Here is a 49,448-nt window from a genome sequence, read left to right as displayed (position 1 = left end):
TGTTGCCAAAGAGCACGCAGGGGAAATTATTATAACCCGGACCGGCTAATCCACATGTGAGAAAAAGAAACAAAGTCAAACAAACATGTATAGGGAGATTTATTTTCTGGGGAAGGCGCTATCATCGTTGGCTTCGTCATCTGCTCCTCCGACGTACTATTATAGTACGCCTACGTCGCCTCTTCCTTGCCGCCTCGATTTCATCCTTGATTTAGAATTGGAATCAGTCAACAGGTCACGGTTGATGTGCAAGAGCGCTTGCATACATATAAAAAAACGCCTTTCCCGGGGCAGGGAAAGGCGTTTTTTTATTAAAGGAGGTTGACTACCACTTAGGCATTGGCAGCTTTTTCGGGCTTTCCCAATCTTTCAGCGGATGCATCCACTTTGCACGATTTACAAAATCATCATGTGCAAGCGGCACCGGTGGGTGGCAGACCCACAGCGGGTCAAAGGCATCTTTTACTTTCAGGAGCCATTCATGGTAGTTAGGGCCGTATTTAGGTCCTGTCAGGTACAAAGGCTGGTGAGGTCCCAGCAGGGATGTATAGAATCTTTCTCTTATGTTCATCTTTGCAGTTTCAAGATAGAAGTGGTCAACACCTGTTGTGTCCTCATCCTGATCCCAGTAAACAAGGAATTCAGAGTAACCCTGATGCCCAAGCTCAAAACTCTGGAACCATCCAGGATCGCCGTTATCAGGCATAAGGGGCGGCGTATATTTTCTCTTGAGGTCTGCGTAGTTCTCTCCATGTTGTGTTGCCTGTGAAAGTGTTTCGATGATATAATCAACAGACACATAAGAGCCGCACATGAGCCACATACCTGCCGAATCGGCGTTTTTGATCCACGATTCATCGGAGGGTTTTGTGGGACGAGGAATACCGCCCAGTTCTGCCATAATATCGTTTAACACATTTTCATCGTACTGCATCTGCTCTTCGGAGGTAAAACCAACAAGAAGTACACGGACGATAAAGAAATTCTTGATTGTTTCTTCTGTTTCCTTACCCCAGATTTCCCAGAATTCCTCTTTGCATTCGGCCTTGGCAATAGCACGCCAGAAGAGCGGGACTTTTGTTACAGCACCGGCAATCTCAGCCTTGCCGATTTCAAACATGGCTTTTACCTGGGCTGCCTTGTTGGGCATCTGAAAGTTCACCCATTTGACGCGCTTTGGCGGCAGTGCAAGGGCGGTATTCGGTGCAATGCCTGTAGGCACAAGCGGTTCCGGCTGGAAAGGAAGTGTTTTTATTGCCATTTTTGTTACAATGCCGAGGCAGCCGCGAAGTCCGGTGAAGCCCCTTAAGAGTCCCCGCAGGTCAGGTCCGGGTCCATCGCCCCAGAAGGGATCATTTCCTTCTGCAAGAGAACCCATTTTGACTATTTCGCCGTCAGGAAGTACAAGCTCTGTCCCGAGGATACGCCTGTGTGGAAGACCTATTCTGTGGCTTAACGGGGACCAGCCGTCGCCGATCAGGTTCGCTATAGCTGAGGCCTGTGCTCCGCCGCCGCCGATAACAACATATGCGCCTTTGTTCAATGCTTCCTGCTGAATCGGGGAATAGATCACGCCGGAGCCTACGGTAATAAAAAAATGCTTTTCATCTATCTCAAAATCATTCATCCTTTTTAAATCGATAAGCAGCTCATTTTCCACATGGCAGTGGGAACGAGGTCCGTAAAAACCTGTGCTGTATGGTACATAAGCAACTTTGTAACGGTTGCATATCTTTACGATCTTTGAAACTTCTTCGGTAGTTCTCGGCATAACAACGGCACCGGGAATTGTGGTCATCACCTTTTCGTATCCAAGGCCGCTTTCGTATCCTCCAGGCCCTGACCGATACCCTTCGCATACTGCCGGGTCATCAGAGGTATACTTGGAACCTGCCACCACTTCTATTGCTTTATATGCTTGTTTTTGTATACTCATAGTCTGCCTCCTTATATTTCCGCTGCAGCAAGGATAATTTCAGTAATATCCATCACCTTCACATTGTCCCCGTTTTCTTCAGCTGCCTCACTGAAATTGCTTTTACACCAGGGGCAAGCAGATACGAGAACTTCAGCGCTCACTGATTTTACTTCATCAAGCCTGTGATTTGCCGCAAACTTTGCAAGGTCCGGAAATGCCTCTTTTGTACCTCTGCCGGCACTGCAGCAAAATGCGTTTTCTCTTATTCTCGGCATTTCAACAAACTTGGCACCGGGGATGGCATTTAATATGTTTCTTGACTGGGTGTATAATCCTGTTGCCCCGCGTCTTCTTTTAAGTGCGGGGCTTACCATACCCATCCATCCGCGCTCTCCGCTCCATGGTGTCCAGGGGTCTGAAAGCCGGCTTACACCGCATGCATCGTGGTAGGTAAAACGAACATCAACAGGCTTCGTCAATTTGAGTCTGCCGTTTTTAATTGCCTCATCGGCAACCTCAATCAAATGTACCACCTTGAAGCCAAGGTCTGATGTAGCAATATTCAACATCTTTGGATAATCGACCTTCCACATGCGATAACATTCGGCGCAGCTTGTTACCAAAGTCTTTGCGCCTGATGCCTTTACCGCATCTATGTTGCGTTTCGCAAGCTCTCTTGCATCGTCAATCATGCCGACTGAATAGAGGGTATTTCCGCAGCACCATTCATCCTTCATAAGCATGAACTTGCTGCCTGAAGCATTCAATATCTTTGCTGTTGCCTTTGCAATATTCTGATTTGCATAAGAGGCGGAGCAGCCTGCAAAGTACAACATATCTGCCTTCTCAGCAACTTTAATGTCTTTTGCGATCCATTTATTTCTATTTTCAGCTATTGAACCGAACTGATTATGTTTTGAGGCAATATTTTTTGCAATCTTCTTATGGGCCGGCATAGGGCCTGCTCCATCCTTTACGGCTTTAACCCTTAAAGCTTCGAGTGTCAGTTCTACTTCAAGGTCAAGATTACGCTTGCATCCCACATCACAGGCGCCGCACAGCGGGTCGGCGTAAATGATTTCAAGGAGCTTGTCGGTCCATTTCAGCTTTCCTTCGTTAACAGCCAGGCCTATTCTCATCTTCCCGAAGGCACCATAGGAATCGAAATCGTTCCAGAGATTGCTCGGGCACCTTGTGGAAAAATTTACACCCGGCATATAGGTATGTTCAACCCAATAACATCCCTTGCACTTAATGCAATGGTCCATGTCATAGACAAAATTGTTTAAATCGTTTACATCTAAAGCTACTTTAGTTTTTGGTGTATCATACATTTCATCTTTTCGCATCTTATCCTCCTTAGAAGCACAAATTGCCGGGGTTCATAATATTGTTCGGGTCAAATACCCCTTTTAACCGCTTCAGTGTCATGGTATAGCTGGCAGCGCGCTCATACACTATTGAGGCAAGAGCTCCATATGGCCTTGGAAAGAAAGCCCCTTCATTCAACAGGGCGTTTGCAGCGTCAATATAAAGATCAGCTACGAAAGCTTTTTCGTTTTCGTCTTCAGGGTCATAGAAGAAGCTGAATTCGACCTGGCATGCACGGTTATGCTCTATAGGCTGTATATAGCTTCCGATATCAGCTACAGGATAGCCATATCCGGCAGCTACTGTTTCCATAATATCCATGTACATCGGAACCTGATTCGGTTTGGTAATAAAGAAGAGGTTCTGGCACCCGCCTCTGACGGTGTTTTTCCAATAAGGAACGTCTGCGGGCCACGGTTTTCTCAACATAGGGAGAAGCTGTTTTCCAAGGCCGGGGAAACCGGGGAGGTTGTCTACCAGACCCATTTTCGGAAATTCATTTTTCAAAACCTGTGAAAGAAAATTTTCCTCATAGGCTATCTTTTCTTCCGGTCTTCTCATTAAGCCGCTTATAACCAGTATCAATGTCCAGGGGGGTAACTTGGCACAGAGGCTTTCAAAGTCTCCAAGTCCTTTGCCTGCAGCTATTGCAGCAAGATCCACATTATTGAGAAGGAGGCATTCCTGGCCTATTCTGCGAGGCAGGATCCGGTAGAGAAACTCCATTGCATAAGACAAGTCATTAACAGGGGCAAAATAGATTTTGTCTATCCTGGGAATTGACTCAGCCTTTAAGCTTGCCCATGTAACGATGCCCATTGTGCCCTGTGCAGCCTGGAAAAACCGGTAAAAATCAAGACCGGGTCCTGACGGGTTTGCTCCTCTTGATTTGGATTCAGGAAAACCATTAACACTTGCGGAACCGCATCTGAATAAGTCGCCATTCGGCCAGACAACTTCAATGGATTGCATTGGTTCGCCGTAATCATAAACTACATTTGTCGGAACTTCCCGCTCAAGTGTATCAGTGAGGGGAGAGCGGTTTCCCGGTGGAAGCAGCGGCATAATCGGCCTTAAACCTTTCTTTGCCAGTTCTGTCACAAGTTGTTCCCATGTTACACCTGCTTCAAATCTTACCAAGCGGTTATCTGTATCTATTTCCAGAATCTTGTTCATCCTTGATAGATCGACTACGACACCGCCCTGTTTGGGTATTGTGCATCCGTGAAAGTGTACCTTTGAGCTTACAGGAACCACAGGGATATTGTTTTCATTGCACCATGCAACAACTTTCCCTACTTCTTCCGAGCTTCCCGGCCATGCCACGACTTCGGGCATTCCAGGAGGAAGAAGGCTCTGATCCTGTGAATACTTTGAGCAGTCTGTTTTGCTGTCACTCACGTAATCCTTGCCAACAATTTTTGCAAGTTCATTCTTGGTTTGCATTGTACCTCCTTGTTCTTGACTTTTTTCTGCTTATTTTTTATTGCCGTAATTCTTCTACCAAAATTTGCCGCCCCTGAAATTCTTTTCTGAAATCTTATTAGTTTGACGGGGAATTGATTTGAATACCCACATGCTGTCCATTTATCCTTGATAACACACTGCGAATATTTAGTCAATACATTTATTATCAATTAATTGTCTATTATCTGGAATATTGTTCCACAAGTTGGTATAATAAATTTTGCTACTGCATAAATTAATATAAAGGTTTTATTTAAGGTGGAAATATGGGAACAAACAACTACCGAAGCAACCTGAGTGCTGATGAGAATGTGTTGATGTCTTTTGTAAGAGCAGCGGAAACATTTAAACGAGTGGTGTCATCCATTTTCAGGAAGCACAACCTTTCCTTTCCGCAGTATAATGTACTGAGAGTGCTGGATGCTTCTGGCAACGGCCAATGCAGGATAACTGAAGTAAGTCGTATTATGCTTGTCCCTGGCGCCAACATGACCGGAATTGCAAAGAGGCTGGAGAAAAATGGTTTTATCGTAAGAAAATCAGACCCTACCGATGATCGGGTAACCATACTTGAAATTACTTCAAAAGGAAAGACAACGCTTATAAGCATAGAAAATGAAAGAGACGAGTACATGCATGCAATGTTGAAGGATTTCGCTGATGAGGAAAAGCAAGAGCTCCTTGATAAAGTCAAACGTCTAATTAAAAACAGCAGGCAGATATCATAATGCCAAACAGAATTAATTATTCAGCACTGATTGTGAATTTTCATTAATGACTATCTGTGTTCCAGTGTCTCTTTTACCTTTATAAGGAAGTTATTTATTGTAAATGGTTTTTGAATGAAGTTCAAACCCTCGGTCAAAATACCCCGGTGAGCTATTATGTCTGAAGTATAACCGGACATATACAGGACTAGAATGCCTGGCTTCATTTTTTCGATCCGCTCTTTTAATTCCTTGCCGTTCATTATAGGCATGACTACGTCAGTGATAAGAAGGTGTATGTCCCCTTGGTATTTTTCGCAAAGCATGATAGCTTCTCCTGCCTGCCTTGCAGCCAGCACACGGTATCCGTATGTATTGAGAAGGTCTCTGCATATTGCCAGGATCTGTTCCTCATCTTCTACCACCAGGATTGTTTCGCTTCCTCTCAAGGCAAGCGGCGTTTCCCTTTCTTTTTCTTGAACAACCTCGCCTTGATAGCGTGGAAAGTATATCTTGAATGTCGTACCTATCCCGGGTTCGCTGGAAACATCAATAAATCCGTTGTTTTGTTTAACAATCCCGAAAATTGTAGAAAGACCAAGCCCTGTGCCTTTGTCCTCTCCTTTGGTAGTGAAGAATGGTTCAAATAAGCGCTCCAGTGTTTTATTGTCCATTCCTGACCCGGTGTCGCTTACTGTAAGGACAATATAATCGCCTGGTAAAGCTCCTATATGCCTTATGCAATATATTTCATCAAGGACAGTATTGCATGTTTCAATAATAAGTCTTCCCGTGTCAGGTATAGCATCGCGTGCGTTGACTGCAAGATTTACAAGTACCTGATCGATTTGGGAAAGGTCCATTTTTACCGGCCAGAGATCTGTTTGCGGAACAAACGTGAGATCAATGTCTTCTCCGAGAAGACGACGAAGCATCTTTTCGCTGTCGGCTATGATCTTGTTTAAATCCAATACCTTGAGTTCAATGATCTGCTGCCGAGAAAAAGCCAGCAACTGCCTGGTAAGGTCTGCCGATTTGCTTGCTGCCTTCAGCATTTGTTCCACTTTGAGATAAAGCGGATCTACAGGACTGAGTTCTTTTTTTGCCAGTTCACCATACCCGATGATAACACTCAGCATATTATTGAAATCATGGGCTACGCCGCCGGCCAATCTTCCCACAGCTTCCATTTTCTGGGCATGGAGAAACTGTGCTTGTAAGCGTTCCTTTTCTTCTTCAGCCTGTTTACGTTCAGTAATGTCACGTGCTGACGTAATCACAGCCTGGACATGTCCGTCACTGTCAAATTCCGGAATACAGAGCCAGTCAATCCAGGCACCAAGAGGTAATTGGAATTCCATACGTTGCACTGCACCTGTCTCAAAAACTTTTTTAAGAGTTTCCTCCCATCCTGTGATAAGTTCCTCGGGGAAACCTAATTCATGGAGTGTCTTGCCTATAAATACAGTGCGCGGGATACCCGTATTCTTTTCAACAATAGGGCTGACATATACGTGTCGTAATTCACGGTCAAAGCGCATAATTGTATCATATGAATTTTCAGTAAGGGCCCGGAACTGCTCCTCGCTCTTTCGAACCCCCTCCTCAGCTTTTTTGTATTCGGTTATATCGTTTGCCGTGCATACTACATACTCAACTTCACCCTTCTCATCCAGCTTTGGAGTTCTGGTAATGGCAAGAATGCGTTCCTCACCCCTGTTGTTTAATACCCATTCCTCAGTATATATCGGCTTTTTGGTCTCGAATACAATTCTGTTACCCTCCATAAATTTTTGAGCAACATGGGACAACAAAAACTCATTTAACTTTTTGCCTTCCATGGTATCCTTGGACAATCCCAGGAAATCTGCATGGGCCTTGTTTACGGCGCCATAGGTTTCGATATCGGTAAGATACCATAGTTGTGTAGGTATGGATTCCAGCAACAAAGTTTGCTCTTCGGATTTTCGTTGCAGCGCTCCTTCTATCCGTTTTTGCTCTGTAACATCGCGAATAAAGGAAAAAATATACTCCTTACCGGCAAAGTCACAGAAACTGCTCAAAACCTCTACCGGAAAAATTGTGCCGTCCTTGCGTCGATGTTGCGATTCGATCGCTCCGTAACGACGATGTCCTTTTAACTCTTCCCAGCTTTTTTCCCATGTTTCTGCGGACTGGAATTTTGGATCAAAATCATGTAATGTCATTTGCATAAGTTTTTCGCGGTCATAGCCAAGGGACTCACATGTTGCTTTGTTGACACGCACCACATGTGCGTTCCGGTCAAACCAGATCGTGGCCAGGCCTGAATGCTCGATTGAGAATTCGGCAAGCCGCAGTTGTTCTTCTGCCCGCTTATGTTCTGTCATATCCAGTATTGAAATGACGCTTGCCATATAACGACTGGCTTCATCATATATTACATTCACAAAAGAAATTGCTTCTATTACTTTTCCTGATTTTGTAATGTATCTTTTTTCTTGAACAAAATGGTCTATTTCACGACGTATAAGCTGCATGATCAGTGTCTTGCTCACATCGATATCTTCAGGATGTGTTATATCAGCGGCGCATAACTTGCCGATCAGTTCATCCTCTGTATACTCCAACAACCGGCAAAAGGCCGGGTTTACCTGGAAAAACTTGAGGTCGAGACCGGTGATAGCAATGCCATTGAGTGAATTATTAAAGATAGAACGGTAATAAGCGACGCTCTTTCGAAGGTTCTCCTCTGCCTGTCTGAGTTTTTTTCGCTCCTTTGCCTCCCGAAGTCCCCGCTCAACCGCCATTCCAAGTCGAACCAGACGGTCTTTGATCAAGTAGTCATCTGCCCCGGAGCGCATAGCCTCCACAGCAATCTCCTCTCCGATAGTGCCGGAGATCAGGATAAAAGGCAGATCACGGGTATTGGCCTTAACAATCTCTAAAGCCTCCAATCCGCTAAATTGAGGTATTGCATAGTCTGAAAGGATTATTTCCCAAGTTTTTTCTGCCAGAGCCTCTCGGAGCGATTCAGCGTTGTCAACCCGTTGCCATGTAACGGTATAGCCGAAGCGTTGAAGCTCAAACACCATCAATTCTGCATCTATCTCGGAGTCTTCAATGATCAATACATGTAAATCCTTCAGGGAATGTTCGGCCTCATGCTGAGTTATATTATTTGTCATTAATTCGCTCTCCTGTTCCTACCGGCGTTATATCAAGCGTGTATATGCGAGCTTAGACTGTTGATTTCTTTGTAGATAGAGGTACGCCTTCTTTTATCAAAATCAAGTATGCTATCAACAAAAGCAGAAATATATCCCTGTTCTTTAAGGGCTGATATGATCTTGCCGACAAGCATCCCAAGCTGGTCAGGGTTGGAATAATACAAATTATCAGGCGACCGAAAGCGGTTGAGCAAGCCCTCAACCATTGCGATAAAAATAGTCACGATTTTGGTCGGGATCAGTATACGCCTGCCCTGCAGTTCAAACTCCTTTATAATATTTTCTACAAAGGCTATGAGGCTTACGGTACTGACGTGTTCCAAAAGGTGCCGTATGTAAAAACAGAAGGTGTTGATGTATTTATCCACATCTTCAACATGGGATCCGAGCATTTCTTCAAAGTACATAGTTTCTACAACCTGGCGCAGGGAATGTTCTTTGGGCAGCAGGAGCTTCTTTTTCCCTTCATAACCTGCTTTTGGCAGGTATTCTTCGTGTTCGATATAATCAACACCCTTTTTGAATCCCGGGTTCGCATCGTCCGAATCAAAGAATTTTTGATCAATTGCAATGCCGGATATGTTCATTGTTGTTTCAATCGCATATGCCCTCAGATATCCATCGCCGAGGAAAGGAAGAATAAACCGGTTTTGTTCGGTCATGGCCCGTTCATGGTACCTTGTGACATCTCCCTTTGTGATGGCGCCTCTGAGCCAGAAATCATTGAGTATTCCCCATGTGTAGAACTCTTTTACGGTATCCCGGAACTTTTCAAATTCCAACGATATTATTATTATACTGTCGGACATAAGAAAGATTATTATTCCTGGGTCTTCGATATCGTTAACTTTATTTATTAATTTATCATATTTGCCTGAAAGATCTCCGGAAATGAAACGGGATGTAAAACCCAGCACATCTGCATAACATACGTAGGCATTTTCTATCATAGCTTAACTATCCCCTTGAATGGTTTTACTATTATATACAGGCGCCCGGCGCAAATCAATGCGGTTATAGTCTTCTATATTCCAGCATGACCGAAAAAATGAGCAATCTTTACATTTGTCCACTTTATTCTGCTCGATCAAATATTGTTTTCCTGTCATATCTGTAATATTTTTCTCCGTCATTTCAACAATGCATGGTGGGTCTTTTGATTTACAGCCATGCCTGTTATCACAGTTTATGCAGTATACTTTTTTTGGTTTGATGGCAGCTCCTTTCTGATAAATCAGAGTTTATAAAAATGTTTTTCTGAAAAACGGGTTTAATATCCTCCTTCAAGCCGGATTGAAAATCTCATCCACTCAATCTCCATACAGCCATTATTTCCCGTTCGAAGCTTAAAATCCTCAACAGTTATGGCACCCTGGCTGGAACGTCTGACAGCCTCTATGTCTTCATGTATTATTGACCTGCCAAGTGTTTTGGCATCTATTTTATTCCAACAACAAACAATATTTTCCCATTAGCCTCCGATAAATGTCAATATTTCGATATTAGCTTTTGCAGAAATTCCGCATATGTGATATAATATTAAATAAGCTGTCAAGTGGAAGCTAAAAAAATAAGTGGTGGATTCAGAACGCTAAACAGTCTTGACGCAAGGCAACAGTTGTTGTAAAATATGAATGACAATGAAGATATACACAAATTGGAATGCCCTTTTCCAGTAGAAGGGCATTTTTATTTTTGGAGTTGATAATGACAATAAATAATTTCCCTGAAGTAAAACAGATGATAGATGCAGGAATCGAGAAGGGCTATCTCACAATCGAGGAAATCAATGATTTCCTCCCTCATAACACCTTTTCTCCCGAAGACATTGAAGATGTATTAGACTTTCTTTCAGAATCCGATATCGACATAGTCGAAACGATGAAAGAAAAGGTTGAAACGCATGAAGAGGAAAGTCCGGATTGGCGAGAAACAGAAAGGTTACCTTCAGAAAAAACCGATAACATAATATGGGCCTATTTAAAGGATATCGGGCATGTTTCACTCCTCACACCTGATGAAGAAAACCGGATAGCAATAAAAATAGAGGAAATTGAAAGGAAGGCAAAGAATATTTTATTTGAATTGCCCCGGGCAGTGAATGAGCTTCACGAAATCGGTCTGAAACTAAAAGAAGAGTCCTTAAACATATTGGATGTGATCAACGATATTGATGAAATGAACTATACGCAAAAAGATGAGGAGCATCACAGAAAGAAAACCATATCCTCCATTAAAAATATAAAAAGTCTTCACAAGAAAAAAGAAGAAATTATAAGTAAACTGTCTGGCGCCCATGGAATAAGCAGGAAGGAGCTTCTCAAAGATATCCATAAGATCGAGGAAAAATTAGAAAATGTTCTGCTTAACCTGAAACTCAACAAGAAAGTCATTGTGGAAATCATTAGAAAGGTTACGCGGCAGATGAAGTTTATGGACGATAACGAGGCAGGCATCGTAAGAAAGAAGTTGACGGAACTGAGCGAAATTGACAACAAACTGAAAGCCGTAAAGAACAGGCTCGTTCAGGCAAACTTGAGACTTGTCGTTAACATTGCCAGGAAATACATGAACAGGGGTCTTTCCTTTCTCGACCTTATTCAGGAAGGGAATATGGGCCTTATGAAAGCTGCGGAAAAATATGATTATCAGAAAGGCTACAAATTTTCTACATACTCAACCTGGTGGATAAGACAGGCCATAACAAGGGCAATTGCAGATTATGCACGGACTATCAGGGTGCCGGTTCATATACTTGAAACTACTAATAAGATCAGCAAGGTTACCGTATCCCTCTTCCAGGAATTAGGGAGAAAACCTAATCTTGAAGAAATTTCATCAAAAGCAGACCTTCCCCTGGAGAAAGTCAGAAAAATTATGAAGATCTCAAATGGGACCGTATCAATTGAAACCCCTATCGGAGATGATGAATCCAAACTCGGTGATTTCCTTGCAGATCCAAAAGCCTCTTCACCATTTATGGAGCTTGTGGGAATATCTCTTAGGGAAGAGATAGACAAAGTTTTGTCAACCCTTACCCCAAGAGAAGAAAAGGTGATCAGGATGAGGCTCGGCATCGGCATGAGGGCCGATTCTACTCTGGAAGAAGTTGGTGATGCCTTTGGGCTTACCCGTGAACGTATCCGCCAGATTGAGGCTAAGGCGCTGAGGAAGTTGCAGCACCCGTCAAGGCGAAAGAGACTGGAAAGCTTCCAGGAATAAACAGCTTTTAGCATAAGGTATATACAACCCCTTGAAAGGCATTTGATTCTGTGTCTGCTTTTAAACCCCCTTCCTTTTTTATTTTATTTGTGCTATTTTTTATGTCAGTTTAATAGAAACTATATTATGAAGGTTTACGTGATGATATATACCCTTGTTAATTGATATATGCCCTTGAACGCCAGTTGGCGTTCATATGCAAACCTGTATTTGTCAGAAATTGCCGGGAGTAATATCTTGCTTTGATTTTATTTATTATGTGCTCCCTTGGCCGCAACTGGCAAGTGCCGGTAGCGGTTTTTTTTATTTATAAGGCTATCGTTAAGAAATAAATGTTGAATTTATACTGACATTAAGCAGGTGATGAATCGGATGAATATGAAAGACAAGAGAGCTCATCAAAAGATTGTGTATATGGACAATGCTGCTACGTCATGGCCAAAACCGCCATGCGTGGCTGATTCCATTGTCAACTTTATAAATGAAGTAGGCGCCAATCCCGGACGGTCAGCACACCGTTTGTCCATTGAATCCGGGCGCATTGTCTATACTGCACGTGAAGCAATTGCAGAACTGTTCGGCACACCCGATCCTCTACGTGTTGTTTTCGGGCTCAACGTAACAGAGGCGCTCAACCTTGCCATCCGGGGGCTTTTATCTTCAGGGGATCACGTAATCACCAGTAGCCTGGAACACAATTCAATGATGCGCCCATTGCGGGCAATGGAAAAGGAAGGCGTGGAAATAACCGTAGTGCAGTGCTCGAAAGAAGGTCTTCTTGACCCCGCAGATATCGAGAGGGCAATACGCCCCAATACGACATTAATTGCCTTAAACCATGCATCAAATGTAGTGGGCACCTTGCTGCCAGTCAGTGAAGTCGGCCATATTGCAAGAAAGCATGGTTTGTTGTTTCTGGTCGATGCTGCCCAGACAGGAGGTGCATATCCGATTGATGTGCAGTCATTCTCCATAGACCTGCTTGCTTTTACGGGTCATAAGTCTTTGCTTGGGCCTATGGGCACCGGCGGCCTGATCGTCGGGGAACGCGTTGATACAGCGCGTATGAAGCCTCTTAAGAGAGGAGGAACAGGCAGCTACTCGGAGCATGAAGAACAACCTGATTTTCTGCCCGATATCTATGAAAGCGGAACGCCGAATATGGTAGGGTTGGCAGGGCTGAATGCCGGTGTAAGGTGGATCATGGAGCACACCGTAGATGCAATCCGGGCACATGAAATGCTGCTGACCCAAAAAATGATCGATGGTCTGACAACTATACCGGGTATCACTATATACGGGAGCTGTGATGCAAGTTTGCAGGCACCGATTATCTCTCTTAATATTGCCGGGCTTGAACTGTCAGAAGCAGGGCTGCGCCTTGATGAGGAATATGGCATTCTGTGCCGTGTAGGATTACATTGTTCGCCTGCAGCACATCGTACAATCGGCAGGTTTCCAACAGGAACCTTGCGCTTTTCGCTGGGAATATTCAATACCGAAGAGGACGTAGATATTGCAATTGAAGCTATTGCCCGTCTTGCAAAAGAGGTATGATACCAATTTGCATTTTCCTATACTGCAAATGGTTTTTTAAAGTTTATTCGTTTCCTGAATGCTTTTGAAAGTCTTGTTTCTTGTGATCGATACTGCGTGTTTTTTAGTCTTAGATATAACGCTTCTTCATGAAATCCATGCTTTGCGGTTTTTGCCTGAGGTACAAACAACTTCCGAAACAAACACAGACAGCTTTTAACCATCAAAGTAGCTTTAAAACGGCAATGAATGACCTTAGATTAGGATTTTTCCTTAAGCTCATCCTCGTTATATATGGAGGTGTTAGTATGGAATAAAGATGCTACTATGACTTGCACGGCACTTTATCGCAAAAAATATCTTAAGTAAAGAGACTTTACGCCGATATGAAATAATATATATGTTTAACTAAAAAACAATCAAAAAAATTAGGAGGTTTGTAATGAAAAAAATCTTATGCGGCTTGGTAATGTTGGCGATGGTTATTTGTGGTGTTGTATACAATGTAAATGCCGCGACACTTGATGAAGCGAAATCAATGGCAGTGAAGGCCGCGGGATATGCCAAAGCGAACGGAATGGAAAAGGCGGCTGCCGAATTTAATAACCAGAACGGCCAGTTCAGAAAGGGCGATATTTATATTGTTATGATTGACTATAATGGTAAAGTTATTGCCCACGGCGGATCACCGGCACTTACCGGCACGAGCCTTCTCGACCAGAAAGACCCCAACACGGGAAAGTTTTTTGTCCAAGAGATGATCAGTACAGCAAAGAAAGGGAGCGGCTGGGTAACCTATAACTGGATGAACCCTGCAGCTAAGAAGGTACAACCTAAAAAATCATGGATCCAGAAGATAGAAGGTGTTGACGCTTTTACTATCTGTGGTATCTTCCAGTAATAGAAGTATGTGAGAAGATATCTGAAGATCAAGGATCTTCAGATATCTATCCTTTCGGGAGGGTTAAGTGATGAAGCAATGGCTTGGTAATCTGAAGATGACTACGAAACTCTTGGTCTCACCCGGGACGGCGGTTGCATTCCTGGTAATTTTTGGCATTGTCTCCACGTTCGGTTTCTTTAAGCAAAAATCTGTTCTCGATGATATCTATAACAACAGGTTCAATCATTACAAGATTAGCGCGGGTATTATAGCCGATCTCAGGGATGTCCATGCCAATATCTATAAATTGATGGGATGGATAACCTCCGGCTATGATCAGCAAAGGGTCGAAGGCTTCCGGAATGAACAGTTTGATAAGGTAAAAAAGATAAAAGACATCATAGGAGAAGTTTTAAAGAAAGTGAATCTTACAAAAACAGAAAAAGATGTTTTTAAAAAAACCTCGGAAGATGTGGCTAAATATCAGGACATTCTCCAAAAGGCCATGACGATGGACGTGGTTACAGCTACAATATTGATGAATCAGGCCGATGACACCTTCCAGGTCTTAAGCAAGGATCTGGATAAACTTGTCGAATATGAAAATAAACTGAGTAATGATCTGTACATTTCCGCAGGGAAGACCTTTCATTTTGTCCTTATTTTTGCGGCTATTGTTTTACTGGCAGCATTAGTTTTCTCATACGCGATTAATATGGTTATGAAAGCTATTATACTTTCTCCGATACATAAGACGGTAGATGTCATTGAAAGCGTTGCCCAGGGTGACCTGACCCAAAGGATTGACGTCAATACCCGGGACGAAATAGGTGAGATGGCCACACATTTCAATGCCTTTGTTGAGAAACTCCATGACGCCATTGTGCAGGTTGCCGAAAGCAGCAACGAAGTCTCTTCCGCGGCCGGTATGCTTGACAGTGCCACGGAACAAATGGCAACCGGTGTTGAGGAAGCGGCAATGCAGGCCAATTCGGTCGCCGCGGCAAGCGAGGAGATGTCTAAAACCTCTTCAGAGATAGCCCAGAATTGTGTTATAGCAGCCAAAAGCTCTGAAAAGGCAAATACTTCCGCTACTGATGGCGCGACGATCATACAGGAAACAATCCAGGTCATGAACCGCATCAATGACCGGGTTCGGGATTCAGCGGAAGTGATTAAGGGTCTTGGCGTGCGTTCCGATCAGATAGGTGATATTGTCGGTCTTATAAATGACGTGGCAGACCAGACAAACCTCCTTGCTCTTAATGCTGCTATTGAAGCTGCCCGGGCTGGCGAACACGGCAGAGGCTTTGCTGTAGTAGCCGACGAGGTGAAAAAACTTGCCGAAAGGACAAGCAAAGCCACAAACGAAATCAGGGAAACCATCCACGCCATGCAGTCCGAGACGAAGAAGGCAGTTCGTTCTATGGAAGAAGGAGTGACTGACGTAGGACTGGGAACAGTCGAAGCAGCAAAATCAGGAGATGCACTGAAAGATATCCTCCACCAGATTAATACAGTGTCCTCCGAAATAAATCAGATCGCCGTGGCATCCGAACAGGAAACGGCATCAACGAATGAAATAGCATCGAGCATACAGCAGATTTCAACAGTGGTTCAGGAGACCGCACACCGTATCCAGGAAAACTCTCAGGCCTCGGCGCAACTTGCCGGTCTTTCAAAGACACTGCAGGGTATGGTAGGACAGTTTAAAATATAAACATAGCTGGAGGGATGTTCATCGGGCCCGTACAGATTATCGGGCCCGTACAGATTGCTTCCATTTAACGACCAGGATAACTATCACGTCAGATGCAAAATATGCCCACTGGGCGACAATAACCGGAGAGGGTAGACGGATCGCAGGTCTTGTTTCTTGCACGTTTGATGTTGGTAAATAAAGTCAACATTTCCCCCCGTAATCCACGATTACAGTCAAAAGGCCATATACTTGATATGCAGGTGCAATTAACAAGGAGCCAATAATGAATAGAAAGGATGGCCAACCGACCAATAAAAAAGGCAGGGTAACATGATCCTGCCTTGATAATTGATCGTTTATGATTACTTCCTGAATCTTCTCCTTATTACTGCAAGACTGGCAAGACCGGGAGCAAAAAGAAGCAATGCTGAAGGAATGGGAACAGGGTTATAGAGACTTTTTACTTCAGATGCAGAGAGAGCGTTGTCATAGATCCGGACTTCGTCTATTGTCCCGCCGAAAAACTCCCCGTAATACGAAAATTGACTTCCTAAGCGGGTATAATCTCCGCCAGTTGTTGAGGTGATGGCTCCATCATAAGTTGCGGCCCATTTTCCATCAATAAACAATTTTGATTTTCCGGCAACAGCATCCACAGTAAATGCGTAATGATGCATAAGACCATCGGATGGGAATGCCACACCGGTGGGCCACGAGTTGTCGCCGACGCGAACCCCTCCCCACGGATCGTGTCCAATGTAGAATCCTGGACCTCCGGAATAACCCTGTGAGATCATCTCAGCGTAATCGGTTTTCGGAAGGCTTTCAGCGGCGAAGAGCGCTACGGTGTAACTGCCCGATGTCGGGACTAGCCTTTGGCTGTACTGTACATAGTCGTTGCTCCCGTCAAGGTGCAATACGCCGTAAGCAACGGATGCGCCGTTTGTGAGTGTCCCGTTTGCGCCGCCGACCTGGTCAGAAGCGTCTGTTGTAAATGAATAATAGTGGATCATGCCTGCATAACAGGGTGATGTTAACATACACAGCGCGAAAAAGACCGTAAAAATAAGTTTCATAGGTTTCCTCCACAGACAGTATGGCTTTATCAGAATTATTTGACATTGTATTACAATATAAATTTATTGTCTGTAGGATATGTTATACAATGTATGTAAGTTAAGTACGACAATTATTGTAATATAATGGCAAGATATGGTTACATTTTTAAATTTTCTACCTTTGAATATTCTCAGAACCCATAAGTATACTTGCTTTCAAAGCGTAGTTCTTGGCTTTCTCAACTACATTAGGTACGGCTCCCACGTCTTTGCCACTCTTTTGATATATCCTTCAGGAAGTTTTTTTACAATATCATTATGACCGGGAAGAAGTATATCAACCTTCAGTTCAGCAAGCAGATAAAGGGATTTTTTCAATTCTTCAGGATTTGCACCGAAAAGATCAAAACGGCCTATAGCATTATCTGCATATACCACATCGCCTGGAATCAACACTTCCAAAGAAGGACTATAAAGGGCTATGCCTCCCATCGAATGTCCGGGTATATGGATTACTTCCCAGATCATGTTGCCTATTTCCAGGATTTCGCCTCCTTCGAGCTTGCGTTCAACTTTCAGGGTAAAAGAGTCAGGTTTCAGACCGAATTGCATCTGGCACATCCCCTTAAACTCATTCATGCCGTATACACCCCTGTCATCGCCTTTTTCCAATAAATCGGCTTCAGACTTATGCACCCAGAGCTCGGCATGGGGGATATTTTTTTTGATCTCGGAGAAGCAGCCAATATGGTCTAAATGAGTATGTGTCATGATAATGCGCTTGATTGCCGAAAGTTCAATCCCCATTTTTTGAATAGACTGAATCTTATAAGCACCCTTTCCAGTCAGTCCTACATCAATAATTGAAAGGTCATTTGATGACGGCTCACCTATCACATAGACATGAGAATCGGGAAGGAATTCATCCTGTCCCTGAATAAAGTAAACTCCGTTTATTATATTAGCCATGTATCACCTCATTTTAAGCTTTTCAGTGTGCTATTTTACGTTGTTGCTCATGGACAGGTCAAGGGAATTCTTCTTGCCGTTGTTAGCACTTATTCTTTTGGAGTTACAAAGGATTTCGTGTTATAATGAGCCGCTTGTAATAAATGAACTATCCTGCCGCAGGTGGAGGATATCAAAGACAAAGCCGGCAAATTTTTTCAGCAAACTTTGAAAAATCTACCCGCTTAGACTAGAGAAAGGCTATCAATGATGGAACAACCTTTGTTTGAAAGAATTATTCAAGACATAAAAGCATCAGATAGTATGGATGACATCATCAATGCGTTCCAACAGCTATCGAAAGACGATAAGATAAAGCTCCTGATATCCTTGAAAGACATAAAGAATGAAAATGCGGGTGTTTATCTTAACGCTCTATATGCCGGTGAAGCGGATAAGGACATTCAGAAACAGATAAGAAAACTGCTCTTTGTTCTGAAAACAATGGGGATGGACGTAAAAGAGCCGACGATGACAGGGGAGCCGGTTCTGAAAAGGGTTGAAGAAATAAGGGAACATAGGGCACTTCTGTCCAACTATGATATTGAGCATTTGAGATTGATAGTTGCATCCTATGAGTTAAAGAAGAATAACTTCATATTTTTCAACGCTGCCATACATTTTTCCAATGGACTTTTTAAACTGACAAGCGGGCCTGTCAGTAAAGCCGGACTCAGGAATATCATGAAGGAACATCCTGGAGACTCAAAGGGAAACATGACCATGGTTGATATATCTCCCATATACGCAGGCTATTTGCTGGAAGAGGCTGCTGCACGATCAGGCAAACATAAAGAAGAGGCAAACAAACTGAACCAGTTTATTACACACATAACAGATAATATAAGGAAACCAAAGGATATATATGACCTCATAATTCCGGAAACGACACGGTCTCTGCCTGTAGAAAGGATATTGCAGCATCCCGTGTTCGAGCCTTTTTCTCTTGAATGGAAGAACCTTGAGGAAGATAAAAAGACATATAACAGCATCGGAGATGGTTCAACCATTATACTGCCGCCCTATATGGTTGAAGAAAAAAAACATGCATTCATAGAAAAGCTCCTTGAATTGGAAGAGCTTAAATCGAAGAGCCCCCTCATAAAGAGACTGCTGGAAGACTATGCATATATTTTTCATGGTCTCAATGAATTTCCCTATTATAAGGGACTAATCGAATGCCTTCAGGATATGGATGCCCCTCAAAATGCGTTAACTTATTTTATTACGAAGGCCCTGGACAAATCGAAAGCAAAACAGTCGGGCCTTATTAAAAGCCCCTATGGGTAAATTTATTCCGAAAGATACCTTTTTTAAAAAGGCAAAACAAGACGGCTATAGAGCGCGAAGCGCCTATAAATTGAAAGAGGCACTTGATAAATTTCATATTATAAAAAAAGGGGATAAAGTCCTGGACATCGGGTGTGCGCCCGGCAGCTTTATGCAGGTTATTTCCGGTATTGTCGGACAGGAAGGCGTGGTAATAGGCATAGATATACTGCCACTGAAACCATTACATGCTGTTAACACAATAACCGTTACATACGATATTAAAGATATCAATATAAAAGACCTCCTTGACAAACATGCCCTGAAACACTTTGATGTTATTACCTGTGACATTGCACCGAACATTACCGGTATACGTGAAGTAGACAATAAAAACATCGAGGAGTTATATTATGCTGTTTATGATATCCTGCTGAATGGGCTTAAGAGGGGTGGAGACGCTTTTTTGAAATTGTTTTTTTCTGATGCTTTCAGCGATATAAGCTTGAATCTGAAAAAACTTTTTAAGAAGGTTACTGTATTCAAGCCTGTTGCCTCAAGGAGTGCCAGCTCGGAAATCTACCTTGTATGTTTTGATAAAAAGCAGCTGTGTAAAAAGGATTAAGTATGTAATATTATTATGCGATAAACATAATGAGAATGATTATGCAATCTTTTAATTTAATAAGGGGGAAAGCATGAAAATCGAACAAAGTGTATGGAAGGAGGATGCAGGATGTTTGTCGCCGGTGCCTGCAGGGGGACTCAAAAGAGATGCACAACTGGTTTTTGTGTTCGGAACAACGGCAATTCTCGAAGATATTAAAAGATTTCAGGAAATAAAAGAATTATACCCCGAAGCACATATTTTCGGTTGTTCAACTGCCGGAGAAATATGTGGCGCCAGGGTGCATGATAAAATCACAGCATATCTTTAAGTTTCATATAATCTACTTTCCCTGTACCGAGCTTCGGAATTTCCTTTAAAAACCGTATATCTTTAGGACAGGCAAGATCCGAGAAGCCTCTTGTTCTTAGTTTTTCCCTTGTGATTTTTAAATCTATCTTTTGATTATTGGTAATAAGAATGAGTTTTTCACCCTTCCTCTCATCGGCAACTGCCATGACAGCTATATCTTTTCGATCTCCGAAGTCCCTTACCAGAGCTTCTTCAATGGCGGTTAAAGATATCATCTCGCCGCTTATTTTCGAAAACCGTTTTAATCTCCCCACTATTTTTAGAAAACCGGTTTCCGTTATTTCAACGATATCACCTGTATCATACCAGCCCTGATCTTCGATGAGGTATTTCAGATTCGCCTTTTCATTCTTAAGATATCCCTTCATTACATTTTTACCCCTCACATAGAGCCTGCCCACATGTCCGTTCTTGCTGTCCACGCCTTCAACAGGCGCAAGTTTATGTTCTATGCCGGGCAGTATCTTCCCTACAGTCCCATGCTCATATTCAATTGCATTATTTATACTGACAACCGGCGAACATTCTGTGACCCCATAACCGGACATTACACGTATACCGTATATTCTGGCATACCTCTCAAAGACTGCATCGCTTAGCGCCTCAGCGCCGCAGAATAAATAACGCATGGTATGGAAATCATAAGGGTGAGCTTTTTTACTGAATCCGTTTAAAAATGTGTTTGTACCCATTAATATCGTGCACCCCTGGTCATAGGCAATCTCCGGTATTATCCTGTAATGCAAAGGGCTCACATAGAGAAACACTTTCGCACCGGCAAACATAGGCAGGATAGTTCCGACAGTAAGTCCGAAGCTATGGAACATAGGAAGCGCATTCAAAAAATAATCGCTCTCTCTTAAATCTATCCTTGAGAGTGCCTGGTGAATATTGGAAATAATATTTTCGTGGGACAGGCAAACCCCTTTGGGCACACCTTCAGAGCCTGATGTATAGAGGATAACTGCCGTTTCTTTATGTTCATCCGGTAAAATCCTGGAAAATGATCCTGGAAAAGTGCTTCTCCACAAACCGAGCAATTTATCTCCAAGACATATTTCCTGTTTTATATCATCTATAAAGATAAGTTTTTTCCCTTCAAAAACAGCGTAATCAAGTTTTATTGTTTCCATAAATTTGCGTGACGTCACAATAATGTTCAAGTCGCCAAGCTCCATTGCATGTTTTAGTGAAGCAGGTCCGCTTGAGTAATTTAGAAATACGGGGACCTTTCTGAAAAGCTGTAAGCCCATGAAAATCAAAGCAGTTGCCGCAAGGTTTGGAAGCAGCATTCCTATATTTTTATCCGGAATGTGCGAAAAACGGCTGCCGAGGATAAAAGCACCTGCCAGTGCCCTTTTATAGCTCACCTCAACCTTAGTTACATCTTTATAAAGTATCCGGTTTCTGTGTTCTTTACAGACTCTTATAAATTCATGCCTTAAAGTAGAAGACCTGTTGTATGTCTCGTAGGATATATTACAGAGGAGCATGTAGATAATTGCTGCAGCCTCTTTTTTCCGGTTCCGCTGCGGCAGACCTTCAACATCTATGGGCCCATGCAATTTACCTATACTCATCGTTATCGGTGCGAAAATCCTTTTCCTTCCCTGCTTCTTTGACAAAATCGTTGAAAAGGTGCCCTTGAGACAAATCGGGAGTATTTTTGCTCCTGTCTTATAAGCAGCAAAACCTGTACCTTCATAGATTTTCATAATGCCGCCGGTTCTTGTTATGCGTCCTTCAGGAAAAATAAGCAACGGCGTACCTTGATTGACCTTTTCTATTACCCCTTTCAGCGAATATGGGTTCATCGAGTCTATTTGGACAGTAAATGAATTTTGCATAAAGGGCTTTAGCAGTTTTTCCTGTGCCCTTATTCTGTCAACAATGATCTTGAATTTTAAATCTAGATAAGTCCAGATAATCAGTCCGTCAAGCAAGCTCGCATGGTTTGAAATGATAATCAGTTTATCCGGGTTTCTCGGTATGTTTTCAATGCCTTCAATATTAATGTTATGGAAAAACCGAAAATAGAGCCTGAACAAAGCCCTTGCGCTTTTTTCCAAAACAATGTTCATTTGACTACTCGCTACCCCGGATGTCTGTCTCGATTATCTTATTTTCGGAAAGAGTTGTTTTAACATATAACCGGGTAAAGTAGTATGTTGCAATGAGGAGAGCATAATAAGTGAGGCAAGATGAAAGGATGAACCCGATGAGATATGGAATGTGAATGATAGTCTTGCAGATATAAAGAATGATGAGAGCGCTTATATAACCTCCCGTGTAAGGGATGAACACCTCTTTTATTCCATTGAGAATTTTGTCGAATTCAAGCGCTTTTCTGAAATCGCTTTTTTCAGAGAATGCAGCAAAGGCAAAGGGAATGAAAAAAGAACACAAAAAGAGGGCAAGATAGGATAGCTTGATAAGTATGTTTCCAAAAAAAGCTGTTATGCTGGTTAAGGTTGTAAGAAAGAACCCGAAAGAGAAAAGAAAAAATGGTATGGCCTCATACAGTATAAATACAAAAAGGAGTTTTACCCCTTCCATCCATATCTCGCTTTTCTTTTCCCATACAGGAAGCCCGATGCTGCCGATCATAAGAAGCCTCGAAGTCTTTGCCAGGTAACCAAGTGAGAAAAAATTAAGGGCAGGGATATAGAGGATGATACCACCAAACATCCACCGTGTAATGAATTGTGTATTTAGCGTAAATTGTATGAAGGGAATAAGTTCCATCTTATCTGCCTTTCTTCATAATGAAATCCAAAAGAGATTCCTGTGTGTAGCCGGTCATACCGCCATCCATTGTTATAGTCTCTCCGTTTACATATCGGGCATTGTCTGAAGCAAGAAAAAGTACTAAAGATACAAGTTCTTCTACATTGCCCATTCTGCCGATGGGTGTCCTTTTCGAGAGGTGGTCCACAAAAGCTTCTTTTTTTATCAAACCCTCGTTCATGCCGCCTTTCATAAAACCCGGTGCTACTGCACAAGTAGTAACGCCGTATTTTGACCATTCATAGGCAAGGGATCTTGCCATTAACATTAGGGCAGACTTGCTGATGGCATAAGGCAGGAAGCCCTTTTCCCCTAAAAGTGCAACCTGTGATGCAATAAATAGAATTCTTCCCTGTTTCTGCTCTATCATTTTTCTGCCGAAGATCTGAGTCACATAGAAAGTGCCTTTCAGATTTACATCAATTGTCCTGTCGAAATCATCTTTTTTCATCTTTTCTGATATTACAAGGGGATTGACAATACCTGCGTTATTTATCAATACATCAATTCTACCCCACGTTTCAAAAACCTTTTCAGCTATACCTTCCATCTCATCATAGTTTGTAATATCCGCATTAAAGGCCATCGTCTGTTTGTCTTTAAACTCTTCTTCAAACTTTGCGACAGACTCTTTATTTCTTCCGTTTACTCCCACAAAAGCGCCCTCTTCAAGGAAAGCCTTTGCCATTGCCTTTCCAAGGCCCTTTGCGCCGCCTGTAATAAATACAACTTTATCTTTGAAATTCATATATTACCTCCGAATAGTTTTTTTATCCTCTTATCAAAAAGTCCTATAAGGGCTTCGTTATCCTCTATGTTCAGGCCTGTTACTTTTTTCCATACATCATCCCTCTCCATGCACAGGTAGACAAAAAGATCTTCCTCTTTGTCCTTCAAAAGATCATAAAGCATCCGGTACACTTTTATTCTCTCTTGTTTTATATACCTGTATTTTCCGTCTTCACCCCGTATAAACTCGCCGTAGAGCAGGTTTGTCCTCCCTTCTTCGATGAAGCGGTCAAGGAGTTTCGGAGGGAAACGGAGCAGCCCCATGCTGACCCATATAACCTTCTTCAGGTCAAGTATCCTGCCTATGTCATTTATGAGGTATTCATAATCTTTTTCGAATCCTTCATAGATGATGACAGGATCAAAGTGGAGTCCAACAAAGCACCCCAGTTCCTGAGCCTTTCTTGCCGCCCGCAGCCTTTTGTAAAGAGGGCTTGTCCGCTTCTCCTCTTTGTTGATTATATTTTGTGGCGCCAGCGAAAAGGAGATAACCGTATAAGGGTTCAGGTATGGAACAAGGTGCGTGATGTATGCCCATTTTGATTTTAATTCAAGGAGAGCCTTTTTCGTTTCGCCGAAAAATTCAATGAGGGGACGGTTGAGCCCAAGCTTATGGTCAAGAGCAAGGCTGTCGGATAACTCGCCCGTGCCGAATCTTAATATGTGATCTGTTTCAGCATTAATCGCTATCTTGATCTGGGATATGATATAAGGGATATCTTTATTGATTTTTATATAAGGGGTATTTATATAGGCCTTCAAAATACAATATGAGCAGGACATTACACAGCCTTCAATGAGGTCAATCGTTTTGTATCCACAGCATATGTGATATTTTGTACCCGGACAATCCCTTACAATATTGCCTTTTGCCTCTGTAAAATTAACCTTTTGTAAGATCAAGTATATTCCTTATAAATCCTCTGTCTAAGATATTGTTGAGCTTTTCAATAGCATCTTTTGCTTTATCTTCTGTTTTTGCCCTGATTACAATATCAATATATCCTTTTTCAAAAAAAGGGTCTACCTTTATGTCAATATCAGGGGGGAGTGCACATTGGAGCTTTATTTGCTTCAATTCTTCTTCAAGAGATACAAGGATCGGGTTCGTGATATTTTTCAGTCTTTTTTTCAGTTCCTGTGTTTCAGTTCCATCTTTTAACGAATTAAAATCAATACTACCTTTTTTTATCTTCACGAGATTGAGCAATTCGAGGATTTCTCTTATAAAGCTTTCAGTTGTGTGTATTGCAGTAAGCATATCAATAATGCTTGTCCGCTCTTCAGTGTTGAAACGCATCAGCATTTCAACCTGCTTCATCGCGAGGTTTTTTTTGATTGTGAATGCTTTAAAGGTGTCTTCCATGTTGGCAACGGCAGTAAGCCTTTCAAGGATTTTTTCATGCGGATCAAGGGATAACAGTATCATTGTTTCATGAATTTCAGCCAATGAAAATCCTGCATGAAGCATCCTCTCAATACCGTGAGCCTTTTCAACAAGATTCAACCCTCGTTTTATGTTGTCGTGAATGGCATAAAGTAAAGCGTCTTTTTCACTGATATTAATAATTACAGAAGGAATTTTTGTAAAACCGGCCTGTATTGCCGATAAGACCCTTTTAAACCCGTTTATAACAATGTAAGGCGTCGTATCAAGAAGCATTACAGGTTGGATAATCCCGACTTTTTTAATAGATGAAAACAGGGTATCATCCTGTGTGGGGTATGAAATGCAGAACCTTCTGTCGTTTATGTTTATATGGTCAATGTCTGTAGTTTTCATAGCTTAAGTGTTTTTAAGTCTCCATAATCGGCAGTTCGATGATAAATCTCGTGCCTTCAGGCATATTGTTTTCTACACGTATCCTGCCGTGATGCTCGAGAATGATAGAATGGACAATCGCAAGCCCTAAGCCCATGCCGTGTTTGTCTGTAGTAAAATAAGGGTCAAATATCCTTTTCTTATCTTCTTCGGGAATTCCTGAGCCGTTATCAGCTACCTCTAAAACGGCCATTCCCTTATTTTCGTCATATTTTGTTGTAATTACAATCGTGCCAGGCCTGTTGCCTATCGCTTTTGCTGAATTGGTTATCAGGTTTATGATTGCCCTTTTAACGCCGTCCCGGTCTACTCTGGATTTGGGAACTACTGTCTGGTTGAATTCAAAACCAATATTATAATAAAGGTTCCTGTAGAGAGAGATGGTTTCTTCTACAATGGAGTTTATATCTTCTAAAGCTTTTGTTTGAGAGATGTGTGTTAGTTTGGTAAGCTCGTTTACTATGCCCTTTATGTCATCAACCGATTTAATTATGATGGAAGTCGTTTCATCGAGTATTTCCCTGTCATCGCCTTTAAAATTGGAGAGTAATCTTCTCCGGATGCGTTCGGCTGAAAGGACAATGGGAGTTAAAGGATTCTTTATCTCATGAGTAAGTTTTTTTGCCACTTCTCTCCATGTAGCAAGCTTTTCAGCTCTTACAACGTATGTGACGTCATCAAATGTTATGATAAACCCTTTGGTTTTACTTGCTTCATCTTTTAAAGTTGTGAGAGAAGCCCGTATGTATTTAATATCGTTTTGAAGATTAAGCCTCATATCTTTAGTGATGCTCCCGCCGCTTGCATCCCTTGCCTCCCTCAAAAATGATTTCATATGTTTTTTGAATTCATCAGGGAAAATCTGCCTGAAGGGTGTGCCTGGCAACGTTTCTTTTTCAATTCCAAGAATGCCCTGGGCTGAGTTGTTTATAAGTTGAATACCGCCGGTTTTATCTGTTGAAATAATGCCTGTAGCAACGTTGTCAAGGATTACTTCCATATATTTTTTCTTTGCTTCAACCTCATCCTTGGCAATCTTTAACTCCCTTGCCATGCTGTTGAATGCGCCTACAAGGGTGCCTATTTCATCCTTGCCTCTGTCTTCAAGGTTAATGTCAAATTTTCCCTTTGCGATGATTGCCGCCCCTTCTTTCATTTTTTCTATAGGGGTAGTGATTTCCGTTGCCATTTTTATCCCGACCCACACAGACAAAAAGATTGTCAGTATTGTTATTATCGAAAGGGGTATGTAAAAACTGTATTTCAGCAATTTCTTTAACGCTCTTGATTCTTTAAACTCTTTTTGGGTAGATGTGATCTCTTTGATCCTGTATGTGCCGTGTATTTTTATTGTGCTGCCTATAAAAAGCATGGCCTGGGAATTGCCGTATTCATCGTTAATTTTTGTGCCAATCATAATAAGCTCCCCCTCTTTTAAGGGGATTATCTCCCTGACAGGGTTGTCTTTAGTGTATGAATTTGCTTTATCTGAGAGCTTCTCATCAATTTCCCCGTCCAGATTACTTCTTATTACTTTTCCATGAAGATCGTGTATTGAATAGTACTTGATATGCTTTGTTTTTAAATTGTTTTTAAGTGTTTTATCGAGTTTCTCCTCATCGCTTAAAAGTTTTTGCTTACCTATGGTTGCTGCGAGAGTTTTTCCCGTTATTTCAAATTGCTGGAACATGTTGTCATAATAATACTGTGACAGCTCAAGCGCGCTATCAAGCGTATCCTCGATCTTCTGGCTGAACCACTTATCCATGCTTATATGAAAAAAACCTGTTGCAAGGATGAAGAGCGCAAATGACGGGATTATAGAGACAATCAGAAACGTGAGGGTCAGTTTGGTTTTCAGGCCTGATCCCCAGATACCGCGCTTTTTTTCAATATATGTTTTTACCAGAGTCCGTGTGACAATAAAGAGCAGGAGAAGGATAAGGAGCAGGTTGATATTCAGTATAATGACGATTAATTTGTTTTCCTCTATTGGTAGGAATTTTTTAAAGAAGGGAAGCTGCATTTCAAGGTAAAAGAAGAACCCGAAGACTAATAATATGAGGGATGCAAATAATATTTCTTTTTTATATTTCATATTAAACTTGTTTACAATCCAAGGTGTATAGCTAAAGAGTATGCTAACTTAGTTGCCATCCGGGGTTTCCGGATGGCAACTAATTATACTTTATTTCATTAAGGAAACAAAGTTTATCTGTCTTTTTTCAGTTTCACCCCTGCGGTATGAATGAAAAAAATCTTTATTGCAAAAAGTGCACATGTGAATATCGAATATATTTTTAATGCCCTCATCCTTGAATATTTCCTTGTTTGCCTGGCCTATATCGAGAAAAAGGGACCCCCCGGTTTTATGAAATATATCCGCTGAAAACCCGGCCTTTTGGAAAGCTGTATAAACATCCCACCCGATTTCATAACAACATGAATTGATATGCGGCCCCATAACTGCTGTCATGTGCTTTTTTTCTGCACCGAGTTCTGTCATTGCACGGACAGCTTTTTGCACGATTTTCTTTAAAGTGCCCCGCCAGCCTGCATGGATTATGGATGCCATGGGATAACCTGGTTCTGTGATAATGACGGGAAGGCAATCAGCCGTTTTGATGATGCCTGCCACGCCTTTTTCGATAAGTATGATGCCGTCTCCTGATGCAGGCTTTTCACCGTACTTTACAACATGCACCCTGTCGCCGTGTTCCTGATTCATGATGATCGTATCACTTAAACTGAAGGTTTCCAGAAAAACCTCTTTTTCTTTACCTGCCAGGGTATGAGATGGCGAATTCCTTGTAAAAAAGCCATGATTTATATGCGCCTTTTCAAGTTCAGGAAGATAATAGTAAGACCAATTGCCTGTAGTTTTAAGTTCAAATTGCATGAATTTCCTGTGGTCAGTTTATCTTATCAGCTATTTCAGCTTTGCAGTCAATATACTATTTTTGTGGGTGGGAAACAATGCCTTCGTATACGCATAATGAGAGTTTGCAGTACCTGATGCTTACGACGTAGCGGTTTATCACCTTAAGAGGGTAGTCCCTCCGCCGGTGTAAAATATGCCGGCTATTGCGCCGGTTATGAAGCAGGCCACGTTCGCGGCGAAAAGCGCCCATAGCCCGAGAATAGATATCTCTTTTGTCCTCTCAGGTATAATGCTCGATGTCCCGCCTACAAAGATGGCAAGTGACGGGATATGTGCAAATCCGCAAAGCGCATAGGTTGCGATAACAATACTCCGTTCGTGCACTATCTTTCCCTCTTTTATCAGGATGGCAAGGTCCTGATAGGACTTTACCTCTGTTGCTATGATCCTTTCACCTATTATACGCGCTATTGCAGGTACATCTTCATAAGGTACGCCCATGGCAAGAGTGAAGGGATAAAAAATATACTTCAGCGTATTGGTAAGAGACAAATCTACACTTGTCTTTAACAGGATATTTATGAACTTTCCTATGTATAACAGGCCTGCGTCAATAAGAGATATGAGCCCGATGAAAGCGATAAGCAACGCGCATATTGCTACAACCATTTTCACGCCTGTCATGGAACCGTTAATGATTGCTTCAATGGCGTTTCCTGCTTTCTCATATTCCACCTTGACTACCTTACCCAGTGTAAGAGGTTTTTCGGTTTCCGGAAATATAAGCTTGCTTACAAGTATTGCAGCCGGAGCCAGCAGCAAAGATGCGGAGATAAGATGCCCGGCTACTGTTGGAAAGGTGCCGGACAGTATGATTACATAAAAGCCGAGCACGCTGGAGGCTATTGTGGCCATACCGGTTGTCATGACGACCATCAGCTCCGAATGTGTCATTTCCCTGAGGTAAGGACGTACCGTAAGGTTGGATTCTATGCCGAGAAATATCTGAGCAGATGCGCATAGCGACTCTGCGCCGCTGATACCCATTACCTTTGCAAATATACGGGCAAATACACCTATTACCTTTTCCATAATTCCTATGTAGTAAAGAAGTTCCATTAAACCGGCAAAAAAGATGATGGAGGGAAGGGCCTGAAATGCAAGGATGAAACCGAGGGAACCTTCTGTTCCCGGAGGCTGGGCAAGTCTTCCAAAGAGAAATTTTACACCACCCAATGAACTGTCTACAACCACCATCGTCAGATCATTCATAAAGAAAAAAATCTTTTTCCCTATAGGGACGAGAAAGATAAAAAAAGCGAAGAGAGCTTGAAGCAGAATGCCCCAAATCAGGACTTTTATGCTGACACGTTTCTTGTTTTTAGAAAAGAGGTATAAAAAACCGATAAAAAAGAAAATCCCCAGGAAGGATATAAGGTTATAAATACCCATTTGTATACTCAAACCCCCTTACTAAAATACCCCGTTAGGATAGCAATAAATAATGAAAGAGACAATGAAATTTTAAAATAATAATTGGTTGAAGCGAGACAACCCCGTCCGGTAGATGGGGTTGTCTGGTTTGCCTTGCAGTTTTATTTAATTCTTTTACTTAACTTTAAAATTCCGAACTTCATTTTCAAGGTTTCTTGCAAGTTTAGATAGTCCTGCAGCTGCTTCGGATATTTCCTCCGATGAAGAGAATGTATCCTTTGTGACACTTGAAATCTGATTCATATCCTGGGTGATTTCATCTGTGGTAGCGCTCATTTCTTCTATGGCGCTTGCTATTTGATGAATGCCGCCATACAGTCCGTCAATGCTTGTTGTAATATCCTGCAGCGCTGTCTGGGCCTGTGAAGAGTACTGGACCCCTGTGACAACATTATCTTTTGCTTTTTCCATTGTTTCAACGGTCCTTTCCACGCCTCCCCTGATTGTTCTTATCATGCCGGCTATTTCAGTAGTGGAAGCAGAAGTCCTTTCCGCAAGCTTTTTTACTTCATCGGCAACTACCGCAAAACCTCTCCCCTGTTCCCCGGCACGGGCTGCTTCGATTGCTGCATTGAGGGCAAGAAGATTGGTCTGGTCTGCGATCTCTTCAATGACCGTTATAATGTCCCCGATTCTCAGTGATTGGTTTCCCAGTTCTTTTACAAATCCTGATGCAGCCTCCACGGTTTCCGCGATTATATTCACTTCCTGGATTGCTTTGTCGACGACCACTTGTCCCTGTTTTGATATATTAACGGTCTCGTTTGCCGCCTCCGCTATTTGGTTTGAGTTTCTGGCGATATCTTCCGAAGACTGGTTCATCTCGGTGGAGGCGGTTGCAACCTGAGTAGCCCTTTCAACCTGGTCCATAGCGCCTTTTGACAGTTTTTCGGCTGATGCGGTTAATTGTGTGCTTGAGGATGCCACATTGGTAGCCGATATTGTTATATCCTTGATGATTTGTCCCAGATTTTTATTCATGGTATCTATGGATCTGGCAAAGATACCCATTTCATCCTTCCTCTGAAGCGCATTTTCATTCACATTTATTGAAAAATCGCCTTTTGCTATCAAGTCAATGTGACTGGAAGAGCGTAAGATCGGTATGGCAATGCTCTTTGTAATGGAACGGGAGAAAAACATACCGATACAGATGTTTATAATGCCTATAATTATAAAAGCAAGACGTGTTGCTGAAGTGTTTTTTCTTGCTTCATTGTATCTATATTGGAGGCTGCCTTCATTATACTGAACGACAGCTTCAGCGGCTTTAATATAGGACTGAGCGAAGCGTATCAGTGCTTCATACTTTTCGGTTGCCTCTTTTGTATTTCCTGACATACCGAGTTCAATGGCGCTATTGTTGGTCTCCCTGCCAAGCGCAACCTCTTCCTTAAGCTTTGTGATGAGATTTTTCCCTTCCTCGTTTATCTCCAGTTTTTCAAGTCCTTCCATAGCCTTTTTATAGTTAGCCTTTTTCTCTTCAATCTGTTTCTTTGCCTCTTCCCTGGTATTGCTTTCCTGAGAAGTTACTATTTCCCCTACAAGGTATGTTATATCGGCGAGTGTGGTTCTGATATCATTGGCATGCATTATCTTGGCTGCATTAATTGTGATCATCCGCTCAAGCTTATCGTTTATGCCGTTAATGGAAACCACGCCTATTACCACATTGATTAACATCAGGCCAAGAGTTATACCAAAACCTATTGCAAGCCTTTTACCTATTTTAACGTCTGTAAACAGTTTCATGGAACTCCTCCCTTCGCGCAGGATATTTATTAAGATTAAAATTATTGAATAATGTTTTTGTGACTAATATTAAAAGAAAAAAGCTGAAAAAAATAAAAGAGGACATTCTTATGCTATCTCCCTATGATGTCTGTTATCCTTCTTATCGGCAACAGCAGGACTAACTTTAATATATTTTGTTTTTATTTTTCCCCTGGATACTACTTGTGAGGGTATACAATAATCCCTTTATTTTTATCGGGATAATATGTATATTTCAGAAATGGTCAAATTTATCTCTGCATGTCGTTGCCTCTCTTTTGTAATTTTTATTCTCTGCGTTTCCGTGACAGTAAATGCTCAGGAGAACCTTAAAAGGGTGACCTTTATACCCCATTGGAGTCCTCAGTCACAATTTGCCGGATATTTTGTTGCCTTTGAAAAAGGTTTTTACAAAAAACATGGTATTGCCCTTAATATATTGCAAGGAGGGCCAAACAGGCCTTCACTGGATCTGCTGAGCAGGGGAGAAGTGAATTTTGCAACCGCATGGCTATCGGCTGCAATCCAAAAACACTCGCAGGGGATAAAACTTGTCAATGTGGGCCAAATCATCCAGCGTTCGGCGCTCATGCTCATTGCCAAGAAGGCAAGGGGTATTTTCAGACCGGAAGATATAAATGGCAAGAAAATAGGGCTTTGGAGAACTGATTTTCAATTACAGCCGTTAGCTTTTTTAAAAAAGTATAATTTGAAGGCAATCATTGTCCCCCAATCATATTCTGTAAATCTTTTTCTCAGGGATGGTGTCGATGTCGCATCCGCTATGTGGTATAACGAATATCATACTATAATCAACGCAGGTCTTAATCCTGAAGAACTGACAACCTTCTTTTTTTATGAACATGAATTGAATTTTCCTGAAGATGGTATTTATACACTTGATAGTACTTTAAAAGAAGATCCGGAACTTGTTCATGCTTTTGTGAAAGCTTCTTTGGAAGGCTGGTTTTATTCCTTTGGACATCCAGATGAAGCATTGGATATTGTATTAAAATATATGTCCACAGCAAACGTCCCTGTGAACAGAGTTCATCAGAAATGGATGCTTGAGAGAATGAGGGACCTTATACTGCCTGATGACGGCAGTTTGCTCCCCACAGGTATACTTACAGAATCTGATTTTATAAGAGTATGCAAAGTGCTTAAAGAAAACGGTATTATAAAAAAGGCGCCCGCTTTCGATGATTTCTTTGTTGATTTTACAGGCCATGCTAAAAAATAAAGGTATTGCATTCAAACTTGTTCTCCTTTTTACGCTTAGCAGCATATGTATTTTTACGCCGATCTTTGGTTATAATCATTATGTTTCCAGACAGATAATTGAGAGAGGTATTGGAGAAAATTCAAAGAACCTTATTCTCGCATCAAAAAACAAGATTGAGGCTGTCCTTGCTTCGGCCCAAAAAATCCCGGAGAATATATCCTATTTTCTTGAAAACAGTTCATATAATGAATCGGAACTTTACCAGCTTCTCTATACTGTTGCGAAGAAAAACCCTGAAATATACGGAATTACTATAGCTTTTGAACCTTATGCCTTTAAAAAAGATGCCGAATATTTCGCTCCATGTTTTTTTAAGGAAGAAGGCGGAATCAGTTTTAAACATCTCGATAAACATTACAATTACTTCTTCCGGGATTGGTACCAGATACCGAAAGAGTTGCAAAGGCCTGAATGGACAGAGCCCTATTTTGATGATAGCAGAGGTATTCTGATGTGTTCATATGGAGTCCCTTTCTATAAAAACACCGATGGCAGGAGACAGCTTGCCGGTGTTGTCGTTGTTGAGGTATCTATCGAAAAATTAAGAGAAATTGTATCTTCCATAAAGATTCTCAAGACCGGATATGGGTTTTTGATCTCAAAAAATGGTACGTATGTTACTCATCCGATGAAAGAGCTGATCATGAATGAAACTATTTTTTCTATTGCAGAGGCTCGCGATAAAAAAGGCTTAAGGGAAATAGGACGAAGAATGATAAAAGGCGAATCAAGTCTTACCCCTTTTATGGCCAGCAGTGTTCTAACCGGTAAGGAGTGCTGGATGACGCACGTCCCGATCGAATCGAACGGCTGGTCTCTTGCTGTTCTTTTTCCGCAGGATGAGTTGATGGAAGACATTGTCAGGCTTAATAAAATAGTTTTTTTTCTTGGGGTTAGCGGTATATTTCTTCTTGCTGTAGCAACAGTCTATATTGCCCGCTCAATTACAGGACCGCTCAGGGCAATGGCGAAGGCAACGGAAGGGATAGGCTCAGGCAATCTTGATATAGAGTTGCCGGTTGTAACATCGGGCGATGAAGTCGGAAGGCTTACAGAGGCATTCGGGTATATGAAAACATCGCTGAAGGCTTATATTGAAGAACTTACCGAGACCACTGCGTTAAAGGAAAGGATGGAGAGTGAATTAAAAGTTGCGCATGATATACAGATGAGTATACTTCCCAAGATGTTCCCTCCATTCCCGGATAGGATGGAATTTGATATCTATGCAATGATACGGCCGGCAAAAGAGGTGGGCGGTGATTTTTATGATTTCTTTCAGATAGACCATGATCACCTCTGTTTTGTTATTGCCGATGTTTCAGGAAAGGGCATTCCTGCTTCCCTTTTCATGGCTGTCACAAAGACGCTTATTAAGTCAAAGGCTACTGTGGGACTTACTCCGGATCGAATTATTTCAAGGGTTAATGAAGAATTGTGTGTAGGCAATGATACGAATATGTTTGTAACAATATTTTGTGCTATCTTGAATGTTTGCAACGGAGAAATGGAATATACAAACGGGGGGCATAATCCTCCCCTGATTATCAGGAAAACAGGCGAGGTAAGCATGATCAAAAGCACCGGCGGGATTGTTGTGGGTGTTATAGATGATGCGAAGTACACGATAGATAAGCTTACCTTGGAGCCAGGCGACAGCATATATCTCTATACGGATGGTGTTAACGAGGCTATGAACAAAAATGGCGAATTTTTCTCGGATAAAAGGCTTGAGCAGGGGATTATAAGATTAAAGGAAGAATCTATAAAGGATATTATAGATGGAATAATGGAAGAAATAGAATATTTTGTTCAAGACATGCCTCAATCAGATGATATAACTATGATGGTAATTCAATATAAAGGAAACGTAAAAAAAGAATAGGAGGATATGAATCATGGATGACGAAATAAGAAAAAAGACACAGGAAACTGCAAAAAAGCTTTTTGGTAAAGGCATAAAAATGGACCCGCCATACCTGATGTGGAAGGAATTTGACAAAGATCTTGCCAATGATCTCTCAATGTTCATAACAGGGAACCTATATTCCAGGACAGTATTTACTCTGCCCGAAAGACAGTTGGTTGCCTGTGCCATACTTGCTGCCCTTGGGGCAACAAAAGAATTGAAGCTCCATTTGAACGGTGCTTTGAATGTGGGCTGCGATCCGAGAAAGCTTGCAGAAGCTATATTTCAGCTTGCCACCTATGGTGGGATGCCGAAAGTGAATGATGCCCTGGAAGTGTATCGGGAAGTGTTGAAAGAAAGAGGTGAATGGGAGGCCTTCAAGAGTTCTATATGAAATATTTGCGGGAAGTTAGGGCGTACACTTTTTTGTATCAATGTCCCTAACATGGTATTATAATCTCTTATATTAAAATGATAAATAAGGGGGTTTGATTGAAAAAAGACAGTGAAGCATTGCGCGAGTCGCTTTTGAATAATCTTACCTATGGTCTTGCAAAGGATATGTACTCTGCCACTTCACGGGATAAATTCGATTCTCTTGTCCTTTCCGTCCGTGACCTGCTTGTAGAACGGTGGATTACAACCCAGCAAAGATATTACGATATTGATGCAAAAAGGGTATATTATCTGTCCCTCGAGTTTCTTCTTGGCAGACTGTTACGGAATTATATTCTCAATCTCGGTTTGTCTGACGAATATTCACAGGCCGTGGATGTCCTGGGGATTGCCTATGAAGATATTTTTGAGAATGAATGGGATGCCGGGTTGGGCAATGGCGGCTTGGGAAGGCTTGCCGCCTGTTATCTGGATTCCCTTGCCACGCTTCAATATCCTGCATACGGCTACGGCATTCGCTATGAGTACGGCATATTTTTTCAAAGGATCAAAGACGGTTTTCAGGTAGAAGCTCCTGATAACTGGCTAAGATACGGCAATCCATGGGAACTGCCGCGACCTGAACTCCTCTACCCGGTTCATTTTTATGGTGAAATTGAGACTCGTACAAGCTCAAACGGAAAGTTCAGCATGAAATGGGTGGGTGGAGAAGAGGTTATGGCTATGGCTTACGATTATCCTGTCCCGGGGTTTCGGAATGAAACGGTAAATACGCTACGGTTATGGTCGGCAAAGTCCAGTAGAGATTTTAACCTTGAGTATTTTAACAGCGGCGATTACGTTGGCGCTGTTCAGGATAAAAGTCACAGCGAAAGCATTTCTAAAGTGCTTTATCCCAGTGACCAGTATGCAGCAGGCAAGGAACTGAGACTGAAACAGCAGTATTTTTTTGTGAGCGCTACCTTAAAAGACATTATCAGGAGGTATAAAAAATTCCATAAGAGTTATAAGGAATTTCCCGATAAAGTTGCCGTACAGCTCAACGATACGCATCCTTCGATTGCAATAGCCGAACTGATGAGAATACTTGTTGATGAGGACAGGATTTATTGGGATGATGCATGGGCTATAACTAAAAGAACCTTTGGTTATACAAACCATACGGTTTTGCCTGAGGCGCTTGAGACCTGGTACGAGGGTCTTTTTGCCCACCTTCTTCCCCGACACTTTCAGATTATAGAGGAGATTAACAGAAGGTTTCTTATTCAGGTTTCAGAACAGTTTCCTGATGAACCGGAACGAAAGGGCAAAACGAGCATTATTACAGGCAATGGCGAGAGGGTTATACATATGGCACGCCTCGCAGTTGTAGGCAGCCACACTGTTAATGGCGTGTCAGCGCTCCATACAGACATTTTGAAACAGGACTTATTGAAGGACTTTTGTGAAATAACACCCGAGAAATTCCGGAATGTAACGAATGGCATTACTCAGAGACGCTGGCTTCTTGAATCTAATCCGCTCCTTTCAGGTCTTATTACCGAGGCAATAGGAGAGGAGTGGTTAAAAAACCTTGAGGAGTTGAAAAGACTGGAACCCTTTGCTGACGATAAAACCTTTTGTAAGCAATTCAGCCGGATAAAAAGTTTGAACAAAGGAGCTTTGAACGATTATCTTTATAAAGCATTCTGGTTGTCCCTCTCTCCGGATTTTTTTCTTGACTGTCAAATAAAAAGATTCCACGAGTATAAGAGACAGCTTTTAAATATTTTGCATGTTATCACCATCTTTAACAGAATAAAGGAAGGGAAAATAGACAAAAAGTTTTCACCCAGAATTGTGCTATTTGCGGGTAAATCTGCACCCGGATATTTTATCTGTAAGCTGATTATCAAGCTTATTCACAACGTAAGTGCTGCATGTGAAGCCGATCCGGTAGTGAGCGACAAATTACGTGTCATTTTTGTCCCCAATTATGATGTTAGCCTTGCCCAGAGAATCATGCCCGCAGCAGAGCTATCCGAGCAGATTTCTACTGCAGGATATGAGGCATCAGGAACAGGCAATATGAAATTTACCTTAAACGGTGCCCTGACCATCGGAACCCTTGACGGGGCTAATGTTGAGATCAGGGAAGAAGTAGGGAAGGATAATTTCTTTCTCTTCGGGCACAATACAGAAGAGCTTGTGGCGATGCGCTCCTCCTATAATCCACGTCAATACTATGAAGAAAACCTGGAACTTAAAAAGGTTATAGATCAGATTCAGGGGGGATATTTTTCGCCGGATATGCCTCAATTGTTTCACCCGGTTATTAATCCGCTTTTAGAGCATGACACGTATTTTGTTCTGGCCGATTATGCATCATATATCCAATGTCAGGATGAGGTGAGCAAAGCCTATAGGGATGAAGCGCGATGGACAAAAATGGCCATTCTGAATGTTGCACGTTCAGGTAAGTTCTCAAGCGACAGAGCTATACGTGAATATGCGGAACATATCTGGCATGTCCTGCCGGCACCATCTCCCAGTGAAACGTGAATCTTTTACTTGTTTTCTTAACAACTATTTTCTCTGCATTATTTATGTCCGGATTTGCCACAGTTGCCGCTGCCCATGAAAAAACCAATGAAGCCGCTGTTTTGCCCTGGATGAAGACTCTTTTCGAAAGAAAGGCAGGAGAGTCGGACCAGATACTCTTAATTGTAGGCAATAATCCTGAATTGTTTTCAGCTAAAATATACCCCTTTGAAAGGCGTAACAATCGGTGGGATTTAATGCTTAAGCCGATTGATGCATCAATCGGCAGGAACGGTTTTGCATTGCCGGATATAAAGAGGGAAGGGGATGGCAGAACTCCCTCCGGTGTCTACGCCTTGGAATATGCCTTTGGTTATTTACCGGAAATGCATACAAAAATGCGTTATTTTCAGACAACAGAAGACGATGTCTGGGTAGATGATCCCGATTCAGTTGACTATAACAAATTAGTAAAAAGAGGGCATACAAAGGCAGCTTCCTTTGAAGATATGAGAAGAAAGGACAGTATGTACAAATATGGAATTGTCATAGCGTATAATGCAAATCCTGTTGTAAGAGGTCTTGGAAGCGCTATTTTTCTTCATATCTGGAGAGGGAAGAGAAAACCAACATCAGGATGTATCGCCATGTCTGAAGAAACTATCATATCTATTCTTGACTGGCTGGATCCGTCCCGAAAACCCATTGTTATGATGGGAATTGTAGATACATTAAAAGATATGTTAAAGAAATAATCAGGAATCTTTCATTTAATATATAGATATTTTTTTATTGTTTCCATTCCGTAAAAATGTAATTAATAATAAACATAATATTATGGACATAAGACCAGGGCTGCCAGTCAAAATTGTAATGAACACAGATAACATCAAAGAAATCAGTGATGTGAGAAATTCTATTATTTTCGATATTATTGAAAACAAATTGATAATAGCACAAACCGAACCGCCTGTTTTGAAAAGCAGGATCAATAAATCTGTTGTTCTCACTTACATTGTAAAAGAAAACAAAGAAGATGTGCGTTATGGTTTTGATGCAAATATCATTAATTTGACCAATGATTATGAGTTATCGGCCGATAACAAGACTCCGGCCGTTATCCTTTTGAAAAAAGCTAATCCCCAACCGTATAATCTAAGATTCTTTTTCAGGATTGACTCTACAAGCAACAATGGTATTGATATATCTATTTACAGGAAACCTGTTAATCTAATCGATATTTCTATTGGTGGAGCAAAAATAAGCCATAACAGGGAGTTAAAACTTGAACCAGGGAGAATAATTGAGATAAAACTTTCTATTGACGGCACTGTTTTTGATCTAAACGCTACTGTTATCAGGACCTGGGAGCCTAAAGAACAAACCAGGGTTAAAAGCCTGGAATTTGTTGCATTAGAGTTTATTAATACAAGCATGCAATTCAAAAATATGCTGGGGAAGAAAATATTCGATATTCAGAGAGAATTGCGTTCAAAAGAGATCCTATAGCTATATTTACTTGAAATCATAAGGATCAACTCACTATTCACAGTCTATATTAAAAACAGAGGTTTTTATTGTGAACCAATAATGGTGAGCTGTAAATCGACTATGATTTTATATCTTTTATCTTTCTTTTGATTGTTTTCCCTTTATCTTTCGGGAAGTCGGCTTTTATGTAGACAGCTTTTGCAAATATTTTATCTACCTGTCCTTCCATCGTTTTTTTTGCAAAAGTAAACTTTACTTTATCTCCTACGTTCATCATCTTCCTCCATCAACGTTATGCACTTGCACTTTCGGTTTTTGTCACGGTTTTTGTATCAGTTTTTGCATCAGATTTTGTGTCAGACTTTGCATCAGACTTTGTATCAGTTGAAGCTGCTGAAGCTGTTTCTACTGTGTCGGCATGATCCTCGCCATTTCCTGAGCTTGCCTTTTTCCCTACAGCATCAACGGGTTTCTTGTAATCAGTTGCATACCAGCCTGTACCTTTAAGGCGAAAGGAACAGCTTGAAATAAGTTTACTGAGTGGACCCTTGCAAAATTTACACTTAGATAATGGTTTATCTGTGATCCTCTGAAATATTTCGAATCTTTTACCACAGTCTGTACACTCATACTCATATATCGGCATGATTATTTACCTCCAAACTCCCAAAAAAAATACTTTAAAACTCGGGTATTAATATAACTCTTGCATTGCTGATCGTCAAGGTAATGTTTCTTCTGCTGATGTTTAAACCATCAATCTGTAACATGAAACTGGTTTTTATTCATTATTGCTTTTTGACATGATCGCATATTCAAACCCGTCTATAAGTGCCATAAAGGATGCCTTGTTGATGTTATCGGAAACTGCCGCGACGCTCCAGATATCCTTGCCATCGGTAAAAATAATGGAAACTTCAACCTTTGCAGATGTCCCGGATCTTGAGTCGTGGATTCTTGAAGCAAAATCTACAAGTTTAATGCCCTGGATTGCAGGGAAAACCGATGACAGTGATATTTTTAATACATTTGCCAAAGCATCTACCGGCCCCACACCGGTTGAAGCTTCATGCATCTGCTTTTTATTTGCTTTTATAATAACCGTTGCTTCAGGCCTGATACCGTCATCAATCAGCCTGTATGTTCCTACAATCTCGAAAGGGCTTTTATAGTTCTCAAGGGCTCGCAGTATGTTCAGTTCTTTTGTTGCATCATGGATATCGAGAAGTCTCTTCATCGTTTCCTCCTTTTAAAGGGGCTGGTTATGTCAAAAGTTTTCATAATATTGTTTTGTTTCTTGAGTATTTTTAGTTCTTTTCTCTTGGTCGGTCATCAGCATGTTCGGGGATATTGATCTGCGGCGGTCTGCTTCGCCTTGCGATGGATATTGATCTGCGGCGGTCTGCTTCGCCTTGCGATCCTCCGACGTACATTGAGTACGTCTGCGGCCTGCAAATCTCACAGCCCATCCACATCTGCAAAATCCCCGACATGCCGCTGCCCACTCAAACCGGATTCACATATACGCTTATGTGAATCCGGAATAAAGAAGGGGGTGAGTTTCTTCATTTTCAATTTTATTTTCTGCCTCCCCCTTATTTTGTCTTATAGAGGCTTGTATATATTCATTTTGCGAACCAATTTTTCATGCAACTATTGACAATACCAAGGGGCTTATATTACCCCCTCCTTACTTCCTGTATGAACGTGGGATGTTCGCTCACTTACGTTCGCTGGGACGTCCGCTTACGCTCGGACGTAAAAGCTTTCACGTCCTGCGTCCGAAGGAGCATAAGCGACTGAACGTCCTTCGTCCCTCGGGCAAACAGGTGCCTCGAACTTACTCGTTAGCATCTATGAGCAGTTTATAATCAATGCTGTCCACAAGTGCTCGCCAGCTTGCTTCAATAATGTTTTCCGATACACCAACGGTGCTCCAGGTACGTTTCCCGTCACTGCTTTCTATAAGCACCCTTGTTACTGCGCCGGTTCCATTTTGTGTTGTTAATACCCTTACCTTATAATCTATCAGTTCCATTTCCTTCAGTACGGGATAAAACTTATACAATGCTTTCCTCAAAGCAGCATCAAGAGCATTTACAGGGCCTTTACCAAGTGCTGCAGTATGTTCTATCCTGTCGCCGACTTTTACCATGATGGTCGCCTCGGAAACTGGGTGCCCCTTTTCCTTTTTGTCAATTATTACCTTAAAACCGATAAGGTCAAAAAACTTCTTGTGAATACCAAGGGCCTTTTTCATAAGAAGCTCAAGCGAGCCTTCTGCTCCTTCGAATTTATATCCGTACATCTCAAGGTCTTTTACCTTCTTTACCACGTCTTTGACCAGTTTCCTGTCTTTTTCAATATCGATGTTAAATTCTTTTGCTTTATACAGGATGCTGCTTTCTCCGGAAAGATCAGATATAAGGACTCTCTGTGTATTGCCTACCAACTCCGGTTTTATATGTTCATACGTTTCGGCATTTTTCCGTATTGCGCTGACATGGATACCTCCCTTATGTGCAAAGGCGCTATTGCCGACATAGGGTTTGTGTTTATCCGGTTTAAAATTTGCCATTTCATCAACATATAGACTCAAATCCCTCAAATGTGTAACTTTCTCCCTTGGAATCCCTGTATGATTCATTTTCAGGATAATGTTAGGGATGATAGAACAGAGGTTTGCATTTCCGCAACGTTCTCCATATCCGTTGATTGTGCCCTGGATATGTGAACACCCTGCTTTAACTGCCATCAATGTATTTGCAACAGCCATTTCAGTGTCGTTATGGGTATGAATGCCAAGTTGTATATCCGTTGTCTTCCGTACCTTCAGGACTGTGTCGTAAATTTCATAAGGCATACTCCCGCCGTTTGTATCACACAGGACAATTGCATCGGCTCCGGCATATTCCGCAGTTTTAATGACCTTTTTTGCATACACGTTGTTTTTTTTGTAACCATCAAAAAAATGCTCTGCATCAAAGAAGACAGTTTTGCCGTGCTTTTTCAGATATTTTATTGTTTTATCAATCATCTTAAGGTTTGTATCAAGAGTAACTTTGAGTGCATCCTTTACGTGAAGATCCCAGCTTTTCCCGACTATCGTCACATATTTAGTGTCTGCATCGAGTATAGCCTTTATAATCTCATCTTCGTCAGGGTCTGAATGGAGTTTCATTGTACTGCTGAAGGCTACTATTTTAGAATTCTTAAGATGAAGCTTCTTAACCTCTTTGAAGTATTGAAGGTCTTTAGGGTTTGATCCCGGCCAACCTCCTTCAATATAGTGCATCCCGAATTCGTCAAGCTTCTCGGAAATCCTGAGTTTGTCATTCAGAGAGAATGCTATATCTTCCGACTGTGCCCCGTCGCGTAATGTGGTATCGTAGAATTCAACCCTCAAGCTTTTCCTCCACCGGTTCGGAATCAAGCCCGAATGCTTTATGAAGAGCCCGCACAGCGAGTTCTCCATATTTCCCTTCTACTACACAGGAGATCTTGATCTCCGATGTTGTTATTGCCTCAATATTTATTCCCTCTTTTGCAAGGACAGAGAACATTTTCGATGCTATCCCGGCGTGAGACCTCATACCAAGCCCGATAATGGACACCTTGGCTATATCTTCGTCGAGCGATACCTTTTCTGCGCCGATTTTTGTTGCCACCTCTTCCATAAGCTTAAAGGCTTTTCTTCCATCGGCCTTTGCAACCGTAAAGGTAATGTCTGTACAATTATCCCGGCTTACGTTCTGAACTATCACATCAACAACAACGTTTGCATCAGAGAGGGCGGTGAATACCTTTGATGCTACTCCCGGCATATCCGGCACCTTGCTCACAGTTATTTTTACTTCGTTCTTGTTATGAGTAACACCTGTAACTTCCATTTTTTCCATGTCCGACACCTCCTTACATACTAATGTTCCCTCACCGTCTGTGAAGGAAGACTTTACAAGAATTGGCACATTGTATCTCATGGCAAATTCAACAGATCTTATCTGCAGTACCTTGGCTCCAAGACTTGCCATCTCAAGCATCTCTTCATAGGATACCCTGTCAAGTCTTCTCGCGCGGTCGCATATATTCGGGTCTGTTGTGTATACACCGTCAACATCCGTATAAATTTCACACAAATCGGCATTCAGTGCTGCAGCCAGAGCTACTGCCGATGTATCCGAGCCTCCTCTGCCGAGCGTTGTAATGTTGCCATTTTCATCAACTCCCTGAAAGCCGGGGACAACAATAACTTTCCCCTTGCCTATCTCAGACATGATCAGATCCTTTTCAATACGAGATATCCTTGCCTTGGTATAGCTTGAGTCTGTTACTATTTTTACCTGGTGGCCGAGTATTGAAACAGCATCGCATAGCATTTCTTTCAATGTAATGGCAAGAAGAGCTGATGTCACCTGCTCGCCTGTGGAAATTAATACATCGACTTCCCTTTCATCAGGGTTTTTGCTTATACTGCTCGCCAGATTGAGCAATTTGTCAGTTTCACCGGACATAGCTGAAACAACAACAACAATATCGTTGCCTTCCTTCCGGTATTTAATAACACGTTTGGCTACATTACTTATTCTTTCAATGTCTGCAACTGATGTTCCTCCATACTTTTGTACGACAAGCATTTACACCTCCTCCATCTTTCGCAATCGCAGATTATTCTATACACAAAACCTTTCATGGTCTGTTTACTGTAATTCTTCTTTCTTCCTCACTTACTACTTCAATTTTTACCCTGATTACTCCATCCTGCCATGATGCTCTTTGTGCCCATTCTACCACAACTATACCCTCTTGAAGAAACTCTTCCAGTGCAAAACCCTCAACTTCATTCCCATCAATCCTGTAAAGGTCTACATGGCAAAGGTTAAGGTTCCCCTCGTAAATATTCATAATTGTAAAGGAGGGGCTTACTACGTACTGCCAGTCTTTTACCCCGATGCCCCTTGCCACACCTTTTACAAGTTGGGTCTTTCCTGCGCCAAGCTCACCGTAGAGCGTATAGAGGTCACCTTTTTTTGCAATTTTCCCGAGTATCTCTCCTATATCCCATGTATCAGAGGGACTTTTCGATATAAACTCTTTCTCTTCCATCCCGTATATCCTGTATGGCCTTACCCAGACCGGCAAGGAGGTCGCCTGCAATGAGGTCCATATCCGTACTAGCCACAACCCAGTCATCTGCCAGATAACCGTGGAGGTATACGCCTGCAATGGAAGATTCCACAAGGGAACAACCCTGTGAAGCACATCCCCCGATGAAGCCGGTCAATATGTCTCCGCTCCCGCCTTTTGCCAGAGCCGGATTTCCTGTAGGATTTATAAAAATGTCGCCGGTGGCGCTGAAGACAACTGTCCGGGCGCCCTTTAAAACAAGGTTAATCCCTGTTTCTTTGACGAATTGCCTGCCGGCTCCGATTCTATCCTCATTTATCTCCTTTGTTGAAAGCCCGGTAAGGCGTGCAAGCTCGCCTGGATGAGGGGTAAACACAGCATTTCTTTTTGCCTTGCCTATAATGCCAACATAACCCTGAAAGGCGTTTATCCCGTCGGCATCAACGATAAAGGGCTTATCTATATTCACATAGAGTTTTCTTACAAGCTCCATTGTTTCCTGATTCTGAGAAAGTCCGGGACCAATGATTATTACATCCTTGTCTTCCACAAAAGCTTTTATCCGGTCATAGGAAGAGAGTGCAAAACATCCGGTACCATTATCTGCCACAGGGTATGTCATTACCTCTGTAAGTTTGACTTCCATTATGTTATTCAAGCTTTCAGGAATAATAAGCGTGACAAGGCCTGCACCTATCTTTAAGGCAGCCATTGAAGCCATATGCGCTGCGCCTGTCTTTCCAGGAGAGCCGGCGATTACAACTGCATGACCGTAAGTTCCTTTGTGTGACCAGGGATTTCTTTCTTTCAGTGCATTTTTTAACATTGCTCCGTCAATAATATATCCGTCAAAGCCTATTTTTTTCTCTATAAAGGATGGTATTGATATGTCGATTATTGTTAATTTGCCGGTATGATATGCGCCCGGGTAAAGTATCTGTCCTATTTTCGGGTAAGCGAATGTGAATGTATGAATTGCCCTGACTGCACATCCAAGAGGAGCACCGGTCTTTCCGTCAATACCTGACGGGATATCAACGGCTATGACAGGCTTGCCCGATTCGTTGATTTGTTCTATGACTGCTTTTTCCCTGCCTGTTACCGGCTTTGAAAGCCCTGTTCCGAAAATTGCATCTATAATAATATCGGCATGTTGTATGCCTCTTTTTACCAGGGCAAATGTATCATCTATCTCAACAATGTTTCCGCCTATTGATGCGTATAATCCCATATTTAAAGCAGCATCGCTTTGAAGATCCTTTTTTTTACAAAGAATAAAAACTCTGACATTATAGCCGGCTTCAAGTGCATACCGGGCGATTACAAAACCGTCACCGCCGTTATTTCCTCTTCCGCAGAAAATAGCAATGCGGTGTTTACCCTCAAGGTAGCGCTCTTTCATAAGTCTGTACATATTACGGCCTGCATTTTCCATAAGCACTGCCGAGGGAATGCCCCAGGTTTTTATTGCATACTCATCATATTTTGCCATCCGTTCAGGCGTCAGCACTTTCATATATTTACTCCCTTATCAGATTACCACTACTGATACTGCATATGCCCGTTCATGTGAAATACTTACCCCATCATATCGTTCCCCGAGGTATTCGATGTACGGTTTCCCCTGGGACTGCAAAACGTTAATGCTTTTCCAGGGCACCTTTCTGCCGATAGCTTTTATAAACGCCTCTTTGGCGGCAAACCGTCCGGCAAGCGACTCGGAGATCCTGTGTTTGCTGCCGGCGTATCGAATCTCGTCATCGGTGAATACCTTATTAAGGAATCTGTCGCCGTGCCTGTCAATTATGTTTTTCATTCGTATAACTTCAATTATATCAATACCAACCATAGTAAACTCCGCAAGAAAACACATTACCATAAAATGTGCTGATTTTAAAGGAGATATTTTACCATTACGCAGTTATCTTTAAAAGGAAAAAAGTTAACAGATGCAAGATTTGTAGATGCATTTCTTTTCAGATTTTCACTTGGTCGGGCGACGGCATGGCGGGGATGTCCATCTTCGGCGGTCTGCTTCGCCTTGCGATCCTCCATCGTACGTTCAGTACGATTACGGCCTGCAAAGCTCACAGCCCATCCAAATCTGAACATCCCCGCCATGCCGTCGCCCACTCAATCCGGATTCGATCAGCCTTCACGCTGATGCGAATCCGGAATAAAAAAGAATGTTCTAATTTTCATGTTCGAAGGAGTATGTCAAGCCATTAGTCATATTTATTATTTATTAATCGCAATTTAATTGTTTGGTCATAATATTGCTTGACAACTTTCTGTAATTGCAGGAAAATAAAATAAAAAAGTGACAATATGACGGGGGTCAATCGGTTCAGATTTTGCAATGTGTTTTAATGTTTATACAACAATCATTTTGCCCGTGTGATGGGCAAACCAAAAAACGGTATTGAGACCTCCAGGATAGATAAAAAGGAATTTTATGTTTTGCCATATGTCCAGACCGTGGAGCTGGATATATGGTGCCAGTGAAGAGACATTGGGATGTGTTGCAACAAAGGCGTATAGTTAATTGTTATGTGAAAATAAATAACTACTATAAGGGGTAATCATGCGCTTCTTTAAAAGTAAGCAAGAAAAACACGATGAAGAATTTACGAAGGCATGGAATGAAGCAATAGACCCGACACAAAAGGCATCCAAGCGAAAACGCATGTCAACAAAAGAAATCGCTGAAAAACTTTCCGAATATTTAAACGCAGACGACATTAAATCACCCGCCTATATTCTTCTCGATCACGAGTTGAAGTGCCGAGTAGAAAAAATCCAGAATTTTCCACAATACCTAATCCTATTTGCAATGATAGGGGGCATTTTCTTGGGTTGGCTTTTGCCTCAGTGGAAACCATTGGAATCAAAAACCTCCTTGGATATAATAGCGAACCATATTAAGGAACACGATGAGGCCAAAGCCGAGAGAGATGCCAAGCAAGGCACCGAGAACGTGAAGTTGCCAATCCCCTCGATCTCAAAAGCCGATATACTCAATCCAATAAAGCAACCAGACGAACAAACACCCAAAGACAAACAGGGTAAACAAAACAACACAAAACGCTAATGCTGCCCCGTGCTTTGTATGTACCAATAATGGAAAATGCCAGAAACAATAATATGAAGAATATAAAAGTAAAATGAGCAAACCCCACATAACCACAGAATGCACCCGACGCGGAAGAATGTCGAGTTTAGTACGTTTAGTTTTCATGCAACCTCCCTTCCCGCTCGCCGTGCGGGTGATCCTCATGTTCTACTTGACGTGCGATGTAAGAAATATCCCAAGTCAAAGGAGCTATCGCAGTGTTTGGTCGATACCTCCAAAGAATGGCTGAAAACAAAAGGGAGACAATATGTTGGAATTCCAAGTTCCTATATCACGGGAAATGGTCTTGCCAAGAGTTTCATTGAAAACCCTCCATAGGTCATTTCTAACAGGTCATTCCAGTGAAACGCTAAAAGCTTCGCTTTTGGCATCCGCTGAACTCCAACAGTATCAATTGTTTCAACTGGCAATTGTTGTCCATGTATTGATGAGTCATAAAATGAGGTTAAAAGAGTAAGGTATGCATCAAGCGCCTTTTTGAACAATAATTAAACAAGGAGGGTATAACTATGGGAATAGTAAGTTGGCTCACAGGAACTGATAAATATGGTGCTGTTCAAAGTGCTTTAATAGCGAAATATATGTTCTTACGCATGACTGATTCAGAAAAGGACAATCTCAATAGAAAAGCGTTCGAAGTATTGGTTCGTGGGGGAATTCCTCGTGACCGTGCGACAGATAGGATAGGAAGGTTGAATGAAGCCGAGAAATATTGCCTATACTCTATGACTTTGGCAACGGCAGGCATTCCTCCAGCACTAAAAGGTATACTCTATAATGATGAATGGTACCCAATCACGAATCCATTTGTTGCTCTGTTAAGAGCAGATAAACAAATGCGTGCCGCGTCATATCAGATCAAAAACAAGTATGGTGTCGACCTGTCTATCACTCTAATATAGCGATATCGTCTATGTCAGGCCACGTTGATACATCCAAGTTCTTAGGGAGGACAACCAATGAAACCATCTGTGTTTGTTCAGACTATAATATGTATCTTTGTCTTTTGGGCGACTTGTATGCCTCTGGACAAGAATAGCGAATGGTTGTACATCGATGAAGGAATGATAAGAATCGTAAACCGAGAATTAGTCCAAGATCGCCTCGTAAGTGTGGATACCGTGGTGGCTTATCAGGAAACGAGATCGGGTAATCCTTCCCTTCGCCCAATCAGAATAGACTTGTCACGGATTGCGCCACATCAACTTGTATTTCCTAATAAGCGAAAGCTTTGCGAGGGAGATTATTTGAGAGTGGGAAAAGAAAAACTGGAAGTTACAAAAATAGGTAAGAATATCCCTCTTTTCAAATAAGAATAATGTTTTATCGGTGTGACGAATATGGATGGGACGTTCCTTAAAAACTGATTCCTGAGAAGTAACTCCCAAATATTTATTGTATTAAATTGTATACAATGTGAAAGTATTGCATGTATAAGAAAACATCACCACAACAAAAACTATTCGGAGTAGAAACGCAGATGTCCCCCTCATTGCGCAGTCGACTTGAGACTTCGTGGGCCCTCCTGTTCAGGACCGAAGTTCTTCCAATCCTGGAGGGAAAACAGAAAATATAAAGGGGTCAGATACTGTCATTAATGTCAAGCCCAAAACTCTCCTTTTTTAGTTTTTTTATCATACATCACGATATGGTACTTTACCCTTATATACAGCATGTGCGATAAGAAGCAATTTTCTCATTGCAGCAATAACGGC

Annotated in this window: 43 protein-coding genes; 17 read left to right on the top strand and 26 right to left on the bottom strand. The window is 41.8% G+C overall.

Annotated features, from left to right (window positions below):
- Positions 1–325: 325 nt before the first annotated feature.
- From NT010_00520 to NT010_00510, 3 genes are read right to left on the bottom strand one after another with little or no spacing between them, the layout of a single operon-like run.
- Entirely contained in the window at positions 326–1,936 is a 1,611-nt protein-coding gene (locus tag NT010_00520; protein ID MCX5804540.1) for an FAD-binding oxidoreductase, read from the bottom strand.
- A gap of 11 nt (positions 1,937–1,947) precedes the next feature.
- Positions 1,948–3,267 carry a (Fe-S)-binding protein gene (locus NT010_00515; GenBank protein ID MCX5804539.1) on the bottom strand — a complete coding sequence of 440 codons (1,320 nt, stop codon included), beginning with the start codon at positions 3,265–3,267 and terminating at the stop codon, positions 1,948–1,950.
- Positions 3,268–3,277: 10 nt separating this feature from the next.
- The gene (locus NT010_00510; GenBank protein ID MCX5804538.1) at positions 3,278–4,735 is read right to left on the bottom strand and encodes an FAD-binding oxidoreductase; all 1,458 of its coding nucleotides are present in this window, start codon (positions 4,733–4,735) and stop codon (positions 3,278–3,280) included.
- 287 nt (positions 4,736–5,022) lie between these two features.
- On the opposite strand from NT010_00510, the gene NT010_00505 reads away from it, so the two are divergent.
- Complete coding sequence (locus NT010_00505; GenBank protein ID MCX5804537.1) at positions 5,023–5,484, top strand: MarR family transcriptional regulator; 462 nt, start codon at positions 5,023–5,025, stop codon at positions 5,482–5,484.
- 50 nt (positions 5,485–5,534) lie between these two features.
- Here NT010_00505 and NT010_00500 read toward each other — a convergent pair whose 3' ends face one another.
- On the bottom strand, positions 5,535–8,630 hold the full coding sequence (locus tag NT010_00500) for a PAS domain S-box protein (protein ID MCX5804536.1): 3,096 nt from the start codon (positions 8,628–8,630) through the stop codon (positions 5,535–5,537).
- A 32-nt stretch (positions 8,631–8,662) separates the two neighbouring features.
- Positions 8,663–9,622: a hypothetical protein gene (locus NT010_00495; GenBank protein MCX5804535.1), complete on the bottom strand. Its 960-nt coding sequence runs from the start codon at positions 9,620–9,622 to the stop codon at positions 8,663–8,665.
- A 757-nt stretch (positions 9,623–10,379) separates the two neighbouring features.
- Between NT010_00495 and NT010_00490 the strand changes: the two genes are divergently transcribed.
- The 4 genes from NT010_00490 to NT010_00475 all read left to right on the top strand — a co-directional run bounded on the left by NT010_00490 (position 10,380) and on the right by NT010_00475 (position 16,033).
- The gene (locus tag NT010_00490; GenBank protein ID MCX5804534.1) at positions 10,380–11,894 is read left to right on the top strand and encodes a sigma-70 family RNA polymerase sigma factor; all 1,515 of its coding nucleotides are present in this window, start codon (positions 10,380–10,382) and stop codon (positions 11,892–11,894) included.
- Between the two features lie 378 nt (positions 11,895–12,272).
- Positions 12,273–13,451 (top strand): aminotransferase class V-fold PLP-dependent enzyme, encoded by a 1,179-nt coding sequence (locus NT010_00485; GenBank protein MCX5804533.1) that lies wholly within the window; start codon positions 12,273–12,275, stop codon positions 13,449–13,451.
- Between the two features lie 421 nt (positions 13,452–13,872).
- Complete coding sequence (locus NT010_00480; protein ID MCX5804532.1) at positions 13,873–14,331, top strand: cache domain-containing protein; 459 nt, start codon at positions 13,873–13,875, stop codon at positions 14,329–14,331.
- A 70-nt stretch (positions 14,332–14,401) separates the two neighbouring features.
- Positions 14,402–16,033 carry a methyl-accepting chemotaxis protein gene (locus tag NT010_00475; protein MCX5804531.1) on the top strand — a complete coding sequence of 544 codons (1,632 nt, stop codon included), beginning with the start codon at positions 14,402–14,404 and terminating at the stop codon, positions 16,031–16,033.
- 344 nt (positions 16,034–16,377) lie between these two features.
- Here NT010_00475 and NT010_00470 read toward each other — a convergent pair whose 3' ends face one another.
- Complete coding sequence (locus NT010_00470; GenBank protein MCX5804530.1) at positions 16,378–17,091, bottom strand: hypothetical protein; 714 nt, start codon at positions 17,089–17,091, stop codon at positions 16,378–16,380.
- 225 nt (positions 17,092–17,316) lie between these two features.
- A complete protein-coding gene (locus tag NT010_00465; protein ID MCX5804529.1) occupies positions 17,317–18,042 on the bottom strand; it encodes an MBL fold metallo-hydrolase in 726 nt (241 codons plus the stop codon).
- Between the two features lie 246 nt (positions 18,043–18,288).
- Here NT010_00465 and NT010_00460 point away from each other — a divergent pair, with 246 nt between their 5' ends.
- The 3 genes from NT010_00460 to NT010_00450 all read left to right on the top strand — a co-directional run bounded on the left by NT010_00460 (position 18,289) and on the right by NT010_00450 (position 20,288).
- The gene (locus NT010_00460) at positions 18,289–19,371 is read left to right on the top strand and encodes a hypothetical protein (protein MCX5804528.1); all 1,083 of its coding nucleotides are present in this window, start codon (positions 18,289–18,291) and stop codon (positions 19,369–19,371) included.
- On the top strand, positions 19,364–19,975 hold the full coding sequence (locus NT010_00455) for an RlmE family RNA methyltransferase (GenBank protein MCX5804527.1): 612 nt from the start codon (positions 19,364–19,366) through the stop codon (positions 19,973–19,975). Before NT010_00460 ends, NT010_00455 begins: the two co-directional genes overlap by 8 nt.
- A gap of 73 nt (positions 19,976–20,048) precedes the next feature.
- Positions 20,049–20,288, top strand: coding sequence for a hypothetical protein (locus NT010_00450; GenBank protein ID MCX5804526.1), 240 nt, complete (start codon positions 20,049–20,051; stop codon positions 20,286–20,288).
- On the opposite strand, the gene NT010_00445 is transcribed toward NT010_00450, so the two are convergent.
- From NT010_00445 to NT010_00405, 9 genes are all read right to left on the bottom strand, one after another.
- Positions 20,272–22,410 (bottom strand): AMP-binding protein, encoded by a 2,139-nt coding sequence (locus NT010_00445; GenBank protein ID MCX5804525.1) that lies wholly within the window; start codon positions 22,408–22,410, stop codon positions 20,272–20,274. The genes NT010_00450 and NT010_00445 overlap by 17 nt on opposite strands.
- Positions 22,411–22,414: 4 nt before the next feature.
- On the bottom strand, positions 22,415–23,074 hold the full coding sequence (locus tag NT010_00440) for a DUF4013 domain-containing protein (protein MCX5804524.1): 660 nt from the start codon (positions 23,072–23,074) through the stop codon (positions 22,415–22,417).
- Between the two features lies 1 nt (position 23,075).
- Positions 23,076–23,864 carry an SDR family NAD(P)-dependent oxidoreductase gene (locus NT010_00435; GenBank protein ID MCX5804523.1) on the bottom strand — a complete coding sequence of 263 codons (789 nt, stop codon included), beginning with the start codon at positions 23,862–23,864 and terminating at the stop codon, positions 23,076–23,078.
- Positions 23,861–24,808 carry a hypothetical protein gene (locus NT010_00430; protein ID MCX5804522.1) on the bottom strand — a complete coding sequence of 316 codons (948 nt, stop codon included), beginning with the start codon at positions 24,806–24,808 and terminating at the stop codon, positions 23,861–23,863. Before NT010_00430 ends, NT010_00435 begins: the two co-directional genes overlap by 4 nt.
- Complete coding sequence (locus tag NT010_00425) at positions 24,789–25,688, bottom strand: ParB N-terminal domain-containing protein (GenBank protein MCX5804521.1); 900 nt, start codon at positions 25,686–25,688, stop codon at positions 24,789–24,791. Before NT010_00425 ends, NT010_00430 begins: the two co-directional genes overlap by 20 nt.
- Positions 25,689–25,701: 13 nt before the next feature.
- On the bottom strand, positions 25,702–27,825 hold the full coding sequence (locus tag NT010_00420; protein ID MCX5804520.1) for an ATP-binding protein: 2,124 nt from the start codon (positions 27,823–27,825) through the stop codon (positions 25,702–25,704).
- Positions 27,826–27,915: 90 nt separating this feature from the next.
- Positions 27,916–28,626 (bottom strand): peptidoglycan editing factor PgeF, encoded by a 711-nt coding sequence (pgeF, locus tag NT010_00415; GenBank protein MCX5804519.1) that lies wholly within the window; start codon positions 28,624–28,626, stop codon positions 27,916–27,918.
- 138 nt (positions 28,627–28,764) lie between these two features.
- The gene (locus tag NT010_00410) at positions 28,765–30,060 is read right to left on the bottom strand and encodes a nucleoside transporter (protein ID MCX5804518.1); all 1,296 of its coding nucleotides are present in this window, start codon (positions 30,058–30,060) and stop codon (positions 28,765–28,767) included.
- Between the two features lie 156 nt (positions 30,061–30,216).
- Positions 30,217–31,854 carry a methyl-accepting chemotaxis protein gene (locus NT010_00405; protein ID MCX5804517.1) on the bottom strand — a complete coding sequence of 546 codons (1,638 nt, stop codon included), beginning with the start codon at positions 31,852–31,854 and terminating at the stop codon, positions 30,217–30,219.
- A gap of 247 nt (positions 31,855–32,101) precedes the next feature.
- On the opposite strand from NT010_00405, the gene NT010_00400 reads away from it, so the two are divergent.
- The 6 genes from NT010_00400 to NT010_00375 all read left to right on the top strand — a co-directional run bounded on the left by NT010_00400 (position 32,102) and on the right by NT010_00375 (position 39,494).
- Positions 32,102–33,118: an ABC transporter substrate-binding protein gene (locus tag NT010_00400; protein ID MCX5804516.1), complete on the top strand. Its 1,017-nt coding sequence runs from the start codon at positions 32,102–32,104 to the stop codon at positions 33,116–33,118.
- Positions 33,105–35,045, top strand: a complete 1,941-nt coding sequence (locus NT010_00395; GenBank protein MCX5804515.1) for a SpoIIE family protein phosphatase — start codon at positions 33,105–33,107, stop codon at positions 35,043–35,045. Before NT010_00400 ends, NT010_00395 begins: the two co-directional genes overlap by 14 nt.
- A gap of 13 nt (positions 35,046–35,058) precedes the next feature.
- Positions 35,059–35,463, top strand: coding sequence for a carboxymuconolactone decarboxylase family protein (locus NT010_00390; GenBank protein MCX5804514.1), 405 nt, complete (start codon positions 35,059–35,061; stop codon positions 35,461–35,463).
- Between the two features lie 98 nt (positions 35,464–35,561).
- Positions 35,562–38,006: a glycogen/starch/alpha-glucan phosphorylase gene (locus NT010_00385; protein ID MCX5804513.1), complete on the top strand. Its 2,445-nt coding sequence runs from the start codon at positions 35,562–35,564 to the stop codon at positions 38,004–38,006.
- 44 nt (positions 38,007–38,050) lie between these two features.
- Entirely contained in the window at positions 38,051–38,740 is a 690-nt protein-coding gene (locus NT010_00380) for a L,D-transpeptidase family protein (protein MCX5804512.1), read from the top strand.
- Between the two features lie 82 nt (positions 38,741–38,822).
- Positions 38,823–39,494 (top strand): PilZ domain-containing protein, encoded by a 672-nt coding sequence (locus NT010_00375; GenBank protein ID MCX5804511.1) that lies wholly within the window; start codon positions 38,823–38,825, stop codon positions 39,492–39,494.
- A gap of 100 nt (positions 39,495–39,594) precedes the next feature.
- On the opposite strand, the gene NT010_00370 is transcribed toward NT010_00375, so the two are convergent.
- The 10 genes from NT010_00370 to NT010_00325 form a co-directional block, all read right to left on the bottom strand.
- Positions 39,595–39,753, bottom strand: coding sequence for a hypothetical protein (locus tag NT010_00370; GenBank protein ID MCX5804510.1), 159 nt, complete (start codon positions 39,751–39,753; stop codon positions 39,595–39,597).
- Between the two features lie 15 nt (positions 39,754–39,768).
- The gene (locus NT010_00365; GenBank protein MCX5804509.1) at positions 39,769–40,122 is read right to left on the bottom strand and encodes a zinc ribbon domain-containing protein; all 354 of its coding nucleotides are present in this window, start codon (positions 40,120–40,122) and stop codon (positions 39,769–39,771) included.
- Positions 40,123–40,257: 135 nt separating this feature from the next.
- Positions 40,258–40,713, bottom strand: a complete 456-nt coding sequence (locus NT010_00360) for a hypothetical protein (GenBank protein ID MCX5804508.1) — start codon at positions 40,711–40,713, stop codon at positions 40,258–40,260.
- Between the two features lie 70 nt (positions 40,714–40,783).
- Positions 40,784–40,969 (bottom strand): hypothetical protein, encoded by a 186-nt coding sequence (locus NT010_00355; protein ID MCX5804507.1) that lies wholly within the window; start codon positions 40,967–40,969, stop codon positions 40,784–40,786.
- 347 nt (positions 40,970–41,316) lie between these two features.
- On the bottom strand, positions 41,317–42,951 hold the full coding sequence (cimA, locus tag NT010_00350; GenBank protein ID MCX5804506.1) for a citramalate synthase: 1,635 nt from the start codon (positions 42,949–42,951) through the stop codon (positions 41,317–41,319).
- The gene (locus NT010_00345) at positions 42,872–44,110 is read right to left on the bottom strand and encodes an aspartate kinase (GenBank protein MCX5804505.1); all 1,239 of its coding nucleotides are present in this window, start codon (positions 44,108–44,110) and stop codon (positions 42,872–42,874) included. The genes cimA and NT010_00345 overlap by 80 nt, the downstream gene beginning before the upstream one ends.
- A 52-nt stretch (positions 44,111–44,162) precedes the next feature.
- A complete protein-coding gene (gene tsaE, locus NT010_00340; GenBank protein ID MCX5804504.1) occupies positions 44,163–44,579 on the bottom strand; it encodes a tRNA (adenosine(37)-N6)-threonylcarbamoyltransferase complex ATPase subunit type 1 TsaE in 417 nt (138 codons plus the stop codon).
- Complete coding sequence (locus NT010_00335; protein ID MCX5804503.1) at positions 44,542–46,116, bottom strand: NAD(P)H-hydrate dehydratase; 1,575 nt, start codon at positions 46,114–46,116, stop codon at positions 44,542–44,544. The genes tsaE and NT010_00335 overlap by 38 nt, the downstream gene beginning before the upstream one ends.
- 15 nt (positions 46,117–46,131) lie before the next feature.
- Entirely contained in the window at positions 46,132–46,449 is a 318-nt protein-coding gene (acpS, locus tag NT010_00330; protein MCX5804502.1) for a holo-ACP synthase, read from the bottom strand.
- Between the two features lie 44 nt (positions 46,450–46,493).
- Entirely contained in the window at positions 46,494–46,721 is a 228-nt protein-coding gene (locus NT010_00325) for a hypothetical protein (GenBank protein ID MCX5804501.1), read from the bottom strand.
- Between the two features lie 463 nt (positions 46,722–47,184).
- On the opposite strand from NT010_00325, the gene NT010_00320 reads away from it, so the two are divergent.
- The 3 genes from NT010_00320 (at position 47,185) to NT010_00310 (ending at position 49,046) form a co-directional block, all read left to right on the top strand.
- Entirely contained in the window at positions 47,185–47,691 is a 507-nt protein-coding gene (locus NT010_00320) for a hypothetical protein (GenBank protein MCX5804500.1), read from the top strand.
- Positions 47,692–48,242: 551 nt separating this feature from the next.
- Positions 48,243–48,635, top strand: coding sequence for a hypothetical protein (locus NT010_00315; GenBank protein MCX5804499.1), 393 nt, complete (start codon positions 48,243–48,245; stop codon positions 48,633–48,635).
- Positions 48,636–48,692: 57 nt separating this feature from the next.
- Entirely contained in the window at positions 48,693–49,046 is a 354-nt protein-coding gene (locus tag NT010_00310) for a hypothetical protein (GenBank protein MCX5804498.1), read from the top strand.
- Positions 49,047–49,448: the final 402 nt, after the last annotated feature.

The organism is Pseudomonadota bacterium (assembly GCA_026388275.1).
In the GTDB taxonomy this organism is placed as follows: Bacteria; Desulfobacterota; Syntrophorhabdia; order Syntrophorhabdales; family Syntrophorhabdaceae; genus JAPLKB01.
Note: the sequence above shows the minus strand (reverse complement) of the source record. Positions and strands in the feature narration are given on the sequence as shown.

Coding starts and splice junctions, on each gene's coding strand:
- NT010_00375 (MCX5804511.1), top strand. CDS start 38,823: ATGGACATAAGACCAGGGCTGCCAGTCAAAATTGTAATGAACACAGAT.
- NT010_00335 (MCX5804503.1), bottom strand. CDS start 46,116: ATGAAAGTGCTGACGCCTGAACGGATGGCAAAATATGATGAGTATGCA.
- NT010_00315 (MCX5804499.1), top strand. CDS start 48,243: ATGGGAATAGTAAGTTGGCTCACAGGAACTGATAAATATGGTGCTGTT.
- NT010_00365 (MCX5804509.1), bottom strand. CDS start 40,122: ATGCCGATATATGAGTATGAGTGTACAGACTGTGGTAAAAGATTCGAA.
- NT010_00475 (MCX5804531.1), top strand. CDS start 14,402: ATGAAGCAATGGCTTGGTAATCTGAAGATGACTACGAAACTCTTGGTC.
- NT010_00395 (MCX5804515.1), top strand. CDS start 33,105: ATGCTAAAAAATAAAGGTATTGCATTCAAACTTGTTCTCCTTTTTACG.
- NT010_00510 (MCX5804538.1), bottom strand. CDS start 4,735: ATGCAAACCAAGAATGAACTTGCAAAAATTGTTGGCAAGGATTACGTG.
- NT010_00465 (MCX5804529.1), bottom strand. CDS start 18,042: ATGGCTAATATAATAAACGGAGTTTACTTTATTCAGGGACAGGATGAA.
- NT010_00410 (MCX5804518.1), bottom strand. CDS start 30,060: ATGGGTATTTATAACCTTATATCCTTCCTGGGGATTTTCTTTTTTATC.
- NT010_00435 (MCX5804523.1), bottom strand. CDS start 23,864: ATGAATTTCAAAGATAAAGTTGTATTTATTACAGGCGGCGCAAAGGGC.
- NT010_00450 (MCX5804526.1), top strand. CDS start 20,049: ATGAAAATCGAACAAAGTGTATGGAAGGAGGATGCAGGATGTTTGTCG.
- NT010_00490 (MCX5804534.1), top strand. CDS start 10,380: ATGACAATAAATAATTTCCCTGAAGTAAAACAGATGATAGATGCAGGA.
- NT010_00470 (MCX5804530.1), bottom strand. CDS start 17,091: ATGAAACTTATTTTTACGGTCTTTTTCGCGCTGTGTATGTTAACATCA.
- pgeF (MCX5804519.1), bottom strand. CDS start 28,626: ATGCAATTTGAACTTAAAACTACAGGCAATTGGTCTTACTATTATCTT.
- NT010_00380 (MCX5804512.1), top strand. CDS start 38,051: ATGTCCGGATTTGCCACAGTTGCCGCTGCCCATGAAAAAACCAATGAA.
- NT010_00425 (MCX5804521.1), bottom strand. CDS start 25,688: ATGAAAACTACAGACATTGACCATATAAACATAAACGACAGAAGGTTC.
- NT010_00440 (MCX5804524.1), bottom strand. CDS start 23,074: ATGGAACTTATTCCCTTCATACAATTTACGCTAAATACACAATTCATT.
- NT010_00390 (MCX5804514.1), top strand. CDS start 35,059: ATGGATGACGAAATAAGAAAAAAGACACAGGAAACTGCAAAAAAGCTT.
- NT010_00460 (MCX5804528.1), top strand. CDS start 18,289: ATGATGGAACAACCTTTGTTTGAAAGAATTATTCAAGACATAAAAGCA.
- NT010_00345 (MCX5804505.1), bottom strand. CDS start 44,110: ATGCTTGTCGTACAAAAGTATGGAGGAACATCAGTTGCAGACATTGAA.
- NT010_00355 (MCX5804507.1), bottom strand. CDS start 40,969: ATGTCGGGGATTTTGCAGATGTGGATGGGCTGTGAGATTTGCAGGCCG.
- NT010_00320 (MCX5804500.1), top strand. CDS start 47,185: ATGCGCTTCTTTAAAAGTAAGCAAGAAAAACACGATGAAGAATTTACG.
- tsaE (MCX5804504.1), bottom strand. CDS start 44,579: ATGGAAGAGAAAGAGTTTATATCGAAAAGTCCCTCTGATACATGGGAT.
- NT010_00455 (MCX5804527.1), top strand. CDS start 19,364: ATGGGTAAATTTATTCCGAAAGATACCTTTTTTAAAAAGGCAAAACAA.
- NT010_00445 (MCX5804525.1), bottom strand. CDS start 22,410: ATGAACATTGTTTTGGAAAAAAGCGCAAGGGCTTTGTTCAGGCTCTAT.
- NT010_00405 (MCX5804517.1), bottom strand. CDS start 31,854: ATGAAACTGTTTACAGACGTTAAAATAGGTAAAAGGCTTGCAATAGGT.
- NT010_00370 (MCX5804510.1), bottom strand. CDS start 39,753: ATGATGAACGTAGGAGATAAAGTAAAGTTTACTTTTGCAAAAAAAACG.
- NT010_00400 (MCX5804516.1), top strand. CDS start 32,102: ATGTATATTTCAGAAATGGTCAAATTTATCTCTGCATGTCGTTGCCTC.
- NT010_00485 (MCX5804533.1), top strand. CDS start 12,273: ATGAAAGACAAGAGAGCTCATCAAAAGATTGTGTATATGGACAATGCT.
- NT010_00520 (MCX5804540.1), bottom strand. CDS start 1,936: ATGAGTATACAAAAACAAGCATATAAAGCAATAGAAGTGGTGGCAGGT.
- NT010_00325 (MCX5804501.1), bottom strand. CDS start 46,721: ATGGCGGGGATGTTCAGATTTGGATGGGCTGTGAGCTTTGCAGGCCGT.
- NT010_00515 (MCX5804539.1), bottom strand. CDS start 3,267: ATGCGAAAAGATGAAATGTATGATACACCAAAAACTAAAGTAGCTTTA.
- NT010_00360 (MCX5804508.1), bottom strand. CDS start 40,713: ATGAAGAGACTTCTCGATATCCATGATGCAACAAAAGAACTGAACATA.
- NT010_00505 (MCX5804537.1), top strand. CDS start 5,023: ATGGGAACAAACAACTACCGAAGCAACCTGAGTGCTGATGAGAATGTG.
- NT010_00480 (MCX5804532.1), top strand. CDS start 13,873: ATGAAAAAAATCTTATGCGGCTTGGTAATGTTGGCGATGGTTATTTGT.
- acpS (MCX5804502.1), bottom strand. CDS start 46,449: ATGGTTGGTATTGATATAATTGAAGTTATACGAATGAAAAACATAATT.
- NT010_00310 (MCX5804498.1), top strand. CDS start 48,693: ATGAAACCATCTGTGTTTGTTCAGACTATAATATGTATCTTTGTCTTT.
- cimA (MCX5804506.1), bottom strand. CDS start 42,951: ATGGAGAACTCGCTGTGCGGGCTCTTCATAAAGCATTCGGGCTTGATT.
- NT010_00420 (MCX5804520.1), bottom strand. CDS start 27,825: ATGAAATATAAAAAAGAAATATTATTTGCATCCCTCATATTATTAGTC.
- NT010_00495 (MCX5804535.1), bottom strand. CDS start 9,622: ATGATAGAAAATGCCTACGTATGTTATGCAGATGTGCTGGGTTTTACA.
- NT010_00500 (MCX5804536.1), bottom strand. CDS start 8,630: ATGACAAATAATATAACTCAGCATGAGGCCGAACATTCCCTGAAGGAT.